This is a genomic window from Pusillimonas sp. (genome assembly GCF_029263785.1).
Classification (GTDB): Bacteria; Pseudomonadota; Gammaproteobacteria; order Burkholderiales; family Burkholderiaceae_B; genus Pusillimonas.
The window spans coordinates 1-50,269 of the sequence record NZ_JAJUFE010000014.1 but is presented as its reverse complement, the minus strand read 5'-3'; the positions used below and the strand labels follow the sequence as shown (position 1 = coordinate 50,269).

Annotated in this window: 50 protein-coding genes and 1 tRNA gene; 22 read left to right on the top strand and 29 right to left on the bottom strand. The window is 57.5% G+C overall.

Features of this window, described 5'->3' with window-relative positions:
• Positions 1 to 336 precede the first annotated feature (336 nt).
• Both Q1J88_RS06020 and Q1J88_RS06015 read right to left on the bottom strand, forming a co-directional pair.
• Positions 337 to 480: a hypothetical protein gene (locus Q1J88_RS06020; RefSeq protein WP_301116672.1), complete on the bottom strand. Its 144-nt coding sequence runs from the start codon at positions 478 to 480 to the stop codon at positions 337 to 339.
• Between the two features lie 14 nt (positions 481 to 494).
• Positions 495 to 770, bottom strand: coding sequence for a hypothetical protein (locus tag Q1J88_RS06015; RefSeq protein ID WP_301116671.1), 276 nt, complete (start codon positions 768 to 770; stop codon positions 495 to 497).
• Between the two features lie 897 nt (positions 771 to 1,667).
• Here Q1J88_RS06015 and Q1J88_RS06010 point away from each other — a divergent pair.
• Entirely contained in the window at positions 1,668 to 2,804 is a 1,137-nt protein-coding gene (locus Q1J88_RS06010; protein WP_301116670.1) for a Fic/DOC family N-terminal domain-containing protein, read from the top strand.
• 496 nt (positions 2,805 to 3,300) lie between these two features.
• Here the strand turns inward: Q1J88_RS06010 and Q1J88_RS06005 are convergent.
• From Q1J88_RS06005 to tyrS, 7 genes are all read right to left on the bottom strand, one after another.
• Positions 3,301 to 3,391 (bottom strand) — tRNA-Ser (locus tag Q1J88_RS06005).
• 93 nt (positions 3,392 to 3,484) lie between these two features.
• A complete protein-coding gene (locus Q1J88_RS06000) occupies positions 3,485 to 4,111 on the bottom strand; it encodes a riboflavin synthase (RefSeq protein WP_301116669.1) in 627 nt (208 codons plus the stop codon).
• 30 nt (positions 4,112 to 4,141) lie between these two features.
• Positions 4,142 to 5,314 (bottom strand): bifunctional diaminohydroxyphosphoribosylaminopyrimidine deaminase/5-amino-6-(5-phosphoribosylamino)uracil reductase RibD, encoded by a 1,173-nt coding sequence (gene ribD, locus Q1J88_RS05995; RefSeq protein WP_301116668.1) that lies wholly within the window; start codon positions 5,312 to 5,314, stop codon positions 4,142 to 4,144.
• A gap of 11 nt (positions 5,315 to 5,325) precedes the next feature.
• Entirely contained in the window at positions 5,326 to 5,802 is a 477-nt protein-coding gene (gene nrdR, locus Q1J88_RS05990) for a transcriptional regulator NrdR (protein ID WP_301116667.1), read from the bottom strand.
• Between the two features lie 38 nt (positions 5,803 to 5,840).
• On the bottom strand, positions 5,841 to 7,085 hold the full coding sequence (gene glyA / locus Q1J88_RS05985; RefSeq protein ID WP_301116666.1) for a serine hydroxymethyltransferase: 1,245 nt from the start codon (positions 7,083 to 7,085) through the stop codon (positions 5,841 to 5,843).
• Between the two features lie 191 nt (positions 7,086 to 7,276).
• A complete protein-coding gene (locus tag Q1J88_RS05980) occupies positions 7,277 to 7,915 on the bottom strand; it encodes a YbhB/YbcL family Raf kinase inhibitor-like protein (protein WP_301116665.1) in 639 nt (212 codons plus the stop codon).
• A gap of 24 nt (positions 7,916 to 7,939) precedes the next feature.
• Entirely contained in the window at positions 7,940 to 9,169 is a 1,230-nt protein-coding gene (gene tyrS, locus Q1J88_RS05975; RefSeq protein WP_301116664.1) for a tyrosine--tRNA ligase, read from the bottom strand.
• A gap of 159 nt (positions 9,170 to 9,328) precedes the next feature.
• Here tyrS and Q1J88_RS05970 point away from each other — a divergent pair, with 159 nt between their 5' ends.
• Together Q1J88_RS05970 and Q1J88_RS05965 are read left to right on the top strand one after the other, a co-directional pair.
• Positions 9,329 to 10,711, top strand: coding sequence for a M23 family metallopeptidase (locus Q1J88_RS05970; RefSeq protein WP_301116663.1), 1,383 nt, complete (start codon positions 9,329 to 9,331; stop codon positions 10,709 to 10,711).
• A gap of 19 nt (positions 10,712 to 10,730) precedes the next feature.
• Positions 10,731 to 11,849 carry an anhydro-N-acetylmuramic acid kinase gene (locus Q1J88_RS05965; RefSeq protein WP_301116661.1) on the top strand — a complete coding sequence of 373 codons (1,119 nt, stop codon included), beginning with the start codon at positions 10,731 to 10,733 and terminating at the stop codon, positions 11,847 to 11,849.
• Positions 11,850 to 11,921: 72 nt separating this feature from the next.
• On the opposite strand, the gene erpA is transcribed toward Q1J88_RS05965, so the two are convergent.
• The 6 genes from erpA to pmbA form a co-directional block, all read right to left on the bottom strand.
• The gene (gene erpA, locus Q1J88_RS05960; protein ID WP_301116660.1) at positions 11,922 to 12,290 is read right to left on the bottom strand and encodes an iron-sulfur cluster insertion protein ErpA; all 369 of its coding nucleotides are present in this window, start codon (positions 12,288 to 12,290) and stop codon (positions 11,922 to 11,924) included.
• Positions 12,291 to 12,352: 62 nt separating this feature from the next.
• Positions 12,353 to 13,114, bottom strand: a complete 762-nt coding sequence (locus Q1J88_RS05955) for a DUF6776 family protein (RefSeq protein WP_301116659.1) — start codon at positions 13,112 to 13,114, stop codon at positions 12,353 to 12,355.
• A gap of 72 nt (positions 13,115 to 13,186) precedes the next feature.
• Positions 13,187 to 14,245 (bottom strand): N-acetyl-gamma-glutamyl-phosphate reductase, encoded by a 1,059-nt coding sequence (gene argC, locus Q1J88_RS05950; protein WP_301116658.1) that lies wholly within the window; start codon positions 14,243 to 14,245, stop codon positions 13,187 to 13,189.
• Between the two features lie 212 nt (positions 14,246 to 14,457).
• Complete coding sequence (gene rpsI, locus Q1J88_RS05945; RefSeq protein WP_301116657.1) at positions 14,458 to 14,850, bottom strand: 30S ribosomal protein S9; 393 nt, start codon at positions 14,848 to 14,850, stop codon at positions 14,458 to 14,460.
• 9 nt (positions 14,851 to 14,859) lie between these two features.
• The gene (rplM, locus tag Q1J88_RS05940) at positions 14,860 to 15,288 is read right to left on the bottom strand and encodes a 50S ribosomal protein L13 (RefSeq protein WP_301116656.1); all 429 of its coding nucleotides are present in this window, start codon (positions 15,286 to 15,288) and stop codon (positions 14,860 to 14,862) included.
• Positions 15,289 to 15,676: 388 nt separating this feature from the next.
• Positions 15,677 to 17,044, bottom strand: coding sequence for a metalloprotease PmbA (pmbA, locus tag Q1J88_RS05935; RefSeq protein WP_301116655.1), 1,368 nt, complete (start codon positions 17,042 to 17,044; stop codon positions 15,677 to 15,679).
• 61 nt (positions 17,045 to 17,105) lie between these two features.
• Here pmbA and yjgA point away from each other — a divergent pair, with 61 nt between their 5' ends.
• Positions 17,106 to 17,648, top strand: a complete 543-nt coding sequence (gene yjgA, locus Q1J88_RS05930; protein WP_301116654.1) for a ribosome biogenesis factor YjgA — start codon at positions 17,106 to 17,108, stop codon at positions 17,646 to 17,648.
• 51 nt (positions 17,649 to 17,699) lie between these two features.
• A complete protein-coding gene (locus tag Q1J88_RS05925) occupies positions 17,700 to 18,374 on the top strand; it encodes a dienelactone hydrolase family protein (protein WP_301116653.1) in 675 nt (224 codons plus the stop codon).
• Between the two features lie 20 nt (positions 18,375 to 18,394).
• Here the strand turns inward: Q1J88_RS05925 and Q1J88_RS05920 are convergent, their stop codons facing one another.
• Entirely contained in the window at positions 18,395 to 20,848 is a 2,454-nt protein-coding gene (locus tag Q1J88_RS05920; protein ID WP_301116652.1) for a GNAT family N-acetyltransferase, read from the bottom strand.
• A gap of 114 nt (positions 20,849 to 20,962) precedes the next feature.
• On the opposite strand from Q1J88_RS05920, the gene gltX reads away from it, so the two are divergent.
• On the top strand, positions 20,963 to 22,381 hold the full coding sequence (gltX, locus tag Q1J88_RS05915) for a glutamate--tRNA ligase (protein ID WP_301116651.1): 1,419 nt from the start codon (positions 20,963 to 20,965) through the stop codon (positions 22,379 to 22,381).
• On the opposite strand, the gene Q1J88_RS05910 is transcribed toward gltX, so the two are convergent.
• On the bottom strand, positions 22,378 to 22,887 hold the full coding sequence (locus Q1J88_RS05910; RefSeq protein WP_301116650.1) for a hypothetical protein: 510 nt from the start codon (positions 22,885 to 22,887) through the stop codon (positions 22,378 to 22,380). The genes gltX and Q1J88_RS05910 overlap by 4 nt on opposite strands.
• Before the next feature lie 152 nt (positions 22,888 to 23,039).
• Between Q1J88_RS05910 and Q1J88_RS05905 the strand changes: the two genes are divergently transcribed.
• The 5 genes from Q1J88_RS05905 (at position 23,040) to Q1J88_RS05885 (ending at position 29,421) form a co-directional block, all read left to right on the top strand.
• Positions 23,040 to 23,477 (top strand): hypothetical protein, encoded by a 438-nt coding sequence (locus tag Q1J88_RS05905; RefSeq protein ID WP_301116649.1) that lies wholly within the window; start codon positions 23,040 to 23,042, stop codon positions 23,475 to 23,477.
• A 364-nt stretch (positions 23,478 to 23,841) separates the two neighbouring features.
• Positions 23,842 to 26,754: a ribonucleoside-diphosphate reductase subunit alpha gene (locus tag Q1J88_RS05900; RefSeq protein WP_301116648.1), complete on the top strand. Its 2,913-nt coding sequence runs from the start codon at positions 23,842 to 23,844 to the stop codon at positions 26,752 to 26,754.
• Between the two features lie 19 nt (positions 26,755 to 26,773).
• Positions 26,774 to 27,961 (top strand): ribonucleotide-diphosphate reductase subunit beta, encoded by a 1,188-nt coding sequence (locus Q1J88_RS05895; protein ID WP_301116647.1) that lies wholly within the window; start codon positions 26,774 to 26,776, stop codon positions 27,959 to 27,961.
• Positions 27,962 to 28,117: 156 nt separating this feature from the next.
• Positions 28,118 to 28,732 carry a histone H1-like DNA-binding protein gene (locus tag Q1J88_RS05890; protein WP_301116646.1) on the top strand — a complete coding sequence of 205 codons (615 nt, stop codon included), beginning with the start codon at positions 28,118 to 28,120 and terminating at the stop codon, positions 28,730 to 28,732.
• A gap of 125 nt (positions 28,733 to 28,857) precedes the next feature.
• On the top strand, positions 28,858 to 29,421 hold the full coding sequence (locus tag Q1J88_RS05885; protein ID WP_301116645.1) for a YggT family protein: 564 nt from the start codon (positions 28,858 to 28,860) through the stop codon (positions 29,419 to 29,421).
• Positions 29,422 to 29,547: 126 nt separating this feature from the next.
• On the opposite strand, the gene Q1J88_RS05880 is transcribed toward Q1J88_RS05885, so the two are convergent.
• From Q1J88_RS05880 to Q1J88_RS05845, 8 genes are all read right to left on the bottom strand, one after another.
• Positions 29,548 to 30,054 (bottom strand): glycine zipper 2TM domain-containing protein, encoded by a 507-nt coding sequence (locus Q1J88_RS05880; protein WP_301116644.1) that lies wholly within the window; start codon positions 30,052 to 30,054, stop codon positions 29,548 to 29,550.
• Between the two features lie 30 nt (positions 30,055 to 30,084).
• On the bottom strand, positions 30,085 to 31,023 hold the full coding sequence (locus Q1J88_RS05875) for a carbohydrate kinase family protein (RefSeq protein ID WP_301116642.1): 939 nt from the start codon (positions 31,021 to 31,023) through the stop codon (positions 30,085 to 30,087).
• Positions 31,024 to 31,031: 8 nt separating this feature from the next.
• Entirely contained in the window at positions 31,032 to 32,075 is a 1,044-nt protein-coding gene (locus tag Q1J88_RS05870) for a zinc-ribbon and DUF3426 domain-containing protein (protein ID WP_301116641.1), read from the bottom strand.
• A gap of 20 nt (positions 32,076 to 32,095) precedes the next feature.
• Positions 32,096 to 33,016: a 50S ribosomal protein L11 methyltransferase gene (prmA, locus tag Q1J88_RS05865; protein WP_301116640.1), complete on the bottom strand. Its 921-nt coding sequence runs from the start codon at positions 33,014 to 33,016 to the stop codon at positions 32,096 to 32,098.
• 64 nt (positions 33,017 to 33,080) lie between these two features.
• Positions 33,081 to 34,427, bottom strand: coding sequence for an acetyl-CoA carboxylase biotin carboxylase subunit (gene accC / locus Q1J88_RS05860; protein WP_301116638.1), 1,347 nt, complete (start codon positions 34,425 to 34,427; stop codon positions 33,081 to 33,083).
• A 7-nt stretch (positions 34,428 to 34,434) separates the two neighbouring features.
• A complete protein-coding gene (gene accB / locus Q1J88_RS05855; protein ID WP_301116637.1) occupies positions 34,435 to 34,887 on the bottom strand; it encodes an acetyl-CoA carboxylase biotin carboxyl carrier protein in 453 nt (150 codons plus the stop codon).
• 87 nt (positions 34,888 to 34,974) lie between these two features.
• A complete protein-coding gene (gene aroQ, locus Q1J88_RS05850) occupies positions 34,975 to 35,409 on the bottom strand; it encodes a type II 3-dehydroquinate dehydratase (RefSeq protein ID WP_301116674.1) in 435 nt (144 codons plus the stop codon).
• A gap of 82 nt (positions 35,410 to 35,491) precedes the next feature.
• Complete coding sequence (locus Q1J88_RS05845; RefSeq protein WP_301116636.1) at positions 35,492 to 35,989, bottom strand: TlpA disulfide reductase family protein; 498 nt, start codon at positions 35,987 to 35,989, stop codon at positions 35,492 to 35,494.
• A gap of 128 nt (positions 35,990 to 36,117) precedes the next feature.
• Between Q1J88_RS05845 and mpl the strand changes: the two genes are divergently transcribed.
• The 8 genes from mpl (at position 36,118) to Q1J88_RS05805 (ending at position 44,757) form a co-directional block, all read left to right on the top strand.
• On the top strand, positions 36,118 to 37,527 hold the full coding sequence (gene mpl / locus Q1J88_RS05840; protein WP_301116635.1) for a UDP-N-acetylmuramate:L-alanyl-gamma-D-glutamyl-meso-diaminopimelate ligase: 1,410 nt from the start codon (positions 36,118 to 36,120) through the stop codon (positions 37,525 to 37,527).
• A complete protein-coding gene (locus tag Q1J88_RS05835; RefSeq protein ID WP_301116634.1) occupies positions 37,524 to 38,114 on the top strand; it encodes a YqiA/YcfP family alpha/beta fold hydrolase in 591 nt (196 codons plus the stop codon). Before mpl ends, Q1J88_RS05835 begins: the two co-directional genes overlap by 4 nt.
• 121 nt (positions 38,115 to 38,235) lie before the next feature.
• Complete coding sequence (locus Q1J88_RS05830; protein WP_301116632.1) at positions 38,236 to 40,122, top strand: RNB domain-containing ribonuclease; 1,887 nt, start codon at positions 38,236 to 38,238, stop codon at positions 40,120 to 40,122.
• A 6-nt stretch (positions 40,123 to 40,128) separates the two neighbouring features.
• Positions 40,129 to 41,028: an energy transducer TonB gene (locus Q1J88_RS05825; protein WP_301116631.1), complete on the top strand. Its 900-nt coding sequence runs from the start codon at positions 40,129 to 40,131 to the stop codon at positions 41,026 to 41,028.
• Complete coding sequence (gene aroE / locus Q1J88_RS05820) at positions 41,025 to 41,879, top strand: shikimate dehydrogenase (protein WP_301116629.1); 855 nt, start codon at positions 41,025 to 41,027, stop codon at positions 41,877 to 41,879. Before Q1J88_RS05825 ends, aroE begins: the two co-directional genes overlap by 4 nt.
• 4 nt (positions 41,880 to 41,883) lie before the next feature.
• Positions 41,884 to 42,603, top strand: a complete 720-nt coding sequence (gene mtgA, locus Q1J88_RS05815) for a monofunctional biosynthetic peptidoglycan transglycosylase (protein ID WP_301116628.1) — start codon at positions 41,884 to 41,886, stop codon at positions 42,601 to 42,603.
• 124 nt (positions 42,604 to 42,727) lie between these two features.
• Entirely contained in the window at positions 42,728 to 43,906 is a 1,179-nt protein-coding gene (lptG, locus tag Q1J88_RS05810) for an LPS export ABC transporter permease LptG (protein ID WP_301116627.1), read from the top strand.
• A complete protein-coding gene (locus Q1J88_RS05805) occupies positions 43,906 to 44,757 on the top strand; it encodes a symmetrical bis(5'-nucleosyl)-tetraphosphatase (protein WP_301116673.1) in 852 nt (283 codons plus the stop codon). Before lptG ends, Q1J88_RS05805 begins: the two co-directional genes overlap by 1 nt.
• A 3-nt stretch (positions 44,758 to 44,760) precedes the next feature.
• Here Q1J88_RS05805 and Q1J88_RS05800 read toward each other — a convergent pair whose 3' ends face one another.
• The 4 genes from Q1J88_RS05800 to Q1J88_RS05785 all read right to left on the bottom strand — a co-directional run bounded on the left by Q1J88_RS05800 (position 44,761) and on the right by Q1J88_RS05785 (position 46,884).
• Positions 44,761 to 45,555: a 1-acyl-sn-glycerol-3-phosphate acyltransferase gene (locus Q1J88_RS05800; protein ID WP_301116626.1), complete on the bottom strand. Its 795-nt coding sequence runs from the start codon at positions 45,553 to 45,555 to the stop codon at positions 44,761 to 44,763.
• A 142-nt stretch (positions 45,556 to 45,697) separates the two neighbouring features.
• The gene (gene ruvX, locus Q1J88_RS05795; RefSeq protein WP_301116625.1) at positions 45,698 to 46,096 is read right to left on the bottom strand and encodes a Holliday junction resolvase RuvX; all 399 of its coding nucleotides are present in this window, start codon (positions 46,094 to 46,096) and stop codon (positions 45,698 to 45,700) included.
• The gene (locus tag Q1J88_RS05790; protein WP_301116624.1) at positions 46,089 to 46,679 is read right to left on the bottom strand and encodes a YqgE/AlgH family protein; all 591 of its coding nucleotides are present in this window, start codon (positions 46,677 to 46,679) and stop codon (positions 46,089 to 46,091) included. The genes ruvX and Q1J88_RS05790 overlap by 8 nt, the downstream gene beginning before the upstream one ends.
• 40 nt (positions 46,680 to 46,719) lie before the next feature.
• Positions 46,720 to 46,884 (bottom strand): rubredoxin, encoded by a 165-nt coding sequence (locus tag Q1J88_RS05785; protein WP_026068197.1) that lies wholly within the window; start codon positions 46,882 to 46,884, stop codon positions 46,720 to 46,722.
• A gap of 156 nt (positions 46,885 to 47,040) precedes the next feature.
• On the opposite strand from Q1J88_RS05785, the gene Q1J88_RS05780 reads away from it, so the two are divergent.
• The 3 genes from Q1J88_RS05780 (at position 47,041) to hemL (ending at position 49,987) form a co-directional block, all read left to right on the top strand.
• Positions 47,041 to 47,877 carry a bifunctional hydroxymethylpyrimidine kinase/phosphomethylpyrimidine kinase gene (locus tag Q1J88_RS05780; RefSeq protein WP_301116623.1) on the top strand — a complete coding sequence of 279 codons (837 nt, stop codon included), beginning with the start codon at positions 47,041 to 47,043 and terminating at the stop codon, positions 47,875 to 47,877.
• Positions 47,870 to 48,544, top strand: coding sequence for a thiamine phosphate synthase (thiE, locus tag Q1J88_RS05775; RefSeq protein WP_301116622.1), 675 nt, complete (start codon positions 47,870 to 47,872; stop codon positions 48,542 to 48,544). The genes Q1J88_RS05780 and thiE overlap by 8 nt, the downstream gene beginning before the upstream one ends.
• A 165-nt stretch (positions 48,545 to 48,709) precedes the next feature.
• Entirely contained in the window at positions 48,710 to 49,987 is a 1,278-nt protein-coding gene (gene hemL / locus Q1J88_RS05770) for a glutamate-1-semialdehyde 2,1-aminomutase (protein ID WP_301116621.1), read from the top strand.
• The last annotated feature ends 282 nt before the right edge of the window (positions 49,988 to 50,269 follow it).

Here is a 50,269-nt window from a genome sequence, read left to right as displayed (position 1 = left end):
TAGTAGCTGATGTAGCACGTCAGGCCTGCTTATAAATTATCAAGACTGTCGAACCGGTTCAGGTAGAAAAACTCGGCCTTGAACGCGTGAAAGATTTTCGTTCTCCTCGCGAAGCCAGGAAAATCTGGACACTGCATCGTGGTACCGCCCCAACCACCCATCAAAATCCTAAAACCTTGGGCGATATAAAGAGTCGATTCGAGACTCATTTTTGCGAATGTTGAATATGTATGTGTTCATGGCGCCAATCGAATCAGCACTTACTATCATTCTGGAGCAATAAAAGAGGCGCGATTCTCACGCGCCCCTTTCCTACCCTTATAGTGCCACCGTGCGTTAGCGCCCTCTGTCCTCTTCAAACGATGGGCGCGCCCAAGCGACATCGACGAATGCGCCTACACACATGAGTATGGCAAACCACCAGCCATCACCCGTGATGCCCAAAATAACACCGAAGACAATCAATAAAAACCACGTCATGCAATACCCTCCTGTCAAAAGTCTTCGGGGCGAAGGTTGTATTTTGGCTCCAGCACTATCGGCGCGGGCTCTTTGACCTCTTTGGGCGCTACGTAGGCACCCCCGCTACCTCTGACGCGAAACGTCGGGTCGGGTGCGAGGTATGGCGCAGGCTTGCGGGCTTCACGTTCCATCCTCGACAGGATTCGATTGTTCTGCTTCACAATGGCACACTTAGCACTACTGCCCGTGCATAAGTAACGTCCACCGCCCACGTAACGGGTTCCGTCAGCGTGGGCGCTTGCTGCCATCGCCAGCAGCGCTACAGTTGCGAGGATTCAGATCATTACTCGGCCTCCACACATAGGGTCAGTATGCGCTGCCTTGATGCAGGCGGCGCACGGCCAACCAGATGAAGCCGTCGCACACCAAGACCTCAGCCGTGTCGCACTGAAACAGTCGCCGGGGTGTCGGAAGGTGTAACCATCCTGGTACTCTGGGCGGGCGCGACCGGACTAAATGCAGGCGTGAATCATCTGTGTTTTGAACGCCTTGCTGTGCTGGCGCCGCTTGCGCCGCCGGGCTGAAAAAATGAATCCCCACGGACGCAAGAATGCAACGCACACTGTGTCAACGGCAATTGAATTTTGACCCCCTGGGGGTCATTTTTACAGTGCCGACGACAACTGCAATAACGGAAGCGCGGGGGAAACGTCGCGAGCACCAGCCAAACAAAGGAAAAAGCCCTTGAAAATCAAGGGCTTTTTAAGAATGTGGCGGCAGAGGGTCGTTCATACTGTTGCTTAAAAGCCTCACTAGCAAACGATCTACGAAAATACTAAATCGCTTGTACCCCCAAATGTACCCCCAGACCTATAGCGCTGGGGGCGTTTGGATTGAGATGCTACATCGATAAGCCCAACCCACATTACACATAGCGACAGTCCCACTGGTGAACGCAGTGAGCTCACAAACGATTAGTTGCTCACAATCGGCCCGTTTTGATAAGAAACGTTTTTTGCCTTCATTGCGTTAACAGCAAAAGGTCTTGTCATTAAGTTTAAGGTGAATTTGAAAGACAACAAGCGTTGCAGTGAATACGTGATACGCAAGCCTATTTGTGAATCAAATTAATAGAATTATTGAAAACAAACTAGTTTGACACTAAAATTGACGACCTTTTTCATTACAAATTTAGCGGGAAAGACATGCAGGCTCCGGGCTCTGGACTTAATATCGACAACGCTGTGGACTATCACTACGATCAGTTCCCTCCGAAGAGCATTGACTACTCATCCTTGGTCGTTCAGCTAGTAAGCGCCACGGATGCCCTAGCTCGCTACGATCAAATGCTAAAGAACATGCACAATAGCGAGATTCTGTTAGCTCCACTCAGAAACCAAGAAGCGGTGATCTCTTCTAGGATGGAAGGTACGGTAAGTACGATGGATGAAATCCTGAAATATGAAGCTGATTTCGAATCAGAAGGGATAAAGGCGCCTAGTGCTAGGTCAGAAATTATCGAAACATTTCTATACCAACGCGCTCTGAAAGGCTCCCAGCAAGCAATTGAGTCGGGGCAGCCCCTTAGTCAACAGTTGATCAGAACCGCCCATCAAACACTATTGTCGTGGGGCCGGGGCGCAGCCAAATCTCCGGGTCAATTCAAGACAGAGCAAAACTACCTTGCTGATCGACAGAAAAAAAACATTCTGTTTGTTCCGATCAGTCCCGACCGGCTGCAAGACGGTATGGATTTACTGTTCAACTATATTGAGAACAGCAAGGATGTGCCGCTTATAAAGGCGGCTTTATCGCATGTCGAGTTTGAAGCCCTCCACCCTTTCAAGGACGGGAATGGCCGTATAGGACGCATGATTATCACTTTGCTTTTGTGGCGCTCTGGCGTAATCTCTGCTCCTCATTTCTATATTAGCGGCTTCATGGAAGAACATAAGGATGAGTACATAGATCGAATGCGGGATGTATCAAAGAGTGGGGACTGGACCGGCTGGTGCGCGTTCTTCCTTGAGGCCGTTGAGAAGCAGGCCTACAGAAACCTCGAGATATCCGAGAATATACGGAACCTCTACGAAACCATGAAACAAGAGTTCAGCGAATCTCTTGCCTCGAAGTGGAGCGTCAACGCCTTGGATTTCGTTTTCACAAACCCGGTATTCCGAAACAGTCGATTCACTCGAACAAGTGGTATACCTTCTGCTACTGCTTCACGATTTACTCGAGTATTGGTAGAGAAAGGGCTTCTCAGAGTAATGGAGGAGCCAGCTGGTCGCCGACCAGCCCTGTATGCATTTGAACCCCTGCTGAAACTGGTTCGTGTATAGATACCCCCACCCCAAACCGTACAGTCTATTAAGCGATAACCCCTGCCCCAAAACGTACAGAGGCAAAGCTGAATCACCCGCGACCATGATATTTGATAACAGCCGAGTACGCCGGCTCGCCTACGCGATTTCAAGCTTTCTCAGGTTCTGTGCACTAGCTTTCACTAACAGCTACATCCGCTGCCCATTTCCCGCAATCGCCATTAATGCCGTCAGGGCGCTGTCTTGGCTTTGCTCTTTGCGGACGTCCATGGGGTCAGTGCAGGCCGCCAGTTTATAGGGCTTTTCCTTGGGTACAGCCTACTTGCCTTGGATGTTGGTCAGGGCCATAGTGGGGGTACTTTTTCAGGGGGTACAAGACATACCCCCAAATGTACCCCTAGAGGGGGGTATATGGCTATAGCCTGTTATGGACTATCGTAGACAACAAAAAACCCGCAGAGCGTTTAACTGTGCGGGCTTCGCAGACTTCTGTGTACTGCTGTAGATGAATTCTTGGCGGACAGAGGGGGATTCGAACCCCCGATACGCTATTCACGTATACACGCTTTCCAGGCGTGCGCCTTCAACCACTCGGCCACCTGTCCTGATCGATCACAAACTCAAGGTTGCAATCACGCATTGGCCTGAAATTGCCAAAGCGAAGTCCGCCATTCTAACAGAAATAGGCCAGCCCTGCCTTATTGGGCCTTGCCCGCCAGCGAGACCATCCTCTCGACATAGCGGGCAATCGTATCGACCTCCAGATTCACCGAGGCACCGGCCCGCAGATGTTTGAGCGTCGTAACCTGCACGGTATGCGGGATCAGGTTGATGCGGATGCGGCAGCCTTGATCGTGATCTTCCACCTGGTTCACTGTCAGGCTCACGCCATTGACTGTGATCGACCCTTTGTACGCCAGATACTTGGCCAGGTGGGCAGGGACGTCGATGCGCAGATCCCACGACTCTCCGATCGGCTCGAACGATGCCACTGTGCCCAGGCCATCGATATGGCCGGACACCAGATGGCCGTCAAGGGAGTCACCCATGCGCAGCGCATGTTCCAGGTTGACCTCACCTGGAGCGTCAAGGCCGGCGGTCAGGCTCAGGCTCTCGCGGGAGACGTCCACACTGAATTGGTCGTCAGACAACTCAACAACCGTCATGCAGGCGCCCTGGATGGCGATGGAGTCACCCAGCTTGGTGGTCGGACGCAGAAAACCAGGAGCGCGGATGGTAAGCCTCACGCCGGCGTCCTGCCCGCCGTCGGCCAGTGGCTTGACGTCGGTAATCGTGCCGATTGCGGCGACTATTCCTGTGAACATGGAGCCATTCCTTTCTAAACCAATTGATATCTATTCAAAGACAGACGGCGCGGAAACGGCAGCCAGCAGCTCACGCCAGGCTTGATGGCGTCGTGCCAGCAAACGAATATCGGCGCCTACACCTACCGCGTCGTGAAACTCGAACCGAAGCCCCTGCTCCAGACTCTTCAGGACCGGCAGCTCGGCGATGGGCCGCCCCGCTCCCAACAGGGTGGGCGCCACATACGCCAGCAACTGGTCGACGCAGCCCGCCTGCAATAGCGCACCGCTAAGCACAGACCCCGCTTCGACATGCACCTCGTTGATATCGTGCTCGCCCAGCCATCTCATGACGGACGGCAGATGCACCCGATCGTTGTCCAGCGGCATCTTGATTACCTGCACGTTGCGATCAGCCAATCGCTGCGCCTTGACGGGGTCTTCGCTGGCAGTAAAAACCCAGACAGGCGAGCCATCAAACAGGCGGGCTTTCTCGGGAATCTGCAAGCCCGTATCAATGACAGCGCGAACCGGTTGACGCGGCGTCGACACTTCGCGAACGTTCAAAAGAGGGTCATCCGCCAGAACGGTACCGGCTCCGGTCAGAACCACGCAGCTGCGTGCGCGCCAGTGATGACCGTCCGCGCGCGCGGCCGGTCCGGTAATCCATTGCGATTCGCCATTGCTCAAGGCCGTTCGCCCATCCAGAGAAGCTGCAGTCTTTAGCCAGACCCAGGGCGTGCCGCGAGTCATGCGGGCGACGAAACCCGGGTTGATTTCAAGTGCCTCGTCAACACAGATGGGCCCGCTTACCTCAATACCCGCCGCCCTCAACTTGGCGATGCCGCGACCGGAGACCAGGGGATTCGGGTCGGCCATCGCGATGACGACGCGGCGGGGTCGCGCTTCGATGAGGGCGTCCACGCAAGGTGGCGTGCGTCCGTAATGGCTGCAAGGCTCAAGAGTTACATACAGGGTGGTACCTTGAACTGAAAAGCCTCGTTCAGCAGCCTGTTTCAGGGCCATGACTTCGGCGTGTGCACCCCCTGCTTCTTGCGTTACACCCGAGGCCAGCAACTTGCCATCGCGAACGATAAGGCAGGCGACGCGCGGGTTGGGCGTTGTAAGGTACAGAGATTCGCGACTCAGCTCTATGGCCTGTCGCATCCAGTCGACGTCCGAATCGAAAGCGCCGTCCGCAGGCACATGCGAAGAGTCATTCATGGGAGTTGGCGTCAGGCATCGCTCTTGACGCGTTTGGACGGCACCTTGATCTCGTCGATTGCGCGGATGAATTCACCGATGTTCTCAAAGCTTTTGTATACCGATGCAAAGCGCACATAAGCCACATGGTCGAGGCGCTTGAGTTCGTCCATGACCAATTCCCCCAGGTTGCCGGAACTGATCTCGCGCTTGCCGCTGGTAAGCAGACGTTCTTCTATTCGGGCCACTGCGGCATCGACCTCTTCGGTGCCGACGGGTCGCTTTCGCAAGGCCAGATTGAGGCTGCCGCGCAGTTTCGCCGGATCGTACTCGACGCGTGTGCCATTTCTTTTTACCACGGCGGGCATCATCAACTCGACGCGCTCGTAGGTGGTAAAACGCCGGTCGCAGGCCGTACAGCGCCGACGCCGGCGAATGGTGTCGCCCTCTTCGGAAACCCGCGAGTCGATAACCTGGGTGTCGAAACTGCTACAGAAAGGACATTTCATGGCAGCCTGTGCCCGGGCACGGCCCGGGCGTTGGGGTGTTAGCCGTATACCGGCAGACGTGATGTGAGCTCGTTGACACGGGCTCGCACGTCTGCGATGGCGGTTTCACTATCTGGATTATCGAGGACGTCGGCGATCAGGTGAGCAGTAAGCTCGGCTTCGCCTTCCTTGAAACCGCGTGTGGTCATGGCAGGGGTACCCAGACGGATACCGCTGGTGACGAACGGCTTCTCGGGATCGTTCGGGATGGCGTTTTTGTTGACCGTGATATGAGCCCGGCCCAGTGCTTCTTCGGCAGCCTTGCCGGTGATTCCCTTGGGACGCAGGTCGACCAGCATCACGTGACTTTCGGTCCGACCCGATACGATCCGCAGCCCGCGCTCGACCAAAGTGCGCGCCAGCACGTCGGCGTTCTTCACTACCTGTGCTGCATAGGTTTTGAATTCTGGCTGAAGTGCTTCTTTGAACGCTACGGCCTTGGCAGCAATGACATGCATCAGGGGGCCGCCCTGGATTCCAGGGAAGATCGCCGAATTGATGATCTTTTCGTGCTCAGCCTTCATCATGATGACGCCGCCGCGCGGCCCACGCAGCGATTTGTGGGTAGTACTGGTGACGAAGTCGGCGTGAGGAACAGGGTTGGGATACACACCGCCGGCAACCAGCCCGGCATAATGGGCGATATCCACCATGAAAAGCGCGCCGTTGTCGTGAGCGATGCGCGCCATGCGCTCAAAATCTATGCGCAGCGAATACGCGGACGCCCCACCTACCAACAGCTTGGGCTTGTGCTGCTTGGTCAGGGCTTCGAGCGCGTCGTAATCGATTTCTTCGTTGGCATCAAGACCATACGACAAAAAGTTGTACAACTTGCCGGACGCGTTGACGGGCGAGCCGTGCGTAAGGTGCCCACCTTCGGCCAGGCTCATGCCCAAGACCGTATCACCCGGCTTTAGCACGGCCATATACACACCCTGGTTGGCCTGCGAACCGGAATTGGGCTGCACGTTTGCAGCTTCGGCGCCAAACAATTGCTTGAGGCGATCAATGGCCAGCTGTTCGACGACATCGACGTGTTCGCAACCGCCGTAATACCGCTTGCCGGGGTAGCCCTCGGCGTACTTGTTGGTTAGTTGCGTGCCCTGAGCCTGCATTACCGCAGGGCTGGTGTAGTTTTCAGAGGCAATCAATTCGATGTGTTGCTCTTGACGGACGTTTTCCTTCTGGATCGCCGCCCACAGATCGGGGTCGACTTGGTCAAGAGTGCGAGAGCGGTCAAACATGAGGCTTCCTAGATTGGTATGGCTTGGTGGCTGCTGCCGAAGAAGAACGCCATTTTAGCGCGAATGCAAGACGAACCCATCCAATAAGGCCGTTTGAGCGCAAGAAATGAGGTTTTTGGCGCCCGCCTAAACGCGGGCGCCAATCCGGCTCAAGGCAATATGAGCCAAGCTCATTTAGAGCCTGGGCAGTATCAATCGGCGCTGGGCAGAAGGCGAGGGTTAAGGGTATACAGGCCGGTCATGCTGCACTGAGCCAGGATATGCCCCTTGATGGCCGCCAGTACGTCTTGGCCGGTAAACGCACCGTCGACGGGCACACTGGCTATATCCAGGGCATATAGCGTGAATATATAGCGATGAACGATTGAATCGTTCCACGGCGGGCACGGGCCGTCGTAACCGAAATACTCGCCGTTCATATCACGGTCGTTGGCAAACCAGCCGGTGTAATCGTTAATGCCCTGGCGAGTATTGTTCGGAGCCAGTGGACCGCCTTTTCCACGAGGCGTTATTCCGCTGGAATAAGCCCCTTCGGCGATCTCGCGAACATCGGGTGCAATATCGACCAGCACCCAATGGAAGAAATCAACGCGCGGCAGATCAGCCGGCACTTCACGCCCTTCCTGATTAACGTCATCGGGCTTGCTCGGCACGTCGGGGTCGTGGCAGATGAGGGCAAACGACCGCACGCCGGGCGGGACGTCAGACCAGGCAAAGTGGGGATTGGCGTTGCCCGCCAAAGCCACGTGCGCCGGTCCGTCAACCTTGCCAAAGGCATTCCGCTCTGACATAAACAGTTGATCGACGAATGAAGTGCTTGTGAGCTTCATGGGGACTCCTTGCTTGACTGACAACTATCCGTTTAGTGTAACGCGGGCAAACTTGCGTTTCCCTACCTGAATGACGTAGGTGCCGGCGGGAAGCTGCAGCGACTTGTCTTCGATGCGGGTGCCGTCAACCCGCACCCCGCCCTGCTCTACGTTGCGCTGCGCCTCGGCACCCGAGGCTGCGAGTCCGGACTCGCGAAGAACCTTGAGTATGCCCAGCGGTGCCGTGCCTATTTGCACCTCGGGCATGTCATCGGGAATGGCACCGTCCCGGAAACGCGCTTCGAACGTGGCCAGAGCCTGCTCGGCCGCCTGTCTGGAATGAAAGCGTTCGACAATCTCCTGAGCCAGCATCACCTTCATGTTGCGAGGGTTTGCGCCATCGGCAACCTGCTGCTCGAGCTGGGCGATCTCTTCGAGCGATCGGAACGACAGCAGCTCGAAGTAGCGCCACATCAAGGTATCGGAAATCGACATGAGTTTGCCGAACATGGAATCGGGAGATTCGGTGATACCAATATAGTTGCCCTTGGATTTGGACATCTTGTCGACGCCATCGGTACCTTCGAGCAGTGGCATCGTCAAGATGCACTGCGGCTCTTGCCCATACTCTTTCTGCAGTTCGCGACCCACCAGCAGGTTGAATTTCTGATCGGTGCCACCCAGTTCAAGGTCGGACTCAAGAGCCACCGAATCGTAGCCCTGCATAAGGGGGTACAAGAACTCGTGCACCGAGATGGGAATGCCGCCCTTGAAACGGCGAGTGAAATCCTCGCGTTCCATCATGCGTGCCACGGTGTACCGCGAGGCCAGTTGAATAATGCCCCGCGCGCCCAGCTTGTCGCACCACTCTGAGTTGTAGCGGATTTCGGTTCGCTCCGGATCCAGCACCAGGCTGGCCTGCGCGTAATAGGTCTTGGCGTTTTCCTGAATCTGCTCGGCCGTCAGCGGCGGACGCGTGGCGTTACGGCCGCTGGGGTCGCCGATCATTGAAGTGAAGTCTCCAATAAGGAAAATGACGGTATGCCCAAGATCCTGGAGCTGGCGCATTTTATTGAGCACCACCGTATGCCCCAGGTGAATATCGGGTGCAGTGGGATCAAGGCCCAGTTTGATACGCAATGGCTGGCCGCTCTGATGGCTGCGTGCAAGCTTTTGGGCGAATTCCGACTCGACCAATAGTTCGTCACACCCCCTGGTGACAATACGCAGGTCGGCTTCAACTTGGGGTGTAATGGGCAGGGGCGAGGACGACATATGATTCAGGATGAAAAAAAATCAAAAAAAACTCGAAAAAATCAAGCGAATGCGCTAGCATAGCGCGTTAAGTGCAGGCCCCGTCGTAGCTTTAGCGCAACACGGGGCAATATCTTAACCGCCCAGCGCAACACAATACCACGACCAGGCCTTAGCTTTATGTCCATTAAAGGGAACTCTGCCAATCCCTCAATGGCCGGCAAAAACCTTGCCCGCCGCTCTACCCATCACCACTACATCAGCGGGGGCCTCGCCACCATCGCACTTGGCCTGTTTGTCGCCGCTGCAGCACTGGCTGTTGTCAAACCCTCAAGCCACATCGACCCTCCCGCATTTACTCAAACCCGCACCACCCTTCCGCTGCCGGCACCGTTTCCAGAAGCCTCCCTCAAGTACAGCTCTCCATTCATAGACGAAACCCGCATCAGGCCAGGCGATACTGTTTCGGCCCTGCTCCAGCGGCTCGATGTTGATGAAGAGGGCTTGCTCTCGTTTCTGACGCACGACAAATCGGCGCGGTCGATCTACAAGCTATATCCGGGCCGGGTGGTACAGGCGGCATTGAACGAAGAAGGCCAGCTCGTCTGGCTGCGCTATTACCATACGCCCGCAGCAACTCAAGACGGCACGTCCATGTCGCGCTGGCTCGAAGTGCGCCCCGATGGCAACGGCGGATTCCAGGCCTCTGAAGAGGCTGAACAGGCGCAGACCCATGTGCGGGTCGCCGAAGGCGAGATCACATCTTCGTTGTTTGGCGCCACCGACGCTGCCGGCATCCCGGATGCCATTACCTTGCAGATGGCCGAGATCCTGGGAAGCAAAATCGACTTCATGCGTGATCTGCGTCAAGGCGACCGCTTCCGCATTATTTATGAAGCGCATCATGCACAAGGTCGCGATGTGGGCTCGGGCCGCATCCTTGCCTTGCAGTTCGTCAATGGCAACAAGACACACGACGCGGTGTGGTTCAAGCCCAGCGACGGCAGTGGCGGCTACTACGACTTCGAAGGCCAAAGTATGCGCGGTGCCTTCCTGCGCTCAGCCCTGAAATTCTCGCGGGTCAGCTCGACATTCGGAAAACGCAGGCACCCCATTCACGGCACCTATCGCAATCACAATGGTGTCGACTACGCCGCCCCCACCGGAACGCCCATTCATGCCACCGCCGACGGCACCGTGGCTTTTATCGGGACCCAGCGTGGCTATGGCAAGACCATCATCCTGCAGCATCATGGCAAGTATTCCACCTTGTACGCTCATCAAAGCCGCTTTGCCAAGGGCCTCAAAAAAGGCAGCAAGGTCGAGCAAGGGCAACTGATCGGCTACGTGGGGTCCACGGGCTGGGCGACAGGCCCTCATCTGCACTACGAGTTCCGTATCGGTAATCGCCACGTCGATCCATTGTCTGTCGACCTGCCCGTCGCGCGCAGTCTTGAAGGCAAAGACCGCCAGGCATTCCAGGCTGTGGTCGCCGAGCACAAGCAGCAGATCGCAATGCTGGCCGCACTTCAAGAAGGTCATGTTCAACTGGCCAGCCGGTAGGCCGCGGCCCGTCACCTGAATGGCTTCGTTTTCATCGAGCCCGCTTTATATCGGGCTCATGTCCGGCACCAGCACCGACGGCGTAGACGCGGTGCTGGCCGCATTCCCCCAGTCTGCTTCGCCACAACTGGTCGCCCAAACCTCACTTCCGATGCCGCCTGCACTGCGCACGGAGTTTCTTTCGCTCAATAGCGCCGGCGACAACGAGCTGGCACGAGCCGCTCGCGCCGGCAACGAATTGGCGCATTTATATGCACAGGCGTGTCGGCTGCTGTTGGCCAAGTCGGGCATATCGGCCTCAGAAGTTCGCGCAATTGGCGCACATGGGCAGACCGTCCGCCATGACCCACAGACCGGCTACACCATACAGATCAATGCGCCGGCGCTGCTGGCAGAGCTTACTGAAATCGATGTTGTCGCAGACTTCCGCGCACGCGATGTCGCTGCAGGTGGCCAAGGGGCGCCCCTGGTACCTGCCTTTCATCAGGCGGTGTTTTCCACCCACTATCCGCGCGCAATCCTTAATCTTGGAGGAATTGCGAATGTCACTATCCTGGAGCCAGACCGTGAGCCGCGCGGCTTCGATACCGGGCCTGCTAACGTCCTGCTCGACCTCTGGTGCCATGAACAAACCGGCGCCCTGTTTGATGCCGACGGTGCATGGGCAGCATCGGGCCGATCAGACCCGGCCTTGTTAAGTGCCCTTCTTGATGACGAACCGTGGTTTGCGGTTGCGCCTCCCAAATCTACCGGCCGTGATCTCTTCAACCGTCACTGGTTGATGAATCGATTGGCTCGTTTCCAGGGCACCGGCCTGACCGCAGCGGATATTCAGGCAACCTTGCAAAGCCTTACTGCAGCAAGCGTGCAACAGGCTCTGACCCGGTACGCACCAAACATTGAAGATGTCTTGGTCTGCGGCGGAGGCGCGCTGAATGGCGGCCTGGTAAAGGAACTGGAGCTACGCCTTGGCTTGCCGGTACGCCCTACCAGTGATGTCAACATTCCGGTACAAAGCGTTGAAGCGTTTGCCTTCGCATGGCTGGCCTGGGCGCATATCGAGCGCAAACCGGCAGGCCTGCCCAGCGTGACCGGTGCGCGCCACACCACAATACTGGGAGCCTGTTACCCGGCGTAAATTGCCGCGCATTGCCAAAACAAATTCGCCCCTGAAAAGGGGCGAATTTGTTAATACGAAGCTTGAATGAAATCAGGCAGTAAACGACGACCCGCAGCCGCAGGTAGATGTGGCATTGGGGTTGCGAATGACAAACTGCGCACCTTCGAGATCGTCTTTGTAATCGATTTCGGCACCAAAGAGGTACTGAAAGCTCATGGGATCGATCAAGAGCTGAACACCTTCTTTGTCGATGGTGGTGTCGTCCTCGTTGATGGTTTCATCAAAGGTGAAGCCATACTGGAAACCCGAACAACCACCCCCTTGAACAAACACACGCAGTTTGAGGTCGGGGTTGCCCTCTTCGAGAAGCAGCTCTTTGACCTTGGAAGCGGCGGCATCGGTAAATACGAGCGCCGGCGGGGGAGCCTGCAGATCGACGGATTCGGTAAGCGTGGACATGGATGGTACTCCTGCAACCATAAGGTGCAATAAAGATGAGTCTGATGACTATATTGTAAGGGCTAATCGCCGGGAGGCAAGCTGACGCTGCGCGAAACCCGCATTGTCTTGCCCTCGAGTACATTAAGTGTAACGGTGAGCGGCTGGAAGTTCTCGGGCAATGCCAGCAACCCCTCACTACGCTGAAACTGTTCAAACTGCAGCGCCAACGGTCCTTGATCCGAGGGTTCGCCGTCAGAACTGGACACCTCTTGGGAACCGCTTTCGCTTTGAGCTGCTGCGGTAGCCGGCTGAAGGGTCAGCTCAACCGGCTCGTCACCCAGCTTTCCTTTGGCGACAAATTGCAACTGACCCGTAAATGGCTCCTGACCGGGCGCATTGCGCATAAGCAGCACCTTATAGGCCAAGGTAGGGCCCATTGCCTGGAAATCAAGAGCACGAATACTGATCGCGCCACTTGGCCCTGGTGGCAAAAGTCGATCAAAAAACGCGAGCTGGTCTCGCGCGCGACCTAATTCTTCCTGGGTGGCCTGCAAGGTCGCCTCCAGACTCTTACGCGTGCTTTGTTCTACCAGCAGTTGCCCTTCCAGAGCATCAAGCTTGGACTTCAAAACCTGATAATCGTAACGGTTCTGCGACGTGACCACGTCGAACTGGGTCTTGAGCTGCTGCAACTTGCGCGCGGCCGATTCTTCGCCGAGGGTACTTGCAAGCCAATAACCAGCTGCTCCGCCCAGCAGAAGCGCCACTGGCAGCCAAAACCAAAGCCAGCCGCCATGGTGGCGGCTGGGCGTGGTATCTGGTCTGGAGGATGATTCGCTCATCTACAAACAGACCACGCCGACGCCGCAAAGTTCAAGCGCAGGCTCAGCCGCCTGATTCCTGCATCAGCAGGCTCAAGGCAATACGGCAATGGCGTCCAGACCTGCATCTTCGGGCAAACCGAACATGAGATTCATGTTTTGCACGGCCTGACCCGATGCCCCTTTGACCAGGTTATCTTGCACCACCAGCACCACCAGTTGATCCCCATTGTCTGGGCGATGAACAGCAATACGAAGCTGGTTGGATGCACGCACCGAACGCGTTTCTGGCAGACTGCCAGCGGGCATCACATCGACAAAGGCTTCGTTGGCGTAGCGCTCTTCAAAAAGCGCCTGGAAGTCGGTGTTCATGGCTTCGGGCAGGATCCGGGTGTAAAGCGTGGAGAACATGCCCCGTATCATCGGCACCAGATGCGGGACGAAGGTAAGGCCCACGCGCCGGCCCGCGATCCGGTTGAGTTGCTCGGATATTTCCGGGTGATGACGATGCCCGGCTACTCCGTACGCCTTGAAGTTGTCGCCTGCCTCGGAGTACAAGGTACCCACCGACGCGGTGCGTCCGGCTCCGGAAACACCCGACTTCGAGTCGGCAATGATGTGTTCCACATCTATCAGCTTGCGGTCGCCTTCAAGCAAGGGAAGCAAGCCCAGAATGACGGTGGTGGGGTAGCAGCCCGGATTGCCAACCACCTTGGCATTGGCAATCTGCTGGCGATTAAGTTCTACCAGACCATAAACCGATTCGGCCAGAATATCCGGGCAGGAATGGGGCATCTTGTACCACTTCTCGAAAACAGTAGTGTCTTGCAGGCGGAAGTCGGCAGCAAGATCGATGACCCGAACCCCTTTTTCAGTGAGCTCTTTGGCTTGACTCATGGCAACACCATGCGGGGTGGCAAAAAACACCACGTCGCATTCGTCGAGCCTGGCTGTATCGGGAGTCTGAAACTTGAGGTCTACCCTGCCTCGCAAGCTGGGATACATATCGGCAACGGGCAAGCCGTCTTCTTTACGTGATGTGATCGCCTGAAGCTGAACATTGGGATGCTGAGCAAGCAGGCGCAACAACTCGACGCCCGTGTAACCCGTGCCACCCACTATTCCTGCCTTGATCTGTTTGCCTGCTGACATGACTGTTCCAAAAAAACCGTTGCCTAAACCTAAATTATGCTACAAGCGCGCCGGTGCTGTGGAAAACGGGATAAATCGGCCACATGCCTTCGCTGCAGTCACCCGGCAATTCAACAGCGAGCCAAAACACAAAGGCCCCGGCAGAAGCCGAGGCCTTTGTAAGCGTAACCGCAAGCAAGATACCTTGAAGTGTCTTGCCCTGTCGTAGGCAATTAGCGCTTGCTGAACTGCTTGCGACGACGCGCCTTGTGGAAACCGACTTTCTTACGCTCGACTTCACGCGCATCGCGGGTAACCAGACCCGCCTGCTTGAGCGAAGGCTTGAGCGTTTCGTCGTAGTCGATCAAAGCGCGGGTAATGCCGTGACGCACTGCGCCGGCCTGACCGCTTTCGCCACCGCCATGCACATTGACATGGAAGTCGAACGACTCGAGATGGCCGGTGAGCACCAGAGGCTGACGCACGATCATGCGGCCGGTTTCACGGGCGAAATACTCGTCGACAGGCTTGCCATTGACGATGATGTTGCCCGAACCTTTTTTCAAGAAGACACGAGCAACCGAAGTTTTGCGGCGGCCGGTGCCATAGTTCCAATTACCGATCATGACCTATCCTTAGATTTCCAGAGGTTGGGGCTGCTGAGCGGAGTGCGGATGCTCGGCGCCGGCATAAACCTTGAGCTTCTTGGCCATGGCGTAACCCAGCGGACCCTTGGGCAGCATGCCCTTGACCGCTTTTTGCAGCGCGCGTCCGGGAAAACGCTGTTGCATTTTCTCGAAGTTGGTCTCGGTGATACCGCCGGGGTAGCCCGAGTGGCGGTAGTAGCGCTTGTCTTGCGCCTTGTTTCCGGTTACGACGATATCCGCTGCGTTGATGACGACGATGTAATCGCCAGTGTCAACGTGAGGCGTGAATTCCGGCTTGTGTTTTCCGCGCAAACGGCGTGCGACTTCGCTGGCCACACGACCCAGGACTTTGCCCTTGGCGTCAATCACGTACCAGTCACGCTTGACTTCATGCGGCTTGGCCACAAAGGTCTTCATGATGGTTCCTAATGATTAAAATGGGGTGCGGCAATAAGGCCGGACCACCCGGCGCATGCCAGCTTCTGTACAAAAATTTCGCAGCCCGTATTACATTTGTGTATTGCACCTGCGCTTTACACCTGCGCTTGGCACTCGTGTTTTACACTTGCGCATTACGCTTGTACTTAACCTCGCGCCGCGCAACCTCGTGCCGTACCTAGTGCTTTACACGTGTACTACACGCTGGACCTTTGCACAAAACCCCTAAATTGACTTGTTTTAGCCGTAAACCCCGCCAAAGCGTTGTGTCTCGCCCGTGCGGGTAACGCGTTTTGTAGCTAAAGCAAGCCAAGCATAATAGCATGATTATGCTTTGATTTCAAAATGCTAGCGTCCATCGCCGTTGCTATTGGCCGGCAATAGACATTTGTTCTATCAGAACCGACCCGGTTGTCTTTGAACCCCGGGTGATGGTGTCAGCGCCAACGGCGACAATCTGTCGCCACATGTCGGCCAGGTTTCCGGCAATGGTGACCTCTTGCACGGCATGTTGAATTTCGCCGTTTTGCACCCAATACCCAAACGCCCCGCGAGAGTAGTCGCCGGTTACGTAGTTGACCCCTTGACCGATAAGCTCCGTGACCAAGAATCCGGTGCCCATCTTCTTGAGCATGGCAGGCAGGTCGTCTGCAGGTTGTGTCCGGCTCGAGGAAAGACGCAGGTTATGCGAACCACCCGCATTACCCGTGGTCTTCATGCCCAGCTTGCGTGCGGTGTACGACGAAAGGAAGTAACCCTGAAGCACACCGGCCGACACCACACTGCGGGCCTGGGTACGCACGCCCTCATCGTCAAACGACGAGCTTCCCATGGCTTCGGGAATGAACGGGTTCTCGGTGACATTCAGGTGGTCGGCCATGACCGGCTTGCCCAGGGAGTCGAGCAGGAAGCTGGCTTTTCGATACAGGGCACCGCCACTTGCCGCCTGAACCAGCGAACCTAGCAGCCCGACTGCCAGGGGCGCTTCGAACAGAACGGGGAAGCGCCCGGTCTTGATGCGTCGGGCAGAAAGACGCGCCAGAGAGCGTTGTGCGGCATAGCGGCCAATCTCGGCCGGGTCGGCCAGACGTCGCGGGTCGCGCTGCGAACTGTACCAATAGTCGCGCTGCATGTTGTTGCCCGACCCCGCAATGGGAGCGATTGAAATGGTATGACGTGAAAACGGAAACCCGCCCAGAAAGCCACGCGTATTACCTAACAGGAAGTGGCCTTCGAATGTACCCACTGACGCCCCATCGGTGTTGGTAACCAGCGGGCTTACCTCACGCGCGGCGTCTTCAACCTGCAAGGCAATCGCGGCAGCGGTTTCGGTATCGATATCCCAGGGATGATGAAGCTGAAGATCGATGATGTCGGTGGCAAGCATGTCGGCATCGGGCAGTCCGGCGGCGGGATCAGCTGCCGTGTAACGCGCAATGTGCCAGGCCGCATCCACGGTTTCCTTCAGGGCTTCATCGGAAAAATCGGACGTAGAGGCGGAGCCGCGTTGATTGCCCGCAAAGACGGTGACATCCAGCGACCTGTCGCGGGTCTGCTCTACCGTTTCGATGTCGTGATTACGTACGGCAACCGACAGCCCCTGGCTTTCGGAAAGCTCGGCGGCGGCATCGGATGCGCCTATGCTTTTGGCATAATCCAGGGCTTTCTGAACCAGCTCCTGAAAGAGTTGCCTGTTTTGTTCGATGGGAAGACGGGAGTTAGGTTGATCGCTCATTGCAGCTCGAGTAGACGTTAGACAGTTATCATATCGCTAAACCGGATTAATTTTTGTCTCTATGACCGTCGAAACCACCCCGCAGGACGATGACTTCCCCGATGACCGACCCAGCAAGACGCAGATAAAGCGTCAGATGCATGCGTTGGTCGATCTGGGCAAAGACCTCATCGAGCTGCCCGACTCCCAACTGCGGCAGTTGCCCTTGCCCGATGCCCTGTACGACGCCATCAAGCTGGCGCAACGCACCAGCAGTCGCGAGGCGCTTCGCCGACAGACGCATTATGTTGGCAAGCTCATGCGACAAGTGGATGCCGAAGCCATCAGAACACAGCTTGATATCTGGAAGAACGGTTCTCGCGCCGAAACCGCCGCTCTGCATCGCATTGAAGCACTGCGTGACCGGCTTCTTGAAGACGACGAGTCTCTTACTGAATTGCTGCGCGATCATCCATCTGCCGATATTCAACATCTTCGTACGCTGATTCGGGAAGGCCGGAAAGAAGCCAAACGCAATGCTGCCCTTCTGCCCGGCCAGGAACCTCAGCGCAAACATTATCGCGCCCTGTTTCAGGCCCTCAAATCCCTGGAGAGCGAGGCCTGATGCCTTCGCACCCAGCCTCGCAACTTCAGCTTTCTTGACGACCTCGATCGAATGAAACCCGAATTACTAGACGCCATTGAAATCGAAACCGCTCCCAATCCGACCCATGCAGTCATATGGCTGCACGGCCTGGGAGCCGACGGCAACGATTTTGTTCCCGTTGTTCCCGAATTGAAGTTAAGCAACAGCCCGGCCATTCGCTTCGTATTCCCGCATGCACCGGTCCAGCCCGTTACCATCAACGGTGGAATGGCCATGCGCTCGTGGTATGACATCCGCAATGCAGACCTGGCCCAGCGAGAAGATGCAGAAGGTATCCGGCAGTCGCAAGATGCCGTTCGCGCCCTGATCCATCGCGAAAACGAGCGCGGAATCGAAACAAAAAACATCGTTCTGGCGGGGTTCTCGCAAGGTTGCGCCATGACTTTGCAGACCGGCTTGCGCCACCCCGAGAAACTTGCCGGTCTCATTGCCCTGTCAGGCTACCTGCCGCTTCCGAGCACGCTCGAAGCCGAACGCTCGGCCGCCAACCAGTCTACGCCGATATTTATGGCACACGGCCTGCAAGATCCCGTCGTGCCCTTGCAGCGCGCACAGGAATCCAGCAAGCTGCTGCAGCAACTCGGCTACAAGGTGACATGGAAGACATATCCCATGCCACATTCGGTATGCCTGGAAGAAATTCAGGATATCTCCGCGTTTCTCAAGCAAGTGCTCCAGTCCTGAACGCGTCGCGTATTGCCGCGTCAGTTCAGCTCGAGCCAGACGCGCCGGGTGGTTGGGTCGTCCGGAACACTGTCGTTACGGAAGCCCAACCGCTCCATTAGCCGCAACATGGCGCGGTTCGTGGTCAGCACGTAGCCATCGATATACGAGAAACCCTGAAACTGTGCCGCCTCGATCAGGCCCTGCATCAGAACGGTGCCCAGACGCCGACGCTGCCAGTCATCGCTGACCACCAGGGCGTACTCGGCTCCCCGACCATCCGGGTGACGCAGATAATGGGCGAAGCCGATAATCTGCTCTCGCATCAACCCGCGGTGTTCTGTATTGGGCACTTGCACCGTGGCAACAAGCGCAAGTTCGCGATCGTAATCAATTCGTGAATACCTGGCCAGCATGCTTGGCGTCAGTTCGCGAAGCATCGATACAAACCGCATATATCGGGCCTCGGTCGACAGGCCGCGAATAAATTCCTGCAGCGCTTCTGCATCTTCCGGCCGGATCGGTCGCATCGTCCAGTCGCGGCCGTCATCAAACTGCATGTGCTGCACCAGTCGTCTCGGATAGGGATGAATCGCCATATGGCGATAACCTGACGACTCGGGCAGCACCAGCACGGTGGACGACGACAACGTGACCTGCACCGCGTGCGCTGTCACGTAACTGTCACTTGCGACCAGCGGATCCAGAATCAGCGTGTCGATCTCGGGCAACTCGCTGAGCAGATCCGAGATACGTTCGAGGCTTTCGCGCAGGTTGTCGAAAGCTGCAGGGCTCATGTAACGAGACAGCACCCGGTTCCAGACCAGACTTCGTTCGATCAATTGCCGGGCCAGAAAGCTGTTTAGCGGCGGAAGCTCAACCGCCATGTCGTGGGCCGACAGGCCGCCCGTACCTCCGGTACCAAACTTGATGTAGGGACCAATCCGCGAGTCGCGTCTGGCGCGAACCGCCATCAAGGGCTCCGCCGCCGTCCAGGTGTCTGCCTCGGGCCCACCACCATCCGATCGATGCAAAGGAATATGGAAGCATTCGAACAGCTCCCAGCACTCGGCGGGGGTAAGCTCATTGCGGCGTTCGGCCTGAACCTGGCGGACCAGGGCTCTTGCCCGTTCAAGCATAGGTTCTTTGCGCAAGGGTTCCGGCGGCAGTGTCTGCTGCGACAGCAACTGGTTGTAATGGTACGAAGCCAGCACTCCAAACGCGTTGGCCGCAGCTTCGGGCGTACGAAACGACGGCATTCCCACTTCATCAAGCAAATGGCGCAAGGGCCGGACCGTGTCTTCGCCCATAAAACAGGTGATGACCGGCTTTTTGACGGCCGAAGCACTGGCAATCAGTTGCTGTGCAACCCGCGTCATGTCTGCAAGGGGATCGGGTGCCAACAAGACCAGCACACCATCGACGACGGAATCACCCGCCAGTATTTCGATGACACGGCGAATGGTATCTGGCGTGATGGGTCGTGACGTGGTGATCGGATTACGAACCTGCGCAGCCGGCTCGAGCAGGTCCTGCAGCGCTTTGACGGTAGCTTTGCCCAGTTCGGCGAGCAACACCGGCTGACCCGGGCCGATCACCGTCATGGCCAGGTGGGCGGCGCTATCGCCGTTGGAAAACACGGCTATCCTGCGTCCACGAGGCCAATACGAGTGACGAAGAATCTTGATTGCCGAAAAGAGCTGAACAAAATAGGGTACGCGCACCGCCCCGGCACGCCGGAGCAAGGCGTTGAAAACGGCTTCCGCCGAACCGGCATCGCGCTCGCGCTCTCCTACCTTGAGCACGACTACGGGCTTGACACTGGCGGCCGAGCGCAGTGCACTGGCCAGCGTCCTGGCTGTGAAGTTGTCTTCCAGATAGAGTGCAATGCTTTCGGTCTGCCGGTCGTTTGCCAGGTAATCCAGAACATGCGCAACTTCCAGACCGGCTTCATCGCCCAATGACACCACTTTTGAAAACCCCAGCCGAGCGTCCACGGCCCAATCCAGCACAGCCGAAACCAGGGACGATGACTGCGCCACAAACGCGACTTTGCCGGCATCGGCGAGCCGCGGCATATGACTGAGGTTGAGCCCTTGCAAGGGGTTTTGCACCCCCAGCGATCGCGGTCCCAGCAAGGAGCAATCATTGATTCGCGCCCAACTGCGGCAATACACCATGTCTTCCAGCGCATTATCCGGCGCCGCGTCAGACGAAAGCAGGATCAGGGAGCGCGGCTTATGGACACTGATGCCTTCGAGAGCCTGAGGCAGTTGACTGGATCGCACGCACAACAAGGCAAGATCAACACGCTCGCCAGGCCCAACCCCCTTTAACTGCTCCGGCATGAGGGGCGGATTGTCGTCCGGCATCTCGACGATAACCGTCGAGTTTTCGAGCGTGGAAGGCAGGCTTGACGCGATTGGCAATTGACGATGAGTCACCACAAGCAGCGAGCGTGGTTCGAACAGCGCGGCAAGATGGTGACGCAACATAAGGTCCCGTTCCCAGGCAATGAAATACCAGTACTCTAAAATACGGATGGCAGGGCGACCAGAAATCCTTCATTCGCCTTTGCCGTCTACAACGTAAAGCCTAAATCACAATCTATGTCAACGTCCATACCCTCTGTCGTCCGCACCCGCTTCGCCCCCTCACCTACCGGATACCTGCATCTGGGCGGCGCGCGAACTGCGCTGTTTTCCTGGGCCTTTGCGCGCCACCATGGCGGCGTTTTCGTTCTGCGCATCGAGGACACCGACCTGGAACGATCGACACCCGAGGCCGTTCAGGCAATCCTGGACGGTATGCAATGGCTGGGTATGGAGCCTGATGAGGGGCCCTTTTATCAGATGCAGCGCATGGACCGTTACCGCGAGGTCATCGACCAGATGCTGAGGGAAGGCACTGCGTACCACTGCTATAGCAGCCCTGAAGAAGTCGAAGCAATGCGCGAAGCAGCCCGTGCCCAGGGCCGCAAGCCCCGTTATGACGGCACCTGGCGTCCCGAACCGGGGAAGACCCTGCCGCCCGTACCTGCCGACCGCAAGCCCGTGGTGCGTTTTCGCAGTCCGCTGGACGGAGTCACAAGCTGGGATGACGTCGTCAAGGGACCCATCACCTTCGATAACTCCGAGCTTGACGACCTGGTCATTGCGCGGCCCGACGGCACGCCTACCTATAACTTCTGCGTGGTTGTCGACGACCTGGACATGAAAATAACCCATGTATTGCGCGGCGACGACCATATCAACAATACGCCGCGGCAAATCAATATTCTGCGTGCACTAGGAGGCGAGCCGCCACGCTACGGCCACTTGCCCATGATTCTCGGCCCTGATGGCGAGAAGCTTTCCAAGCGGCATGGCGCTGTCAGCGTCATGGAATATGACAAACAGGGCTACCTGCCGGAAGCCATGGTGAACTATCTTGCCCGGCTTGGATGGAGCCACGGCGACGACGAACTGTTCAGCCGCGAACAGCTTATTGAATGGTTCGACACGCGCAATCTCAGCAAGTCAGCCGCCCAGTGGGACCCGAAAAAGCTCAACTGGGTTAACGCTTACTACATTAAACACAGTGACGACGCTGACCTGGCTTCACGAGTAGAACCTCGCATCCGCGAATTGGGCGGCGACCCGCAGGCGGCCGACCTGCCATCAATCATGGCGCTGCTCAAGGACCGGGCCGAAACGCTTAACCAGTTAGCCGAAGGCGCCATGCTGTTTTGTGCGCCGCCGATCGAGGTGGATGCCGAGCTGGCTGCTCAGCACCTGACACCGGAATCCCTGTCCGTTCTGGCCGACTTCGCCGAGCACGCCCGTGCACTTCCCACGTGGGACACACCCGGCCTGGCAGCACTGATACAAGACACGCTGGCCCGCCATGGCATCAAGATGCCAAAACTGGGTATTCCGCTGCGACTGGCCACGACAGGTCGAAAGCAGACACCGGCCATTGACGCCGTCCTTGCATTGCTGGGTCGCGAAACTGTTCTGGAACGACTGGACGCCGTACAAAAGCGCTAAAACACCGGCAACCGGTAATCGTCAGGCATGCGCCTGAAGCTCAGTGGGCTTTCGGGCCCCTGCAGCACCCATTGCCCGTTGCGCGACTCGGTCTCGTATTCATTGGTGTAGATCGGGTCACCAGGATCAACAGCCACTGCGTTGGAATGCGTGGTACGCAAAACCAGCGTATTGCCCTTACGGTGCCAGCAGCCGGTTTCATTCAGTGATTGCGGGGATTTTCCGGCACGCTTCAATTGCTCGGTATAAGCCATGGTGCCATCCTGGTGCAGTGTCATCAGGACGTGCAGCTCGCCCGCAATGCCCTTGCGCTTATTGACGCCCAACCAGTTGCCCACCCACTCATCGCCGGCTTTGGCTGGCTGGCAAGCCTGATCATCCGTCGAGACGGAAGGTGCAGGCACACTTGCGCATCCGGCTGCCACCATGGCAAGTACCATCAAGGCCGCCCAATGGCGTCGAAAGCCGGCGCGCCTTGCTTGAACCTGATGTATAGCACTGATCATGCTGTCTCCTGAATGGAATCTGGGTATGACGGCGTGGCAGGTTTTTTCGGTACTCAAACATAACCACAAGCGTCGTGCGGCTACGTGCAAGGGTATGCCGGCGCCGTCCTACAATGGGTCTCAGTAGACATTCTATAGACGGGAACCTCGCCATGGACTATTTCCTTCTGCTTCTGTTTCATATTTTTGCGGCGATCCTGTTTGTGGGTACGGTATTTTTTGAAGTATTGATGCTGGAAGGCATACGCAAGCATGTTCCGCGCGATGCCATGCGAACCATCGAAGCAGCGATAGGTCAACGGGCGCGCCGCATCATGCCTTTTGCAATTCTGGCCCTGTATGCTGCAGGCATCGGCATGGCATGGCGTTACCGAACGGTTCTGGCTCAACCCTTCGACAGCACCTTGGGCACCTTGCTGGGCCTGAAAATTCTCCTTGCCCTCAGCGTCCTGGCCCACTTCGTCTATGCGGTTAGCATGGGCGCTACAGGCCGCCTCAGGTCGAGGCAGTCGCGCATGATTCATTTGAGCGTGTTTGCCCATGTGGTGGTAATCGTATTCCTGGCCAAGGCCATGTTCTATCTGAACTGATAACAGTAAGGCTGCATAGCCTATTCAACCGCGTTCAAATGGCCACGTACCGATCGACACAATTATTTTTTTGAAGCGCTGCTGCGGCGCAAAAAACACCAAGGGCAAGGCCCCACGCGCCTTCCCGAAGGAATCCCGGTTTCCGAAGCGCAAACATGCATATTTGCAGAAAAAATCAAGCTCAGAATCGACTTGCCTACCCGGCCTGCTATCACTACAATTAGTAGTTGAAACAACAAAAACCACAAGATATAGTGGTTGAGCCCCAAAAAAGAGCGGTCAGCCCAAAGCCCGCCACCTACTCATCACCAACCAAAATACTCCCCGCCGTCCGCCGGCGGGTCACTGTTTCCCAGGAGCCTTCATGCAGACCGATACCATCGCTGAGTCCCGGCCAGTCGCTGTTCCTCCGTCTTCGCCAGCCGCCAGCGGCAACACCGAAGCCGGCAGCCAATGGCACAACTTCAACATCATCCGCCGCAATGGCGCCGTGGTAGGCTTCGAACCCAGCAAGATTGCCATCGCCATGACCAAGGCATTCTTGGCTGTCAATGGCGGACAAGGCGCCGCATCGGCCCGGATTCGCGAACTCGTCGATCAACTCACATCCCAGGTTGTCAACGCGCTGGTACGTAACCGTCCGGGCGGTGGCACCTTTCATATTGAAGACATCCAGGACCAGGTCGAACTGGCACTGATGCGTTCGGGCGAACACGACGTGGCACGCGCCTATGTGCTTTACCGTGAAAAGCGCGCCCAGGAGCGTGCCCGTGCCGGCCAGCAAGAAGCACCCGCCCAGCAAAGCACCTTGAACGTCAACGACAACGGCGTGATGCGTCCGCTCGACCTTTCGAAGCTGCGCACCACCATCGAAGAAGCGAGCCAGGGTGTGTCCATCGAGATCGATGTCGATGGCATTCTCAAGGAAACCGTCAAGAACCTGTACGATGGCATTCCTGTCGACGAGGTCTATAAATCCGCCATCCTTTCGGCTCGTGCCCTGGTCGAGTCCGACCCGGCCTACAGCCAGGTTACCGCCGGGCTGCTGCTTCATACCATCCGCAAAGAGGTATTGGGCCAAGAGGTCGCTCAGTCCGAAATGACCGAAGGCTATGCCGAATATTTCCCCCGCTTCGTCAAGCTGGGCATCGAGAACAGCCTGCTCGACAGCAAGCTGGGCCAGTTCGATCTGCCCCGCCTGGGCCGCGCCCTCAAGGCCGAACGCGATCTGCAGTTCAACTATCTTGGTCTCCAGACGCTTTACGACCGCTACTTCCTGCATGTGCGGGGTCGCCGCATCGAACTGCCCCAGGTGTTCTTCATGCGGGTGGCGATGGGCCTGGCGCTGAATGAAATCGACCGCGAAGCACGCGCCATCGAGTTCTACGAAATCTTGTCTTCCTTCGATTTCATGAGCTCTACCCCTACCCTGTTCAACTCGGGAACCGTGCATTCGCAGTTGTCCTCGTGCTACCTGACAACTGTGTCCGACGACCTCGAAGGCATCTACGACGCCATCAAGGAAAACGCACTGCTGGCCAAGTATGCCGGAGGCCTGGGTAACGACTGGACGCCGGTGCGCGCGCTGCGCAGCCATATCAAGGGTACCAACGGCGAAAGCCAGGGTGTCGTGCCTTTCCTCAAGGTGGTCAATGACACCGCCGTGGCCGTCAACCAGGGTGGCAAGCGCAAAGGAGCTGTCTGCGCCTACCTCGAAACCTGGCACCTCGATATCGAGGAATTCCTCGAGCTACGCAAGAACACCGGCGACGAGCGCCGCCGCACCCACGACATGAACACGGCCAACTGGATCCCCGACCTGTTCATGAAACGCGTAATGGAAAACGGCGACTGGACCTTGTTCTCGCCGTCAGACGTACCCGACCTGCACGACAAGTACGGCATCGAATTCGAAAAAGCCTACACCGCATACGAGGCCAAGACGGTCAGCGGCGAAATAACGCTGTTCAAGACCATCCCGGCTGTATCGCTGTGGCGCAAGATGCTGTCCATGCTGTTCGAAACCGGCCACCCCTGGCTGACGTTCAAAGATCCATGCAACATCCGTTCGCCACAGCAGCACGTCGGCGTCGTACACAGTTCCAACCTTTGCACCGAGATCACGCTTAACACCAGCGACACTGAAATCGCCGTTTGCAATCTGGGGTCGGTCAACCTTGCCGCCCATCTCAAGCAGGACGAAAGCGGCCAGTATGTGCTCGATCACGAGAAGCTTCAGCGCACCATCGATACAGCCATGCGCATGCTCGACAACGTCATCGACATCAACTATTACGCAGTGGCCAAGGCGCGCAACTCCAACGTGCGCCACCGCCCTGTCGGCATGGGGGTCATGGGCTTCCAGGACTGCCTGCACATGATGCGTGTGCCGTTCGCATCCGAAGCGGCCATCGAGTTCTCCGACCGCTCGATGGAAGCAGTGTGCTACTACGCCTACTGGGCATCCAGCAAGCTTGCCGTCGAGCGCGGCTCGTACGCTACCTTCAAGGGGTCGCTGTGGGATCGCGGCATTCTGCCCCAGGACACCATCGCCATGTTGCGCGAGCAGCGCGGCGGGTATGTCGAGGTCGACGACAGCAGCACCCTCGACTGGGACTCCTTGCGCCAGCACATCCAGCAATACGGTATGCGCAACTCAAATTGCGTTGCCATTGCTCCAACGGCCACCATCTCGAACATCATCGGCGTGTCGCCGTGCATCGAGCCCACCTATCGCAACCTGTACGTGAAGTCCAACCTGTCGGGCGAGTTCACCGTGGTCAACGAATACCTGGTCCGCGACCTCAAAGAACGCGGATTGTGGGACGAAGTCATGGTCGCCGACCTTAAATATTTCGACGGCAGTCTGGCACGCATCGACCGCATTCCCAATGATCTGCGCGAACTCTATGCAACGGCATTCGAAATCGATCCCAAGTGGGTGGTCGAATGTGCTGCACGTCGCCAGAAATGGATCGATCAGGCACAGTCGCTCAATATCTTCATGGCGGGCGTCTCCGGCAAGAAGCTCGATGAAACCTATAAGCTGGCGTGGCAGCGTGGCCTGAAGACCACCTACTACCTGCGATCCAGCGGCGCGACCAACGCCGAGAAATCCACCGGGCGCGGCGGCGAACTCAACGCCGTCTCCAGCGGCAGCCCCAGCGGCGTTTCCGCAGCTCCGGCCGCCCCCCTGCCCGAAGCCGAAGTCGTGGGTGCCGTATGCACCATGCGACCCGGCGACGAAGGCTTCGAAGAATGCGAAGCCTGCCAGTAATTCAAAGAGGTAAAGAACTATGTTGAACTGGGACGATACCCCTCAAACGCCGGCGGCTCCTGCCGCTGCACCATCGCAGCCCAATGTACGCCCGACGCATCACGTCGACGACACCGCCTTGCCTTCGCCGGCAGCACAAGCTGCCGGCCAGGCAGCTTCGGCTCACGGCGGCATTGCCAGCGGTGATGGACAACGCGTCCGTGCCGCCGACAAACGCATCATCAACGGTACGACCGACGTCAACCAACTGGTGCCGTTCAAATACAAATGGGCATGGGAAAAATACCTTGCAACCTGCGCCAACCACTGGATGCCGCAAGAGATCAATATGTCGCGCGACATCGCCCTTTGGAAAAACCCCAATGGGCTGACCGAAGACGAGCGTCGTATCGTCAAGCGTAATCTCGGTTTCTTCGTGACGGCCGACTCCCTGGCTGCAAACAACATTGTCCTGGGCACGTATCGGCACATCACCGCGCCCGAATGCCGCCAGTTCCTTCTGCGTCAGGCATTCGAAGAAGCCATACACACGCATGCATATCAGTACATTGTTGAAAGCCTCGACCTCGACGAATCAGAGATCTTCAACGCGTATCATGAAGTGCCATCCATACGCGCCAAAGACGAATTCCTGATTCCGTTCATCGACGCCATTGCTGATCCGAACTTCAAGACCGGCACACCCGAAGCCGATCAAAAACTGCTTAAATCGCTCATCGTTTTTGCGTGCCTCATGGAAGGTCTCTTCTTTTATGTTGGTTTTACGCAAATACTTGCATTGGGTCGACAGAACAAAATGACGGGTGCCGCCGAGCAGTACATGTATATCCTTCGCGATGAATCCATGCACTGCAACTTTGGCATCGACCTCATCAACACAATCAAACTCGAAAACCCACATCTTTGGACACCCGAGTTTCGTGAAGAGATCAAAGGTCTGTTCAAAAAGGCTGTAGACCTTGAATATGCTTACGCTGAAGACACCATGCCTCGAGGTGTGCTTGGTCTGAATGCTGCCATGTTCAAATCGTATTTGCGATTTATCGCCAACCGTCGTTGCCAACAAATCGGTATCGAACCGCTATTTGCGCAAGAAGAAAATCCCTTCCCGTGGATGGCCGAGATGATCGATCTCAAGAAAGAACGCAACTTTTTTGAGACACGTGTCATCGAATATCAAACCGGAGGCGCACTTAGCTGGGAATAATGCTTGGAGACGACAACTCCTTACGTTAGACTCTAGGCGTGCAAGATGCTATGCGTCTTGCGCGCTTGCGCCATTTGAGATGGGTCGCACCCTTTCGTGGGGGCCATATCAAATGGGTGAACGTATCTCTACGATTCATTCTCAAGGAGCTTGATCATGGCAACAGCCAAAAAGGCCGCGAAGAAAGCGGCTGCGAAGAAAGCAACAGCAAAAAAAGCAGCACCGGCCAAGAAAGTAGTCGCCAAGAAAGCAGCACCCGCCAAGAAAGCCGCCGTTAAAAAGGTAGCGGCCAAGAAAGCCCCCGCCAAGAAAGCGGTAGCCAAGAAAGCAGCTGCAAAGAAAGTCGCAGCGAAGAAAGTAGCAGCAAAGAAAGTGGCAACGAAAAAAGTAGCGGCTAAAAAGGCCGCAAGCAAAAAAGTAGCAAGCAAGAAAACCGCAGCAAAGAAAGCGGCAAGCAAAAAGGTCGCAACCAAGAAGGTAGCTGCCAAGAAAGTTGCTAGCAAGAAAACCGCAGCCAAGAAGGCTCCTGCAAAAAAGGCAGTCGCTAAAAAAACCACCGCCAAAAAGGCAGTAGCCAAGAAGGCACCCGCCAAGAAGGCTGCGGCAAAGAAAGCGACGGCCAAAAAGGCAGCCGCCAAAAAGGCTCCTGCAAAAAAGAGCGGAGCCATGGCAAACGCCAAGGCCAAGAAAGCCGCAACTAAGGCCACGCCTGCCAGCAAGACAATAAACCCTGCGGCATCCTGGCCCTTCCCCACCGGCGGCCGTCCCTGATTACGGTCTCCGACAGAAGCAAGCCTTATCAAACTGCCCGGCACTCCGGGCAGTTTTTTTGTAGCCAGCCCCGACTGCAGACATGCGACAATAGGGCATTGCTAACCTCTTCAAATCATGAACCCATGATCAGTGGCATCCTCGGCTTCGTTTTCGACATCGTCTTTTTGCTGTTCGGCATCGCCCTCATCCTGCGAGCCTGGGCATACGCGATCCGCCTGCATCCCTTCAACCCCTATTCGCAAGCAATCATCCGTCTGACTGACTGGATGGTGCAACCCATGCGCAAGCTGGTGGCGCCTCGCGGCAAGCTCGACCTTCCCAGCCTTATTGCCTGTTGGCTTACAGCATTTATTTATCTGCTGGCCACCTGGATGGTGCTGACCGGCCAGTTGCCCATGGTTCAATCCCTGTTGCCGACCTTGCTGGCCGCCCTGCTGACGGTATTGAAGTGGACGCTTAATCTGGTCGTCTGGCTCACACTTATTCAGGCTGTGCTGTCATGGGTCAACCCCATGGCACCCATCATGCCCATACTGCATACGCTGACAGCACCCTTGCTCGATCCGATCCGCCGCATCATGCCCAACCTGGGCGGCCTCGATCTGTCTCCTCTGGTTCTGCTTGTCCTGGCCCAGATCGCAATGATGGTGGTACAACGATTCGCCTTTGCAGCGCTGGCAATCTAGCCAGCCCGGCAGGCATGAAAAACACCCCAAAGGCTGGATTGGTGTCCAACTTTTGGGGTGCAGTTCAGAGTTGAGCTTTTTAGTGGTGAGTGTTCGGCCGTATGGCCGGGTACCCAACTGCGCAGCTTACATCGGCACTACGCGAGTTGGTCCACCACCACTTATCATGCGAACGCGCTGGCCCGACGTGATGGCAACGTCGGCCTCTTGGGCCACCACACGGGTTTCACCGTTATCCAGCTGAACGGTAATTTCGAGGCCCTGCTTCTTGTTGACCTGGTTCTCGACCGTGTTGCCCAGCAAGCCGCCCAAGATAGCGCCGCCTACCGTTGCGATTGCCCGTCCGGAACCGCCACCGACCGCATTGCCGGCAACGCCACCCAGCGCGCCTCCGGCGATCATGCCGGCGCCACTTGAGCGGTCGTCCTGGATGGTGATGGATCGCACCGATACGACTGTGCCGGTGCGAACAATCTGTTCTTGCTGCGCTTGTCCGTACGTATACACCGAGCTGGACGCGGAACGATTTGCGCAGCCGGCCACAACTGCCAGCGACGCAACAACAGCAGTAACTGCCAACAGCCGAAAACCGGGTCGAACTCGATCTGAACGGATTGCGATTGAAGAACTCATGGAATACTCCTAATGGCAGGCGACCTTGCTTCAGGCAAGATCGACGCCGTAATGTTGTTTGAGCATGGCGCCAATGTCGGCACGTGCCGGTTGATGGTTTTGCGGCCCTTTGGAAGAGATTTTAATGGCGCCCATCACATTCGCCAAGCGACAGGCATCAATGAGTGACCAATCGTTAACCAGCCCATAAAGCAGACCTGCCCGGTGGGCATCGCCGCATCCGGTCGGGTCAACGATGGAGTCCACCCTGATCGGATCGATATGTTCTGTAGTCCCATCGGTATACAGGGTTGCGCCTTCCGCCCCCCTTGTAACGACAGCGGCCCGCAGACCCCGGGCGATATCTTCGATGCTGCGCCCCATGCGCTGCTCGATGACGCTGGCTTCGTAGTCATTGGCGGTAAGTACGTCGGCCATGTCCAGCATCCGCTTCAGGTCTTCGCCGTCAAACAAGGGCATGGCCTGACCCAGGTCAAAGATAAAAGGAGTGCCCTGCGCCTTGAGCCGCTCGGCGTTGGCGAACATGCCTTCTTTTGAGTCGGGCGCCACAATAGCCCACGCCGCCTCTGTGCCACTCAGATCGTTTTCGAACGAACGTGCCATCGCGCCGGGGTGAAATGAAGCGATCTGGTTGCTGTCCAGATCGGTGGTAATAAAACACTGAGGAGTGAACATGTCGGGCAACACACGAACCAGCGATGTGTCGATACCCAAGCGTTTCATATAGTCAAGATAATCGCTTGCGTCGGCGCCGACAGTACCCACAGGTGCCACGTCCGCGCCAAGCAAACGCAGGTTATAGGCAATGTTTCCGGCGCAACCACCATACTCTTTTCGCATCGACGGCACAAAAAAGGACACACTCAGTGACTGAATGCTGTCAGGCAGGATATGGTCTTTGAAATGCCCCTCGAATACCGTGATGGTGTCAAAGGCGACAGAGCCGCACACAAGAATTTTATTGGTCATTACCATCCTTACGGAAAGAATTTATCTAACTGATAGCCATTGATCTGGACGCCCCTGACTTCAATGGGCACCGTTATCCGGACCTCGCTTTTTCCGGGAAACGGTCCGTCCCGGGAAATTTCAGGCAAATAATCGGCTGGAGTCAAAGAGCGCCTGACTGCGACGGTGCCAGAGAAATCAACAAGCTCAACGGCAAGGTTGGGCCACTGCTGCGGCTTTTCGTAGTTGTTCCGCAGCACGACGTTAAGCATCAGCCGACTGGTGCCTTTATCAGCATTCCCGGGGTCCCGCACTGCCTGCAGCGAAGAATCCATGATCGCGATCAGAGCGATCCTGCGTGGGTAATCGACCGTACAGCCGACCACGTCACAGTAACGCTCAAGCGCAGGCCGCATGCCAGGAAACTCATTGGCCAGTTGCACCCTGTAAATGTAGGCAAGCTGAAGCAATGCAGCGACCACGCCCAGCACCACCAACAAGCTCAGCAAGATGCCGCCTATGCCAATTCCACTGCGCTCATCATCGTGAATGAATTCGGGTCCGGCTTCGCGTCCTGCCCGCGGTTCGACGTACAGGCCGGATTCCCGCTGCGCGATATCGTCATCGCGATAAGCGCCCTGATCGCCCAATGAATGCTCCCGGCGCCCGGAATGAACAGGGTCCCTTCCAGAGATGATGGGCTCATTGGTGCCGTCGTCGGCTAGATGATGATCGCGCACCGTAAACGACGTGGAGTCGGCAGGCGCGCTGCGCACGCGAATCGAAACAGAAGGCTCGGCGTGTTCTGTAGCGGAATCCACCTTGCCATTCGACACAACAAATCGTGGCTCGGTGGGCGATGCAGCGGAAGCAGAGACCGAAAACCCTGCCTCTTCGGAAGCCCTGGGCGGCTGAGTGGGGGATGCAACAGGAGCGGCGGGTACTACCGCCTCGTAAGCATCGAAGATATGAGCGCAGTTAATGCAGCGGACATAACCCTTGCGAAGCTGCAACTGCTGCAAGCTGACCGGAAATTCGGTAAGACACTGGGGGCAGCGTGTGGTTAAATCCATAGTACTTTATTGAGGCTTTATCAGGCGCGCTGCCCGCTCAGGCACACCCATCCGTCACGCGAACGCCACACGCTCATTTCGAGCCAGGGGGCATAGGCCGCGGCAACTTCGTCGGCCTGTCGTTCTAGCACACCCGAAAGCACAAGGCGTCCGCCGGGCGCTACACGATTGGCCAACATTGGCGCCAGCACCTTTAGGGGATTGGACAGAATGTTTGCCACTACGACCTGGTGCTGCCCTTCAGGCAAGGCATCAGGCAATAGCGCGCGCACCTCGCAACGGTTGACTTGAGCATTGTACTCGGTGGCCCGCACTGCCTGCTCATCGATATCGACTCCAAGCGTCGATCCGGCGCCAAGAAGTTTGGCGGCGATCGCCAGAATTCCCGACCCACAACCGTAATCCAGGACAGTCTGGCCCGGCTCCAGATTTGCCTCCAGCCACTCCAGGCACAGATGCGTGGTGGGATGGCTGCCCGTTCCGAATGCAAGACCCGGATCAAGCTCGATTCGGATCGCCTCGGGGGAGTCCGGGTCGTGAGCTGCCGCTACGTCTGGATCGTCACGGTGCCAGCTGGGCACGATCCAGAGTCGGTCGCCAACGTGAATGGGGCCGAACTGTGCCTGGGTCAGCTTGACCCAATCGGCGTCCGGCACCTCGCGGGTGGACCAGGCGCTGGCCATGAGATCAAGACCGCATGATGAGCCTGCCTGCTCAAGAATCTGCTCGGGGTCGGCCCCATCTGGCAACAACGCCACAACCCGGTTGCGTCTCCAGGCGCGAACCTCAGGCTCGAGGCCGGGCTCGCCGAACAGGGGCTGCTCTGCCTCGGTATCACTGTCGGCATCTTCCACCGAAACGGACAAGGCACCAGCCTCAAGTAGTGCATCCGATAGTGCTTCGGCCTGGGCTTCCCGGCAGTGCAGGACAAGTTCACGCATGTATCTACCCTGTATTGGAGCCCCACCATGAACCGTCATGGCGGGGCATCTGCCCTATTCGCTTTTAAGAACGCTGAGCCAGCTTGTGTTCGAGGTAATGGATGCTGGTACCACCCTCGACAAAGCGCGCGTCGTGCATCAGTTCGCTGTGCAACGGAATGTTGGTCTGTATACCTTCTACCACCATTTCGGACAAGGCAATGCTCATACGGGCGATAGCCTGACTACGCGTATCGCCGTATGTAATCAGTTTGGCGATCATGGAATCATAATGTGGCGGAACGGTGTAACCACTGAATACGTGGGAATCCATGCGCACCCCGGGCCCGCCCGGCGTGTGCCAGTTGGTAATCTTTCCGGGACTGGGGATGAACTTGAATGGATCTTCGGCGTTGATCCGGCATTCGATGGCGTGTCCGCGGAACTGCACATCGCGTTGACGCAAGGTGAACTTTTCGCCGGCAGCTATAAGTATCTGCTGAACCACCAGATCGATACCCGTGATCATCTCGGTGACGGTGTGCTCGACCTGAATCCGGGTATTCATTTCGATGAAGAAGAATTCGCCGTCTTCGTACAGGAACTCGAACGTACCTGCGCCACGATAACCCATCTTGCGGCATGCCTCGGCGCAGCGCTCGCCAATTCGCTCGATAAGACGGCGGGCAATACCCGGCGCTGGTGCTTCTTCGATGACTTTCTGATGACGGCGCTGCATGGAGCAATCACGCTCGCCCAGCCAGACAGCATTTCGCCCGCCGTCGGCCAGAACCTGAATCTCGATATGACGAGGGTTCTCGAGGAACTTCTCCATGTAGACCTCGGGGTTGCCGAATGCGGCTCCGGCTTCGGTCCGGGTCATGGATACTGCGTTCAACAACGCAGCCTCGGTGTACACCACTCGCATTCCACGTCCGCCGCCACCGCCCGCCGCCTTGACGATAACGGGATAACCGATTTCGCGAGCCATGCGCTGGATTTCGGCCGGATCGTCCGGCAACGCGCCCGGCGAGCCTGGCACAACCGGCACGCCTGCTTCGATCATGGCCAGCTTGGCACTGACCTTGTCACCCATCATGCGAATGGTTTCAGGACGGGGACCAATAAAGACAAAACCGCTTTTCTCAACCCGATCAGCGAAGTCGGCATTTTCGGCAAGGAAGCCATAACCGGGATGGATCGCTTCGGCGTCGGTGACTTCAGCCGCCGAAATCAGGGCGGGCATATTGAGGTAACTGTCGCGAGCAGCCGCCGGTCCGATACACACGGCTTCGTCAGCCAGACGCACATATTTGGCATTGCGATCGGCTTCGGAATACACGACGACGGTCTTGATGCCCAGTTCGCGGCAAGCTCGCTGAATACGCAGGGCAATTTCGCCCCGGTTCGCGATGAGGATTTTTTCAAACATGGATGGCTCAGCCGATGACAAACAGGGGTTGGCCGTATTCAACGGGTTCGCCGTTCTCGACCAGGATTTCCTTGATGACGCCGGCCTTGTCGGCCTCGATTTCGTTAAGCAACTTCATGGCCTCGATAATGCACAGAGGCTCACCCTCCTTGACCGATTGACCCACTTCGACAAATGGTGACGCTCCTGGATTGGGGGCACGATAGAAAGTGCCGACCATTGGCGCCTTGACCACATGCCCCTGCGGAGCAGCAGGCGCAGCCGGGGCGGCGGGAGCTGGAGCGGCCGCCGCCGGTGCCGGGCCGGGTGCGGGAGCCGGCTCGGCAGCATACACGACTTGCTGTGCAGGAGGGACAGCTTTGACGATGCGTACCTTGCCCTCACCTTCGGTGATTTCGAGTTCGGCAATACCCGATTCGGCGACGAGGTCGATCAGGGTCTTGAGTTTTCTGAGGTCCATACAGACTTTTCCATATCAGCTCACTAAAGCCGGCTTGGGCTGCAGCGAACGAAAAATTGATAAAAAATAAAAACGGCAAGTAAATACTTAAGCGCCCATGGCGTGTTGCAACGCAGCCTCGTAGCCAAAGGCGCCCAGACCCGCAACAACTCCCACTGCCAGGTCGGACAAATAGGAATGGTGGCGAAAGGGCTCTCGCTTATAGACATTGGACAGGTGCACTTCGATGAACGGAATTGCCACCCCGGCCAGGGCGTCGCGCACGGCTACGCTGGTATGCGTATAGGCGGCGGCGTTAATGATAATGAAATCGGTACCGTCGCCGGCGGCGGCCTGGATGCGATCAACCAGTTCGCCTTCGTGATTGCTTTGGTACGTCGAGCACTTGGCGCCATTTTCGTCAGCCAGCTGCTTGAGACGGGCATCGATTTCGGCCAATGTCTGGCGGCCGTAAACTTGCGGCTCGCGGGTGCCGAGCAAATTCAAGTTGGGGCCGTGCACGACAAGAATGTTTCGGGCCATGTTGGATGTGTTCAAGGGTTAGACCGTCTTTTTACGCGAAAAGGGGGTGTTTGTCCATGAAAACCATTGTTTTTCGCGCGTTCTACGACAACAGGCCTTGAACAATTTTTTCGAGCTCGTCAGGTTTTACCTGGCCCAGAATGGTTTCCGCCACCCGGCCTTTGGCGTCGTATACAGCCGTAAATGGCAGGCCTCCTGCACGATTGCCCATGTCGCGCATCCGCTGAATTCCGGCATGGCCGATCAACAGCAACGGGTAGCTGACCTGTACTTTTTCATTGAACTTGCGAACATTTACGGCAGTATCCACAGCCAGGCCCAAGAAATTGACCTCTGGGTATTTATGATGCAGTACTTCGAGATCGGGCATCTCCTTGACGCAAGGAGGACACCACGTCGCCCAAAAATTCACTACAACCGGCTTGCCCAACCATTGGTTGAGCGGCTGCTGTACTCCGTCCACGTCGGGCAGGCTTTCACCGAACAGGGAATCGGCAGCAAACGACGGCAAGGGAAACGACAATGCCAGACCCGCACCTGCCAGCGAGCCAGTGCGCAGTAGAAAGGTGCGCCGGTTCATGGCGCCCCCCGAGAAAAGGGTTTCTTGTTCATGAAGGTCGATTTTACCATTGCACCTGAACACTCCCTGACAGGCGAAGGGACTTGCAGCTGCGCGAGAATCACTACAATACCGCCTGGAGGAACACCATGCATCTACATATATTAGGCATCTGCGGCACATTCATGGGTGGCCTGGCCCTGATAGCCCGGGCGGCCGGCCATAAGGTCACCGGCTGTGACGCAGGCGTCTATCCCCCCATGAGCACCCAGCTCGAAGAGCAAGGCATCGAGCTTATCGAAGGGTTCGCTGCCACCCAGACAGACCTGCGGCCGGACCTGTATATCGTGGGTAACGTGGTCAGCCGGGGCAACCCCTTGATGGAGGCGATCCTCGACCAGGATCTGCCTTACACATCCGGACCCCAATGGCTGGGTGAGGCAGTCCTTCGAGGGCAACACGTAATGGCCGTGGCGGGCACCCACGGAAAAACCAGCACCAGTTCAATGCTGGCATGGGTGCTGCGCGAGGCGGGAAAAAAGCCGAACTTCCTGATTGGCGGTATTGCCCCCGGCCTGGAAGTCTCCGCCCGATATGATGCAGGCAGTTCTCTATTTGTCATCGAGGCCGATGAATACGACACTGCATTCTTCGATAAGCGCTCGAAATTTGTTCACTATCGCCCGAGAACGGCCATTTTGAACAACCTGGAATACGATCACGCCGATATCTTTCCTGACCTGGCGGCCATCCAGACGCAGTTCCATCACTTGTTGCGCACGATACCCGCCTCGGGTTCCATCATCCGGCCGCACCACGACCCCGCGCTCGACGGCGTTATAAGTCGCGGTTGCTGGACGCCCGTGCAGACCTTCGGGCCCGGGGGTCGCTGGAGCGCACGCGAGGTGGCGGGCAACCCCACTCATTTTGAGGTTCGGCTAGAGGAAAAGCCGGTGGGAACCGTAACCTGGACGCTTACCGGTGCGCACAATCGGCTCAATGCCCTGGCTGCCCTGGCCGCGGCGGAGCAGGCCGGCGTACGCCCCGAAATCGGAATCCAGGCCCTATCCCGCTTCGAAGGCATCAAACGGCGCATGGAATTGCGCGGGACGGTTGACGGGATCTCGGTGTATGACGACTTCGCGCACCATCCGACGGCGATAGCCACCACCCTGGACGGCTTGCGCCGGCAGGTGGGAACAGCGCGGATCCTGGCCGTGCTGGAACCCAGGTCCAACACCATGAAGCTTGGCGCCATGGCAGAACGCTTGCCGGAATCACTGCGTGCCGCCGATCTGGTCTTCTGTTACGGCGAGACGCAAGGCAAGCATGCTTTGGGATGGGACCCGAAAAAAGTACTGGCACCGCTTGGAGATCGCGCCTGCTCACACTCCGATCTGGATGCCCTGGTAAGCGACATTGTTGCGCACGCGCAATCGGGGGATCACATCCTGGTCATGAGCAACGGCGGCTTCGGTGGAGTTCATCAAAAAATACTTGATCATCTCACCACAGCGGGTAAGCAGAACCGTGCAATTTCCGAAGGTGGTGGGGCATGATCCTGTATTTACATGGGTTTCGCTCGGCACCGGCATCAACCAAGGCCACCCTGCTTGCCTCCGCCCTGAAGCAACGGGGTTTGTCAGACCAATGGCATTGCCCCCAGCTGCCGGCAAGTCCGGCCCAGGCAATAGCGCTGGCAAAAAGTCTGGTCGAGCAGCACGCCGGTGGGCAACCGGCAACAACACTGACGGTCATCGGGTCGTCGCTGGGCGGCTATTATGCAACGTGCCTTGCAGAAACCTACCAGTGCCGTGCAGTGGTGCTGAATCCCGTAGTACATGCGGCGCGCGACCTGGCAAGTCAGGTCGGGGAACACAAGCAGTACCATAGCGACAAGCCTTTCATTTTCCTGCCAGAGCACATCGACGAACTGGCAGCAATGGCGGTTGATCCGCCAAGCGATCCGAAGCGCTACTTTTTACTGGCCTGTACGGGCGATGAAGTCCTGGATTGGCAGGAAATGGCGCAGTGGTACGCCGGCAGCCATGGCCGTATTGTTCAGGGCAGCGATCATGGCATCTCCGACTTTGAGCAATGGATGCCTGAAATACTAAGCTTCATTCTGGAACCTGAAAAACACTAGTACGATTTGCCAGACCAGAACAGTCCAGGCCGGGCGCCTCTTTTCAGGCGGTTCAACCGCTCGTTTCCGTGACGCCTTCCAATCACTCTCCCGGTGGCCCAGGTCACCTATCATTCGATTTATGTACGTTCTCTACGAAGACAGCGGAAATTTCAAAGCCGAACGAATCTTTTCTGAAAGCGATTCCACGCTTCAGGTTGAAGCCGCATCGGGCAAACGAAGCAAGATCAAGAAGACCAATGTTCTGTTCTCCTTTGATCAACCCGAGCCGGCGACTTTGCTCGAGCAGGCAAGTTCGCTCGCCCAGACTCTCGAAATCGACTTTTTATGGGAATGCGCGCCCCAGGAAGAGTTTGATGCGCAGGAGTTTGCACAAGAGTATTTTGGCCATGCTCCGACGGCTGTCGAGAAAGCAGCACTGATCTTCGCCCTGAATAGCGCCCCGGCCTATTTTCACAGGCGCGGCAAGGGACGCTACCGCCCCGCTCCTCCGGACATATTGCAGGCTGCCTTGGCGGCGATCGAAAAAAAACGCCTGCAAGCCGAGCAGCAGCAGCAATGGACCGATCAGATGGTCGCCGGCCATCTGCCGGAGGCCATCGCCGCAGTGGCCATGACTTTCCTGGCCCGTCCAGACAAAAACTCGCTCGAATGGAAAGCATTCGACGCCGCTTGCACCACGACAGGCACCAGCCCGGAAGAAATGCTGCTTCGCCTGGGAGCGTGGCCAAATCCCCTGGTTTTGCACCGGCATCGCTTTTTGACGCAGAACTTTCCAAAAGGCACGGGCTTTCCCGACATTGAGCCTCCGTCGGAAGACTGGGATTTCCCCATGGCAGATGTCGAGGCTTATTCCGTAGACGACGCCTCGACCATTGAAGTCGATGATGCTCTGTCGGTCCAGACGGTTTCGGACGACATCGTTCGGGTCGGGGTACACATCGCTGCACCCGCCCTGGCGATAAGGCGCGGCACTGTGCTTGATGAAATCGCACGGTCACGCATGTCGACGGTGTACACACCGGGTGAAAAAATCCCCATGCTGCCCGACGCGCTCATTCAACGCTTTTCGCTTAATGCCGACAAGCCTCGACCCGCGCTTTCCCTGTATGCCACCGCGAACTTGACCACCGGAGAGATTCTCGAAACCGAAACGCGCGTGGAAATGCTCCACGTACGTGAGAATCTGCGCATCCACAACCTGGACGATTGGGTAACGGAAGAAACCCTGGACAATCCGGAAGCCGAGCTTCCTTATGGGCACTGGCTGCGTCCATTGTGGCGCCTTGCCAAATTGCTTAGTGCCCAACGCGACGAAGTCCGCGGCAAGACCGAGAACAACACGCGGGTTGAATATTCGTTTCACCTTGAAGGCTCCCCGGATGACCCCGACAGCACCATTCGCATTGTGCCCCGTCGACGTGATGCACCCCTTGATCGTCTGGTCGCCGAATACATGATCCTGGCCAATAATCATTGGGGTGGGCTCCTGGCACAGCACGGGGTTCCCGGCATCTACCGGTCACAGCAGGCAGGTCGCGTCCGCATGTCCACACAGGCGCTACCTCACGAAGCCATCGGGGTTCCCCAATATATTTGGTCGACGTCACCGCTTCGTCGCTACGTCGACCTCATCAACCAGGGACAAATACTTGCTGCTGCCCAACATGGCGTATCAGCACGCCTGGTGGCACCGTTCAAGCCCAAAGAAGCGGATCTATACGCCATTATCGGAGCCTTCGACTCCCAATATTCCGCCTGGGGCGATTTCCAGACCACAATCGAACGGTACTGGTGCTTGCGCTGGCTGCAACAACATGACGTCAAGCAGGTGCGCGGCCAGGTTTTACGTGACGACCTTGTGCGCCTGGACTGCCTGCCACTCGTCACACGGGTTCCGGGCCTGCCCGAGCTTGAGCGCGGCCGCTTGGTCGAGCTGGAAATCATCGGGTGCGACGAACTGACTGTCGAATTACACTGCCGGTATCTGGGAGCAGTCGAACCCTGACGAGTCATGAATGCCCACTCCGGCCCCTTGCTGATATGGACGCTTATTTCACGGCCACACGGCCGTGGGGGATATCTGCCGCTGGCACTTTTGATATCCATCTGTGCTCATGCCGCAATGCTGGCTTTACGGTTTCACACTCCGCCGCCTGCCAAGGCCCCGTCGCTCAGTCACCTGGAAGTCACCTTGGTAAATGCGCGCACCGAAGCGGCTCCGGCCGAGCCCCAGGTTATCGCCCAACAGCAAATCAATGCGGGAGGCGATGGCGGTCATTCGGTCGCAGCCTCTCCCTTGCCGCGCACAGCGGCCGACTCACCCGACCAGATGGTGCTCGAAGCCTTGCGCAAGCGGCAGGCTCAGCTGGAATCCGAGCAGGAACGCCTTTATGCTCAATTGGAAGCGTTGCAAATCGTACCGGACGCCCGCAACAGGCCCGACCTTTTGCAGCAATCCGACGATGCCGGAGAAGACGACATGGTACAGGAGAGCCTGGTGCTCAACGCCCGGATCAGTGCAATCAAGGCCGAAATAGAAAGGTATAACGCCCGCCCACGCCAGCAGTTCGTAGGGCCCGCCGCCCAAGAGGCCGACTATGCCCAGTATGTCGAAGCATGGCGTGAACGGATCGAGCTGGTTGGTACCGAACACTATCCTGCCGAGGCGCGAGGAAAAGTCTATGGCAAACTTCGCCTGACGGCATATATCAAAAGCAATGGCGACTTGCTTCGCATCGAAATCGATCAGCCTTCCGAACATGCCGTCCTGAACCTGGCCGCACAACGCATCGTTCAGCTTGCTGCACCATTTTCACCCTTGCCTGAAGCCGTTGCGCGCCATACCGACGTGCTCGCCATCACACGCACTTGGCATTTCACCAATAATCGTTTAATAACAGAGAACCCATGAACAACACGGCCCCCCTCCGGCATTTTGCCGTGGTCGGCAACCCCGTCAAACATAGCCGTTCGCCGGCCATCCATCAGCAATTTGGTCGTCAGACCGGAATCTCCCTGCAGTACGGCCTGCTCGAAAGTCCGCTTGATGAGTTCAAGCGGACTGTCACCGATTTCTTCAGTTCAGGCGGATGGGGGCTGAACGTCACCGTACCCTTCAAGGAAGAAGCCTTCGAATTATGCGGCGACAAACTGTCGGACAGGGCCAGGCTTGCCGGTGCCGTCAACACACTCTGGATGCAGGACGGAACTTTGCGTGGATGCAATACCGATGGAGTCGGCTTGCTGGCTGACATTACCCGGCTGGGCATCCACGTACAGGACAAGCGTGTATTGCTGGTCGGTGCCGGCGGCGCGGCAAAAGGCGTCCTGTTTCCCCTGCTCGACGCCGGCTGTCAGACCCTGCACATTGTCAATCGCAATGCCGCCCGGGCACACGACCTGGGCAAGCACACTGCCGAGCACTTGCCGCACTACGCTTCCAGATTGTCCAGTGGCGGCCTTGATCAGGCCCAGGGTGAATGGGATATTGTGATAAACGCCACTTCAAGCAGTCTTGCAGGCGAAGCACCGGCGCTGGCAGGAGTCACATACGCCCAAGGAGCCCTGGCCTACGACATGATGTACGGCCCACAACCTACTCCGTTCATGGATCAGGCCCTTCGTGCCGGGGCGCAGCTTGTGTCGGACGGCCTGGGAATGCTGGTGGAGCAAGCCGCCGAAGCCTTCCTGATCTGGAACGGCGTGCGCCCCCAAACCGGCCCCGTCCTGTCCGCGTTGCGCGCAACCATGCAAGAAGGCTGAATCGATGACGCAAAGGCGAATTTCCAAAACCAAGGTCGTATTGAGCGCCTTGCTGCTGGCCGTGTTCGCCTTTCTTCTGTATCAATTCGGCCTATTCGTCATGGTGATATGGCTGTGCTTTCATGATCCCAGCAGCAGCGCCTTCATGAAAGCAACCCGCGCAGAGCTGCGCCGCGAAAATCCCGACGCGATCATCCACTATGAATGGGTTCCCTATGAGCGCATCAGCAACAATCTCAAGCGGGCGGTCGTTGCCTCGGAAGATGCCAATTTCTTTACGCACACCGGTGTGGAATGGGAAGCCATCAAGAAGGCATGGCAGTACAACCGGCGGCAGGCGGACGAAGGCAGCAACCGGATGCGTGGCGGTTCCACCATTACCCAGCAGCTGGCCAAGAACCTGTTTTTATCGGGATCCCGTTCGTACTGGCGCAAGGGCCAGGAGCTGGTGCTGGCCTACATGATTGAATCCGTGATGAGCAAAGAGCGTATTCTTGAGCTTTACCTGAACCTGGCACAATGGGGGGTGAACGTTTTTGGCGCCGAAGCGGCTGCTGCGCACTACTATCGCACCACAGCGGCACAACTGGGTCCCTCGCAGTCCGCCCGACTTGCCGCCATGCTGCCCAATCCTGCTTATTACGACAAGCGCGGAGTCACTTCTTACCTGCGTTCCCGTACTTCAACCATACAAGCTCGCATGAGGCTGGTTCAGATTCCCTGATCTGGTGCCGGACGTCTTGATACCAGCCATTGCAAAGCACTTTGAACAAAACCGCCGAGCCATCGATTTCATTTGTTAAGCTTTCGGTTTAGCCGTTTCTGGTTTATCCCTTCCACTGCCATCCATGCGTACCGCCCGTCGATATCTTGCCCGCGAAATCTATCGCTCCTGCGCCGTCGTCTTGCTGGCTCTGGTAGGTCTGTTTACATTTTTCGCCCTGATCGAAGAACTGGACAACGTGGGCTCGAAGTTCACCTTGCTCAACCTGTTCTATCTGCAGGCCCTGCAATTGCCGGCTCGCCTCTACGAGCTGTTGCCCATCGGACTGCTGATCGGGGCAATCCTGGCCCTGGCAAGCCTGGCCCAGCGCAATGAGCTTGTCATCTTGCGAGTGTCCGGCGTCAGCGGCATCAAACTGCTTGCCATGCTGTGGGTCATTACCGTGCCCTGGATGATAGGTGCGTTTGTACTGTCCGAGGTGGTTACTCCCGCGGTTGAAATCAGGCACAGTGAAGCCAATCTCACATTGCTGGGACGCGCCGGAGGCGGACGCCTCAACAGCGGCTACTGGTTCAAGGAAGAAGGCAGTTTGGGAGGCGACCGCATCATCAACATTTCAGAGCTGAAGGCCAATGGCGGCGTCAGCGGCGTGACCGTATATGAATTTCGCCCGAATCAAGAACTGGCGCGACTTTCCCGGGCAAACGACGGCTACTTCGACGAGGGCACGCTCGTGCTTGCCGATGTCAGCGAAACACTTATCGACGACAACGCGCTCATGGCCCTGGCCAATGCCCAGGCCCCAGCCACCCCACTGACTCGCACCGAGCAGGTTGAGTCCCGGGAACTGACTACCACGCTCACCTCCGAGCGCCTGATCGCGCGCATCCTGACTCCCGAGCGCATGTCCATTTCGGTGCTGCTGGATTACATCGATTACCTCAAGAGCAATCATTTGCAGACCGAAAGGCAGATCGTGGCCCTATGGCGCAAGATCGCCTACCCGTTTACCCTGCTCGTGATGATGACCATAGCGGCGCCGGTGGCCTTCATGCAGACACGACGTGGTGGTGTCGGAGGCAAGGTGTTCATCGGCATTTTGCTGGGAGTCGGCTTCTTCATGATCAACCAGCTTGCCCTTAACGTAGGGATGCTTGGTCGCTGGCAGCCTTGGGTCACTGCCCTGGTGCCCAACCTGGCCGCACTATTCCTGGCTTTCGGAAGCCTGGTTCTCATGGAGAACCAGCATAATATGCGGCGCCTGTTCATCAGCCGCTGGCCGTGGAGCAAGGCGGCCGCATGATGGATCGGGACATCTGGGTAGTCGGCGACCTTCAGGGCTGCTGCAGTTCGTTGAACGCCCTGCTTGACCACCCTGACATCCAGGCCTCAAACAGGCCGTGTTTCTGGTTTGCCGGTGATCTCATCAACCGTGGCCCTGACTCCCTGAATACCCTGCGAAAGGTCATGGCCCTCGGCGACGATGCTGTCTGTGTGCTTGGCAACCACGATCTTCACCTGCTTGGCATCGTGGCCGGCCTGCGCAAGCCCGGCAAGTCCGACACGTACGACGACATCCTTGCCGCGCCGGATGCTGACGCCCTGGTGGACTGGTTGCGCCATCGTCCCTTGGCCCATTATGCGCACCAGCATCTGATGGTGCATGCCGGGGTCCTTCCCCAATGGAGCGTCAGCGACACCTTGAAGCTGGCGCATGAGGTTGAACAAGCGCTGCGGGCACCCGACTGGCCGGACCGGCTCAAGCACATGTACGGCAACGAGCCGGCACAGTGGCATCCCAACCTGGGCGACGAGGAACGCCAGCGGATCGTCATTAACGCCTTGACGCGGCTGCGCATGTGCGACGTTACGGGGCGCATGGACTTTAATCACAAACTGGCACCCACAGAAGCGGACTGGAAACAGTCAGGGCTTTTGCCCTGGTACGACGCCCCGGGCAGACGCACCCGAGATGAAGCCACCATCGTGTTTGGTCATTGGTCAACCTTGGGCTTGTTGCTGCGTCCGGATGTCATCTGCGTAGATACCGGATGCGTATGGGGTCGCAAACTTACTGCTGTCCGACTGAACGATCGTCAGGTTGTTCAGATTGATTGCGCAGACAACAACCCGGACCCCCAGACTTTGCGCTGACCTTCAGGCAGAACGGCTCATAGGGGTCTGCGATTCGCACACATGATCGGTGCGGTCTGACACACGCACCGCCTCGCGGATCATCTCTTCGGCATGCCGTGCGACCCTGTTGCGACCCCATTCCTGACTTTGCTCAGGGGTGATTACGGGCAGAAACACAACCTCGACCTGTACACCGCTGGCGCGCAGCAAGGTCCACAAATTCGCGACCAGTGTTTCTTCACCCACAAAAGCCGCGAAATCGCTGCGCAGTCCGCGATACATGAATCGAAGGGCCACTGGCTGAATCGCCACCTGGGCTCGAATTGCCGGATCAAACAGACTTGCATGAAACGGCAGCACATCGAAACCCGTCGAAGTAGTGCCCTCTGCAAACAATCCAATCACTTCACCACGCGCGAAGCGGCGCTGAATTTCTTCGCTGACTTCTCGCACGGCATGCCGTTGCCCCCGGTGCAAAAAAACGGTTCCAACCTTGGCGACCAGCCAGCCTATCACCGGCCAGCGACGAATCTCGCTCTTTGCGACAAAGAAAACGCTGCGAACCCCCGCGAGAATGAAGATATCAATCCATGAAACATGGTTCGACACCCACAGACCCGAGCCCTGCATGGGCGGCCGACCCACCACAGTAACCTTCACCCCGCATAACCATACGAGTGTCCGGGACCAGGCGCGGTTCATGCGTCCGCGAAGGGCGGGAGTGACAATTGGGTAGATGGTAGCAACCGAAAGAAGGCTGGAGACAAGCCACACCAGAATGAAGGGCAGCCTGAGCAAGACACGTAAGAAACTCAAATTGGACTCTCTGTTACGACGCGGAAGGCATGGTTCGGTTTCACAGGGCGTAATGATATTACCTTTCGCTCATGTTGCCTTTTGTCGATAACCCTCGGCCCGAAGCCTCTCCAACCTAGCATGCGTGGTTGCAGAAACAGGTTCAGCCAGGCAGCGTGTCGAAATACCGTTGCAGGATAATGGCGGCGGCCATCGCATCATCGTCATCGTGGTTGCCCAGCACGCGCTGCGCTTCGACGCTGGAGCCGCGCTCGTCGACGAGCTCGGTGGCAATACCAAAGCGCCCGTGCAGCTGATTCGCAAAGCGGCGGCACCTGAGGGAATGATATTGCTCGCCGCCATCGGCCATCAGCGGCAGGCCCACCACCACTCGGTCCGGCTGCCATTCATCAAGCAACTGTGCGATGGCTTCGAAGCGCTGTTTTCGAGTACTGGGCGTAAGTATGCGCAAAGGGCGGGCATGCCGGGTAAGCGTATTTCCCAGTGCGACCCCGATTTTCTTCAAACCATAATCGAAGGCCAGCACAGTTTCCTCAGGCATGGCCCGCGTCGCCCGTCAGCATGGACAAGGTGATGCCCAGGGCGCCCAAGGCGGCTTCGTACCGATCTTCGGGCGGCACACCAAAGAGAATGTCTTTGGGCGCTTCGACGTTGAGCCAGGCATTTTGCGCCAGTTCACTTTCGAGCTGGCCGGCACCCCAGCCCGCGTAGCCCAAAGTGATGAGCATGAACTCGGGCCCACGGCCTTCGGCCACCTCTTGCAATACATCGCGAGACGTTGTCAATGCCAGATCGCCGAGCTTGATACTTGAACTGTATGCGCCGATTGGCGTGTGCAACACGAAGCCACGGTCGGTTTGTACCGGGCCGCCGAAAAATACCGGCGTATCCTGCACAGGCCCGATCTCGAGGGAAAGATCGAGATCAATTCGCTGCAGCAAATTGCCAACGGTAAGGTCCGTGGGGCGGTTTACCACCAGGCCCAGGGCACCCTGACTGGTGTGCTCGCACACGAAAATAACCGTGTTGGCCAAATGACCACCCACCATGCCGGGCATGGCAAGCAGGAACTGTCCGGAGAGGTCGACACTGGGAATCGAACCTGAATCTTTGCTGGTTATCATGATATCCCTCCTGTCTGCGGCAACCGCCGTTTAATCAAGCTTACACCTCTACAAGCTCGAAGTCTTCCTTACGCGCACCACATTCCGGGCAAACCCAGTTGGGAGGCACATCTTCCCAACGAGTGCCCGGCGCAATGCCCTCTTCGGGCACACCCGCCTCTTCATCGTAAATCCAGCCACAAATCAAGCACATCCAGGTACGCATATCCGTTACTCTCAGAAAAATGATGAAGCACCAAATGATCCATTTGGTCAACGCAGTCGTGGTGCTTCTATTAGAATGGGGACAATATTACTAAACGCAATGGCCTTGCTTCTTGATTCATGCCAAGGTTTGCGAATAATCTTCTCAATTTCCCCCTTGACCCCTCTTTTTGAATCCGTGCAACACCCTGCTCCCCCCCTGGTTCTCTTTTTTGGCCCGTTCGATCCAAGCGGCTCGGGCAATCTGCCCGCGGACGCCGTAACCTGCGCCCGCTTGGGGGGCCATGCATTAAGCGTGGTCACTGCAGTGCATGTTCAGGACACCGCCAGCATCGAAGACGTATGCATCATGGCCCCTGAATTCATCGACGATCAGGCCCGTTGCCTGCTCGAAGACATGAACGTCAAGGCCATCAAGGCCGGCCCCCTCTACACCACCGACGCCGTGCGGGTTCTGGCACAAATCGTCGCCGACTATAACCAATTACCACTCGTGCTGCAGTTGGGAGCGCCACTGGGCTCGGACAGCTTTGAAGACACCGACCCGGAAAATGTATTGGCAGCGATATTCGAGCTTCTCTTGCCACAAGCCGACCTGATCGTCGTCGAGCACCAGTTGCTGACCCACTGGCAATCAGACGGCATCCTGCCACCGTCGGAAGGCAACTCGCCGGCCACCATCCTGTTGCAGTACGGTGCTCAATGGGTGCTGACCACCGGAGCGCAAATCCGGCCAGGCCAATATGCACATATCCTGCATGGCCCCGAACAAACCATGTTCAACTGGCTGTGGCAGCCTCCCACCTCCCGCCTTAACGACATCGATGGCCCACTTTCATGTGCCGCCGCGCTCGAACTGGCGCGAGGTCTTATCATGCCGGCTGCAGTAGAAACTGCCCTCAAGAAAGCAACCCCACTTACCACGGCCACCTTCCAGCCCGGAATGGGCTATAGGATTATTGACCGGTCCCTTCCCGAGCCTACGCATGATTGACACACGACCCACCCGCTTTCCGCGCGGCGTCTACGGCATCACCCCCGAATGGACTGATACCGATCGACTGCTTCATGCGGTTGAAAAAGCGGCCGAAGGTGGCATGAAAGTGCTTCAGTGGCGACGCAAGACCGGCGACGAAAAACAGCGCTGGGCACAAGCCGCAGCCCTGCGCGAACTCTGCCGCAAGCTGGGCGTACTATTCATCGTCAACGACAGCATTGAAGCGGCCCTAAGGCTGGATGCCGACGGCGTCCATCTGGGTCGTGACGATGGCCCACTGGATATGGCGCGCCAAGCACTGGGGCCAGGTCGCATTCTGGGCACCTCGTGCTACAACCAGCCCGAACTGGCTGCCCAGGCGCTGAAGCACGACGTCGATTATGTAGCCTTTGGGGCCGTCTACCCATCATCAGTCAAACCCCACGCCGTGCGAGCCACCGTCGAACACATCCAGGAAGGCCGCCGCCTGATCGCCCTGCATGAGCCCGAGCAAGCGACCCGGGTTGCCGTCGTCGCCATCGGCGGCATCACCGCCGACAACGCCGCCCCACTCGTCCAGGCCGGTACCGACAGCCTTGCGATGATTAGCGGCCTTTTTGACGTCGCGGACATCCAGGAAACAGCGCAGCGCTGCACCGACCTTTTCACCCAGTACCAAACCTGAACCACAAGCCCGGACACCTGCCCGCCGGAGCGCGTCAGTTCCCGGCCACCAACCATGCCCAACAACCCGGCACGCTTGGTATGCTTATGGGCTCAAGCTAGTCAGACATATTCGCCAGGTTCCAGACACTACGGCGAACGCACTCTATTATTTCGGATTCTCAACATGTCCCGTAACGCCTCCTTATTCGAACGCGCCAGCCAAACCATCCCTGGCGGCGTCAACTCCCCCGTGCGCGCCTTCCGTTCCGTTGGGGGAACGCCGCGCTTCATCAAACGCGCACAAGGCCCCTACGTCTGGGACGCCGACGATACCCGATACATCGACTACGTCGGCTCGTGGGGCCCCGCCATTCTTGGTCACGCCCACCCCGAAATCGTTCGTGTCGTTCAAGAGGCCGCCGTTGGCGGGCTCTCATTCGGCGCGCCTACCGAAGGCGAAATCGAAATCGCCGAGACCCTGGCAGCACGGATCCCTTCCATCGAAAAAGTACGGCTGGTCAGCTCGGGCACAGAAGCCACCATGTCCGCCATCCGCCTGGCCCGGGGCTTTACCGGCCGGCCCAAGATCATCAAATTCGAAGGCTGCTATCACGGCCATGCCGACAGCCTTCTCGTCAAGGCCGGTTCCGGCATGCTTACCTTCGGCAACCCCACTTCCGCCGGCGTTCCCAGCGAATTCATCCAGCACACCCTGGTCCTGGATTTCAACCGCCTCGACGCTGTTGAAGCCGCATTCAACGAATTTGGCGACCAGATCGCCTGCATCATCATCGAACCCATTGCCGGAAACATGAACCTCGTCAAACCCGTCCCGGGGTTCCTGGAAGGCCTGCGCGAACTCTGCACCAAACATCGCGCCCTGCTGATATTTGACGAGGTAATGACAGGCTTTCGCGCCGGTCCTCAGGGCGTTCAGGGCTTGACCGGCGTCACCCCCGACATCACCACCCTGGCGAAGGTCATCGGCGGCGGCATGCCCGTAGGCGCCTTTGGTGGCCGTGCCGACATCATGGATCACATCGCTCCCCTGGGTGGGGTGTACCAGGCAGGAACACTCTCCGGCAACCCGGTTGCCGTCGCCGCCGGCCTGGCAACCTTGCGGCTGCTGGCCGAAGAAGGCTTCTACGACAAGCTCGCCGCCCAGACTGCCAAACTGGCGCAAGGTCTGTCCGAACGCGCAGCAGCTGCCAATGTCCCCTTCAGCGCAGACCACGTCGGCGGCATGTTCGGCATCTACTTCCGCGAAACCGTCCCCACCACCTTCGAGGAAGTATCCGCCTCCAACATCGAGCAGTTCAAGAAATTCTTTCACGGCATGCTCTCACAAGGCATCTACTTCGCTCCCTCAGCGTTCGAAGCCGGTTTCGTCTCCTCCACCCACGACGACGCCGTCATCCAGGCCACCCTGGACGCCGCCGAATCCGTTTTCAAAACGCTCTGATCACGGTAACCCCCGGGGCCACTGCAACTCGAAACAGTGGCCAGCCGGCCCCTTCCTCTCCCAGCCCAGCCCTGACCTGCCCTGACCTGCCCTGACCTGCCCTGACCTGTCTGACCTGCGTCTGCCTCTGGCTCTGCCGTACTGTGCCGTGCCCCTACCCTGCCCTAGCCTTGCCCGGCGCCCCCCCGGCCCGGCCCGGCCTGACCTGAACCCGAACCCGAACCCGAACCTCAACCAGGCCCAGCAAAGTGGAACAACGTCACAACTGCAGATACCCAAAGC

Coding starts and splice junctions, on each gene's coding strand:
- Q1J88_RS06015 (WP_301116671.1), bottom strand. CDS start 770: ATGGCAGCAAGCGCCCACGCTGACGGAACCCGTTACGTGGGCGGTGGA.
- Q1J88_RS05870 (WP_301116641.1), bottom strand. CDS start 32,075: ATGGATTTAACCACACGCTGCCCCCAGTGTCTTACCGAATTTCCGGTC.
- pmbA (WP_301116655.1), bottom strand. CDS start 17,044: ATGAGCGATCAACCTAACTCCCGTCTTCCCATCGAACAAAACAGGCAA.
- rpsI (WP_301116657.1), bottom strand. CDS start 14,850: ATGATCGGTAATTGGAACTATGGCACCGGCCGCCGCAAAACTTCGGTT.
- Q1J88_RS05970 (WP_301116663.1), top strand. CDS start 9,329: ATGTCCATTAAAGGGAACTCTGCCAATCCCTCAATGGCCGGCAAAAAC.
- Q1J88_RS05790 (WP_301116624.1), bottom strand. CDS start 46,679: ATGATAACCAGCAAAGATTCAGGTTCGATTCCCAGTGTCGACCTCTCC.
- Q1J88_RS05955 (WP_301116659.1), bottom strand. CDS start 13,114: ATGAGCGAATCATCCTCCAGACCAGATACCACGCCCAGCCGCCACCAT.
- Q1J88_RS05980 (WP_301116665.1), bottom strand. CDS start 7,915: ATGAAGCTCACAAGCACTTCATTCGTCGATCAACTGTTTATGTCAGAG.
- accC (WP_301116638.1), bottom strand. CDS start 34,427: ATGTTTGAAAAAATCCTCATCGCGAACCGGGGCGAAATTGCCCTGCGT.
- hemL (WP_301116621.1), top strand. CDS start 48,710: ATGTCCCGTAACGCCTCCTTATTCGAACGCGCCAGCCAAACCATCCCT.
- Q1J88_RS06010 (WP_301116670.1), top strand. CDS start 1,668: ATGCAGGCTCCGGGCTCTGGACTTAATATCGACAACGCTGTGGACTAT.
- Q1J88_RS05880 (WP_301116644.1), bottom strand. CDS start 30,054: ATGAGTTCTTCAATCGCAATCCGTTCAGATCGAGTTCGACCCGGTTTT.
- ribD (WP_301116668.1), bottom strand. CDS start 5,314: ATGAATGACTCTTCGCATGTGCCTGCGGACGGCGCTTTCGATTCGGAC.
- accB (WP_301116637.1), bottom strand. CDS start 34,887: ATGGACCTCAGAAAACTCAAGACCCTGATCGACCTCGTCGCCGAATCG.
- aroQ (WP_301116674.1), bottom strand. CDS start 35,409: ATGGCCCGAAACATTCTTGTCGTGCACGGCCCCAACTTGAATTTGCTC.
- Q1J88_RS05875 (WP_301116642.1), bottom strand. CDS start 31,023: ATGACCAATAAAATTCTTGTGTGCGGCTCTGTCGCCTTTGACACCATC.
- Q1J88_RS05805 (WP_301116673.1), top strand. CDS start 43,906: ATGGATCGGGACATCTGGGTAGTCGGCGACCTTCAGGGCTGCTGCAGT.
- Q1J88_RS05910 (WP_301116650.1), bottom strand. CDS start 22,887: ATGATCAGTGCTATACATCAGGTTCAAGCAAGGCGCGCCGGCTTTCGA.
- Q1J88_RS05835 (WP_301116634.1), top strand. CDS start 37,524: ATGATCCTGTATTTACATGGGTTTCGCTCGGCACCGGCATCAACCAAG.
- glyA (WP_301116666.1), bottom strand. CDS start 7,085: ATGTTTGACCGCTCTCGCACTCTTGACCAAGTCGACCCCGATCTGTGG.
- rplM (WP_301116656.1), bottom strand. CDS start 15,288: ATGAAGACCTTTGTGGCCAAGCCGCATGAAGTCAAGCGTGACTGGTAC.
- Q1J88_RS05920 (WP_301116652.1), bottom strand. CDS start 20,848: ATGTTGCGTCACCATCTTGCCGCGCTGTTCGAACCACGCTCGCTGCTT.
- Q1J88_RS05925 (WP_301116653.1), top strand. CDS start 17,700: ATGAAACCCGAATTACTAGACGCCATTGAAATCGAAACCGCTCCCAAT.
- Q1J88_RS06000 (WP_301116669.1), bottom strand. CDS start 4,111: ATGTTCACAGGAATAGTCGCCGCAATCGGCACGATTACCGACGTCAAG.
- Q1J88_RS05900 (WP_301116648.1), top strand. CDS start 23,842: ATGCAGACCGATACCATCGCTGAGTCCCGGCCAGTCGCTGTTCCTCCG.
- gltX (WP_301116651.1), top strand. CDS start 20,963: ATGTCAACGTCCATACCCTCTGTCGTCCGCACCCGCTTCGCCCCCTCA.
- erpA (WP_301116660.1), bottom strand. CDS start 12,290: ATGTCCACGCTTACCGAATCCGTCGATCTGCAGGCTCCCCCGCCGGCG.
- Q1J88_RS05885 (WP_301116645.1), top strand. CDS start 28,858: ATGATCAGTGGCATCCTCGGCTTCGTTTTCGACATCGTCTTTTTGCTG.
- thiE (WP_301116622.1), top strand. CDS start 47,870: ATGATTGACACACGACCCACCCGCTTTCCGCGCGGCGTCTACGGCATC.
- Q1J88_RS05905 (WP_301116649.1), top strand. CDS start 23,040: ATGGACTATTTCCTTCTGCTTCTGTTTCATATTTTTGCGGCGATCCTG.
- Q1J88_RS05825 (WP_301116631.1), top strand. CDS start 40,129: ATGAATGCCCACTCCGGCCCCTTGCTGATATGGACGCTTATTTCACGG.
- argC (WP_301116658.1), bottom strand. CDS start 14,245: ATGTCAGCAGGCAAACAGATCAAGGCAGGAATAGTGGGTGGCACGGGT.
- Q1J88_RS05965 (WP_301116661.1), top strand. CDS start 10,731: ATGGCTTCGTTTTCATCGAGCCCGCTTTATATCGGGCTCATGTCCGGC.
- yjgA (WP_301116654.1), top strand. CDS start 17,106: ATGACCGTCGAAACCACCCCGCAGGACGATGACTTCCCCGATGACCGA.
- Q1J88_RS06020 (WP_301116672.1), bottom strand. CDS start 480: ATGACGTGGTTTTTATTGATTGTCTTCGGTGTTATTTTGGGCATCACG.
- prmA (WP_301116640.1), bottom strand. CDS start 33,016: ATGCGTGAACTTGTCCTGCACTGCCGGGAAGCCCAGGCCGAAGCACTA.
- Q1J88_RS05895 (WP_301116647.1), top strand. CDS start 26,774: ATGTTGAACTGGGACGATACCCCTCAAACGCCGGCGGCTCCTGCCGCT.
- tyrS (WP_301116664.1), bottom strand. CDS start 9,169: ATGTCGTCCTCGCCCCTGCCCATTACACCCCAAGTTGAAGCCGACCTG.
- Q1J88_RS05830 (WP_301116632.1), top strand. CDS start 38,236: ATGTACGTTCTCTACGAAGACAGCGGAAATTTCAAAGCCGAACGAATC.
- nrdR (WP_301116667.1), bottom strand. CDS start 5,802: ATGAAATGTCCTTTCTGTAGCAGTTTCGACACCCAGGTTATCGACTCG.
- Q1J88_RS05890 (WP_301116646.1), top strand. CDS start 28,118: ATGGCAACAGCCAAAAAGGCCGCGAAGAAAGCGGCTGCGAAGAAAGCA.
- lptG (WP_301116627.1), top strand. CDS start 42,728: ATGCGTACCGCCCGTCGATATCTTGCCCGCGAAATCTATCGCTCCTGC.
- Q1J88_RS05845 (WP_301116636.1), bottom strand. CDS start 35,989: ATGAACCGGCGCACCTTTCTACTGCGCACTGGCTCGCTGGCAGGTGCG.
- Q1J88_RS05785 (WP_026068197.1), bottom strand. CDS start 46,884: ATGCGTACCTGGATGTGCTTGATTTGTGGCTGGATTTACGATGAAGAG.
- aroE (WP_301116629.1), top strand. CDS start 41,025: ATGAACAACACGGCCCCCCTCCGGCATTTTGCCGTGGTCGGCAACCCC.
- mpl (WP_301116635.1), top strand. CDS start 36,118: ATGCATCTACATATATTAGGCATCTGCGGCACATTCATGGGTGGCCTG.
- mtgA (WP_301116628.1), top strand. CDS start 41,884: ATGACGCAAAGGCGAATTTCCAAAACCAAGGTCGTATTGAGCGCCTTG.
- ruvX (WP_301116625.1), bottom strand. CDS start 46,096: ATGCCTGAGGAAACTGTGCTGGCCTTCGATTATGGTTTGAAGAAAATC.